Genomic DNA, 57256 nt, shown 5'->3' with positions numbered 1-57256 from the left:
GGGAGGATCACGGCATGACCGCAGGTTCGCCGAGCACCCCAGCGACCGTCGCGCTCGAGGCGGCCGGGGTCCCGTACACGCCGCACGTGTACGAGCACCACGAGAGCGCCACCAACTTCGGAGAAGAGGCGGCCGCCGCCCTCGGGCTGCGCGAGGAGCAGGTCTTCAAGACCCTCGTCGTCTCCGTCGACGGCACCCTCGCCGTCGCGATCGTGCCGGTGGCGAACCGGCTCGACCTCAAGGCGATCGCCGCCGCGGTCGGGGGCAAGAAGGCGACGCTGGCCGATCCCGCCCTCGCCGAGAAGCGCACGGGCTACGTCGTGGGCGGCATCAGCCCGGTCGGCCAGAAGACCCGGCTCCGCACCGTGCTCGACGAGTCGGCGCTGTCGTACGCGAGCATCTTCGTGTCCGGCGGACGGCGCGGCTTCGACGTCGAGGTGGCACCGACCGACCTCGCACGGATCACCGAGGCGGTCGCCGCACCCATCGCGCGGACCTGAGTCGAGTCGCCGCAAGTTTTTTCGGCACCCGGGAATGACCCGGGCCCTCCTGCGTTGCATTGAGTCGAAGGCACTCAAGTTCCCCAGGAGGTCCCTTTGCCAGAGACGTTCGGCCCGACCGGTAGCAACGACTCGTTCGACGAGTTCCTCGCCCGCCTGCTCGCGGCACAGCGCACCGGTGACCAGCAGCGCGTCCGCGCGTTCGGTCGACCGGTCGACATCACCCGGCTGCTCAGCCGCCGGACCCACGAGCTGCTCCAGCACACCGCCGAGTTCGCGGTCGCGCAGGGGCAGCGCGAGATCGACGCACTGCACATCCTGCACGTGCTCGTCCGCACCGAACCGTTCGACGCCGTCGTGCGTTCCGCCGGGGTCGATCCCCAGCGACTCGCCGAGGAGATCGAGCAGCGCCTGCCGATGGCGCACGAGCCGCTCGCCGAGCAGCCCGGCCGCCCGGCGCTGACCGGCACCGCCCAGCGCATCCTCGTCGAGGCGACGCAGGCCGCGCGGGGCTTCGGCAGCACCTACACCGACCCCGAGCACGTCTTCTTCGCGCTCGTGATGGACCAGGAGACCGTGACCGGCCAGCTGCTCGCCAGCGCCGGGATCACCCCGCAGGTCATGCAGGACTACGCCCAGCAGGCCGCGGCAGCAGCACGAGAGGGGCGCCCCATGCCAGGAACCGATGCGACGATCGGAACGGCCGAGTCCGGTCCCGACAGCGACACCCCGACGCTCGACCAGTTCGGCACCGACCTCACCGAGCGCGCCCGTGACGGACACGTCGACCCGGTGATCGGCCGCGCCGACGAGATCGAGCAGACCGTCGAGATACTGCTCCGTCGCACCAAGAACAACCCGGTGCTGATCGGTGAGCCCGGCGTCGGCAAGACCGCGATCGTCGAGGGCCTCGCCCAGCGCATCGTCGACGGTGACGTCCCCGCCCTGCTGCAGGGCAAGCGGGTCGTCGCACTCGACCTGCCCGGCATGCTCTCCGGCACCCGCTACCGCGGCGACTTCGAGGAGCGCCTCACCAAGGCGATGGACGAGATCGCGGCGCACGCCGACGACCTCATCGTCTTCGTCGACGAGCTCCACACCGTCGTCGGCGCCGGTGGCGGCGGCGAGGGCGGCTCGATGGACGCCGGCAACATCCTCAAGCCCCGGCTCGCCCGCGGCGACCTGCACCTGGTCGGCGCGACCACGCTCAACGAGTACCGCCGGATCGAGAAGGACGCCGCGCTCGAGCGCCGGTTCCAGCCCGTCACGGTGGGGGAGCCGAACGTCGAGGACGCCGTCGCGATCCTGACCGGCCTCGCCCCGCGCTACGAGGAGCACCACGGCGTCGGCTACACGCCCGAGGCACTCCGCGCCGCCGTCGAGCTCTCGCACCGCTACGTGACCGACCGGCACCTGCCGGACAAGGCCATCGACCTCATCGACCAGGCCGGTGCACGCCGTCGCCTCGCCCTGTCGGGCGACGTCGACGTCGAGGCACTGCGTGCCCAGGTCGCCGACCTGACGGCCCGCAAGGACCGCGCGGTCGCCGAGGAGCACTACGAGGAAGCGTCCGACCTGCGTGACGAGATCGTCGGACTGGAGGCCCGGATCACCGCCGCCTCGTCGGCGGACGCGAGCCGCGCCTCCCGTCCGGAATCCGCGGACACGTCGATCACGGAGGCCGACATCGCCGCCGTGGTGTCACGTGCCACCGGGATCCCGGTGACCCGCCTCGGCTCGGCCGACAAGACGCGGCTCGCCGCGCTCGAGTCCGAGCTGCACGACCGAGTCGTCGGCCAGGACGACGCCGTGCGGGCGATCGCCAAGGCGGTACGGCGCAGCCGGACCGGCATGGGCGACCCGCGTCGTCCGGTGGGCAGTTTCCTGTTCCTCGGCCCGACGGGTGTCGGCAAGACCGAACTCGCGAAGGCCCTGGCGTCGTCGCTGTTCGGTGACGAGTCCGCCATGCTCCGCTTCGACATGAGCGAGTTCGGCGAACGCCACACCGTCTCCCGCCTGGTCGGTGCCCCTCCCGGGTACGTCGGCTACGACGAGGCCGGCCAGCTCACCGAGCGTGTCCGCCGCAACCCGTACTCGGTGATCCTGCTCGACGAGGTCGAGAAGGCCCACCCGGACGTCTTCAACCTGCTGCTGCAGGTCCTCGACGACGGGCGGCTCACCGACGGGCAGGGGCGGACGGTCGACTTCCGGAACACGGTCGTCATCATGACGTCGAACATCGGCTCGGAGTTCCTGGCCTCCCGCTCGGGAGCGCTCGGGTTCTCCCCGGTCGGCGCGACGGACGGCTACGCCGAAGACGACCTGCGGGCCCGCGTCATGGGCAAGCTGCGCGAGGCGATGCGGCCCGAGTTCATCAACCGCATCGACGAGATCGTGCTGTTCCGCAAGCTCGACCGGTCCCAGATCGCGTCGATCGTGTCGCTGCTGCTGCAGGACACGGCGCTCCGGCTGGTCGCACAGGACATGCTCCTGTCGGTGTCCGACGCGGCGGTCGACTGGCTCGCCGAGCACGGGTACGAGCCGGAGTACGGCGCCCGCCCGCTCCGTCGGCTCATCCAGCGCGAGGTCGACGACCGCATCGCGACCCTGGTGGTCGAGGGCGGGGTCACCGCGGGTGACACCGTGCGGATCGACGTCGAGGGCGATGCCCTGACGGCGAGCGTCGCGGAGCACGCGGCGGTCTAGTCCGGTCGCACGCACACACGAAGGCCCGGTACCGATTCGGTACCGGGCCTTCGGCGTGCGCGGACCCCCGCGGTGTTGCGCCGCCGCCGCGCGCCGTGCGTGCTCAGTCACACGGTGCGAGGTTGCCCGCACCGTGCAGGCCTGTGATCCCGCACCGAGCGCGCGGGCTGCCACCGGTCCGCGGACGACGCACGGTGCAGCCGGGAGGCCCGGCGCTCGTGCGCGACGGGAACTCGGCACGGGGCCTGCTCGTCGACACGAGAACACGAACCTCGCACCGTGATCAGCCTGTTCGGGAATGCAATTCCGGATGTTTTCCGGAAAAGGGGTTGCGCTCCGAATTGCGGTGCCGATAGTGTTCACTCGTCGCGAACGGTCGAACATTCGACCCGGACGACTCCACCAGCTCGAGACCGAAAGGGGGCCGACCATGATGATCTCAACGACCACTCCGTTCCGTGGAATCCGTGGACGCGTCGGTACCCCGTTCCGCGTCCGCTGACCCGGAGCGTCCCACTCTCCTGACACCTGTGCCTCCGGGCACCGTGCGCTGAGCCGATCAGGCTCGCGCAGCACCGGTTCGTTCATCCGCTGAGCGGCTCGACGGCACGTTGATGCGTGCCGTCCGATCTGCGCGGACGACGCCGGAAGAATGTCGGTGGACAGTGCGACGCTCTCGGTGTCGACGAGCATTCCGCGATCGTTGTCCGAACCTTTCCGGACCATCCCGGAGTGCATTCTCACGCATTCATTTCCTACTGCCCGCAACCCGGGCGGATTCGTCCTGCCCGACACCCGGGCAGCTCTGCCGTGCCCTGAAGGGGAACACCGTGTCCACGAAGACCACCACCCGTCCACCCGATACCCGCGCGGTGCGCCGCCGGGTCTCACTCGCCGACCGCATCGCACTCCGAGTCGGGATGTCGCTCATCATCTGGAGCCGACGCACCCGCAAGGAGCGGCCCGAGGTCGACCTCGCCACGCTGGCCCGCATGGAGCGCGAACGCCAGCAGCGCGAGTCCGACTGGATCACCCAGGGCGCCGCCATGCGGATGTGGCGCTGACCCGCGGCGCTGGGGTGCCGGCGCTGTCGTCGGCGTCACGCACGCACGGTGCGTCATCCCGGAGCCCGTGCGGCCGGAACGGCTCGGTGCGAGGAAACAACCTCGCACCGAGCCACCTTCGGCAAACCGTCCGACGGAACCCGCACCGTGCCGCGAACGGTTGGCCCCGCACGAGGCGACCAGCCTCGCACCGTGCGCCGACGTGTCGGACGCACCGCGGGCCTCCCGTACCGTTGGCGGGTGACCGAAACCGCAGCTGCACTCGTCGAACGCCTCACCGCCCTCGTGCCGGACTTCCCGAAACCGGGGGTGCTCTTCCGTGACGTGACGCCGGTGTTCTCGGACGCCGTCGCGTTCGGCCGCGTGTGCGAAGCACTCGCGGCACCGTTCGCGGTCGGAGCCGGGTTCGACGCGGTCGCCGGCATCGAGGCCCGGGGCTTCGCACTGGCCGGGGGCATCGCCGCCCAGCACCAGGTCGGCGTGCTCACCGTGCGCAAGGCGGGGAAGCTCCCCGGCGAGGTCCTCAGCGAGCAGTACGCGCTGGAGTACGGCGAGGCCGAGCTCGAACTGCGCCCCGGCCAGCTGCCGGCCGGCACCCGGGTGCTCGTCGTCGACGACGTCCTGGCCACCGGCGGGACCGGCGCTGCGACCATCACGCTGCTCGAACGTGCCGGGTACCAGGCCATCGGCTTCGCCGCTCTGCTCGAGCTCGACGGCCTGAACGGGCGCGAGCGTCTCGAGCCGCGCCTGCCCGTCGCGACGCTCGGCGCCGTCCCGGCCTGAGCGCGGGCAACCGCGCGGTCGGGGCGGCATCCGTTCGCTCCACAAGCGCGTCCCCGGCGTCCGCACGCGAGCACGTCTCGCACTAGTCTTGACGCACCATTTCGATCGAGGAGTCCCATCATCGTGACCGAGTCAGTCGCACCCGCGCCCGCCGAGCTTCCCCAGGCACCCGAGCCCCGGACCGCGACGACGACCACGACCGGCACCGAGCTCTTCGACGGTGAGCGCGGCGTCGTCGCGATCCGCGTCGACGGTGTCCTGAAGGACCTCGCGGCGGACGTGCAGGCCGGCGAGACCGCCGAGGCCGTCACCCTGCAGGAGCAGGACGGGCTCGACATCCTCCGCCACTCGGCCGCCCACGTGCTGGCGCAGGCCGTGCAGCAGATCAACCCGGACGCCAAGCTCGGGATCGGGCCGCCCGTCACCGATGGCTTCTACTACGACTTCGACGTCGCCGAGCCCTTCACCCCCGAAGACCTCAAGGCGATCGAGAAGGGCATGGACCGCATCGTCAAGCAGGCCCAGCGCTTCCGTCGCGTGGTCGTCACCGACGAGCAGGCACGCGAGCTGATGGCGGGGGAGCCCTACAAGCAGGAGCTCATCGGCCTCAAGGGTGCGGCGTCCGACGGTGACTCCGGCGAGAGCGTCGAGGTCGGTGCCGGCGAGCTCACCGTGTACGAGAACGTCGACCCGAAGTCGGGCGAGGTGCTCTGGCAGGACCTCTGCCGCGGCCCGCACGTCCCGCACACCCGCTGGATCGGCAACGCCGCCAAGCTCATGCGCGTCGCCGCCGCGTACTGGCGCGGCTCGGAGAAGAACCCGCAGCTGCAGCGCATCTACGGCACCGCCTGGCCCGACAAGGACCAGCTCAAGGCGTACCTGGTGCGCCTCGAGGAAGCCGCCAAGCGCGACCACCGCAAGCTCGGCGCCGAACTCGACCTGTTCTCGTTCCCCGACGAGATCGGTTCCGGCCTGGCGATCTTCCACCCGAAGGGCGGCATCATCCGCCGCGAGATGGAGGACTACTCGCGCCGTCGGCACGAGGAGAACGGCTACTCGTTCGTCTACACGCCCCACATCACCAAGGGCGACCTGTTCGAGACCTCCGGGCACCTCGGCTGGTACAAGGACGGCATGTTCCCGGCCATGCACATGGACGAGGCGAAGGACGAGGACGGCAACGTCACCCGGCAGGGCGCCGACTACTACCTCAAGCCGATGAACTGCCCGATGCACATCCTGGCGTACCGGTCGCAGCCCCGCTCCTACCGCGACCTGCCGCTCCGGATGTTCGAGTTCGGCACGGTGTACCGCAACGAGAAGTCCGGCGTCATCCACGGCCTCACCCGCGTGCGCGGCCTGACCCAGGACGACGCGCACATCTTCACCACGCAGGAGAAGATGAAGGAGGAGCTGACCACGACCCTCGCGTTCGTGCTCTCGCTCCTGCGCGACTACGGGCTCGACGACTTCTACCTCGAGCTGTCGACGAAGGACCCGGAGAAGTACGTCGGTGACGACGAGGTCTGGGACGTCGCGACGGAGACCCTGCGCCAGGTCGCCGAGGAGTCCGGCCTCGAGCTCGTCCCCGACCCCGCCGGCGCCGCGTTCTACGGCCCGAAGATCTCCGTGCAGGCCCGCGACGCCATCGGACGCACCTGGCAGATGTCGACCGTGCAGCTCGACTTCAACCTGCCCGAGCGCTTCGGCATCGACTACACCGCGGCCGACGGCTCGCGCCAGCGTCCGGTGATGATCCACCGTGCGCTGTTCGGCTCGATCGAGCGCTTCTTCGGTGTTCTCACCGAGCACTACGCGGGCGCGTTCCCGGCGTGGCTGTCGCCCGTCCAGGTCGTCGGCATCCCGGTCGCGGCCGAGTACGGCGACTACCTCGACGAGGTCATCGCGAAGCTCCGCGCGCACGGCGTCCGCGCCGAGGTCGACCACTCGGACGACCGCATGCAGAAGAAGATCCGCACGCACACCAAGGCGAAGGTGCCGTTCCAGCTCATCGCCGGTGGCGACGACCGCGATGCCGGCGCCGTCAGCTTCCGCTTCCGCGACGGCCGCCAGGACAACGCGGTGCCCGTCGACGAGGCCGTGGACCGCATCCTCACCGCGATCCGCGAGCGCACGCAGGTCTGATGGCGCAGTCGGGAGGCCCGGAGCAGGCCGGTGGGACCGGTCACGTCGACGACGTGGCCGGCCCCACCGCCGCCGCGCCCTCCGAGGGCGCGGACACCGATCCGCTGGTGATCCGCGACGCGGCCACCGGCGCAGCCGTCCCGGACGCGTTCCAGCGGCTCTGGAACCCGCACCGGATGGCCTACATCGACGCCGGCCGCGAAGGTCGGGGACGCGGGCACGACGACGACTGCCCGTTCTGCGAAGCCCCGCGGAAGTCCGACGAGGACGCCCTGATCGTGGCCCGGGGCGAGCACGCCTACGTGCTGCTCAACCTGTTCCCGTACAACAACGGGCACCTGCTGGTCTGCCCGTACCGCCACGTCCCGCTCTACGACGAGGCGACGCCTGACGAGCTACGCGAGATCGGCGAGCTGACGCAGACCGCGATGCGGGTGCTGCGCGAGGTCTCGCACTGCGACGGCTTCAACATCGGCATGAACCAGGGCGAGGTCGCCGGTGCCGGCGTGGCCGCACACCTGCACCAGCACATCGTCCCGCGGTGGCAGTCGGACGCGAACTTCTTCCCGATCATCGCCCGGACGAAGTCCATGTCGCAGTTGCTCGGCGAGACCCGTCGACTCGTCGCCGACGGGTGGCCCCGGGCGCACTAGACTGGTCGGCATCATGAGCGACAGCACCAGCACCTCCGGCACCCCTGGCACCTCGATCACCGGCTCCGACCGCGTCAAGCGCGGACTCGCCGAGATGCTCAAGGGCGGCGTGATCATGGACGTCGTCGACGCCGAGCAGGCCCGCATCGCGGAAGAAGCCGGTGCGACCGCCGTCATGGCCCTCGAGCGCGTCCCCGCCGACATCCGCGCGCAGGGCGGCGTCGCCCGCATGTCCGACCCCTCGATGATCGAGGAGATCATCGCCGCGGTGTCGATCCCCGTCATGGCGAAGGCCCGCATCGGCCACTTCGTCGAGGCGCAGGTGCTGCAGGAGCTCGGCGTCGACTACATCGACGAGTCCGAGGTGCTGTCGCCGGCCGACTACGTGAACCACATCGACAAGTGGAAGTTCACCACCCCGTTCGTCTGCGGTGCCACCAACCTGGGCGAGGCGCTCCGTCGCATCACCGAGGGCGCGGCCATGATCCGTTCCAAGGGCGAGGCCGGCACGGGCGACGTGTCCGAGGCCACCAAGCACATCCGCACCATCACCAAGGAGATCGCGGCGCTCCGCAACCTGCGTGACGACGAGCTCTACGTCGCCGCCAAGGAGCTCCAGGCCCCGATCGACGTCGTGCAGGAAGTGGCCCGCACCGGCAAGCTCCCCGTCGTCCTCTTCACCGCCGGTGGTGTCGCCACCCCGGCCGACGCCGCGATGATGATGCAGCTCGGCGCCGACGGTGTCTTCGTCGGTTCCGGCATCTTCAAGTCCGGCGACCCGGCAGCGCGTGCCGCCGCGATCGTCAAGGCGACGACCTTCCACGACGACCCCAAGGTCATCGCCGAGGTCTCCCGTGGTCTGGGCGAGGCGATGGTCGGCATCAACGTCGCCGACGTCCCCGCACCGCACCGCCTCGCCGAGCGTGGCTGGTAGTCCGACGAGCGCCGCTCGGCCCCGCATCGGGGTCCTGGCGCTGCAGGGTGACTTCCGCGAGCACATCGCCTCGCTGACCGCACTCGGCGCCGACGTGGTGCCGCTCCGTCGCCCCGAGGAGATCGAGACCCTCGACGGCGTCGTGATCCCCGGGGGCGAGTCGAGCGTGATGGACAAGCTGTCCCGCGGGTTCGGCGTCGCCGAGCCCCTCGCCGACGCGATCCGCGGTGGCCTGCCCACCTACGGCACCTGCGCCGGCATGATCATGCTGTCGTCGCGGATCACCGACGGCATCAGCGGCCAGCAGACCCTCGACGTGCTCGACACCACCGTGCGCCGCAATGCGTTCGGTGCGCAGAACGACTCGTTCGAGATCGACATCCCGATGCCCGACCTGGGCGACGCCCCGGTCCACGCGGTGTTCATCCGAGCCCCCGTGGTGGAGCAGCGCGGCGACGACGTCCACGTCCTCGGCGCACTGCCCGACGGCCAGGTCGTCGCCGTGCAGCAGGGCAACGTCATCGCCAGCGCGTTCCACCCCGAGGTCGCGGGCGAGGACCGCTTCCACCGCCGGTTCCTCGACCTGGTGCGCAACGCCTGAGGCGTGAGCGCCCACTCGCCGCACCGACGGGACGGAAGCCGCGCCGCGCCTCCAGGCCGGTGTTCGGCCCACAGGGCCGCTAAACTGAGCGGGACTTTCCGCAAGACGCAAGGAGAACCGTGTCCGGGCATTCCAAGTGGGCAACGACCAAGCACAAGAAGGCGGTCATCGACCAGCGCCGTGCCAAGTCGTTCGCCAAGCTGATCAAGAACATCGAGGTCGCCGCGAAGATGGGCGGTGCCGACATGTCCGGCAACCCGACCCTGGTCGACGCCGTGCAGAAGGCGAAGAAGACCTCGGTCCCCAACGACAACATCGACCGCGCCGTCAAGCGCGGTGCGGGTCTCACGGGCGAGACCATCGAGTACACGACGATCATGTACGAGGGGTACGGCCCCAACGGCGTCGCGATGCTCATCGAGTGCCTCACGGACAACAAGAACCGTGCTGCGGCCGAGGTCCGGACCGCGATGTCGCGCAACGGCGGCACCATGGCCGACCCGGGCAGCGTCGCCTACAACTTCTCGCGCAAGGGCGTCATCTCGGTCACGAAGACCGACGGCCTCGACGAGGACACCGTGATGACCGCGGTGCTGGACGCCGGTGTCGAGGACGTCATCGACCAGGGCGGCGGCTTCGAGATCATCACCGAGGCGAGCGACCTGGTCGCCGCCCGCACCGCCCTGCAGGACGCCGGCATCGACTACGACTCCGCCGACGCCGAGTTCGTGCCCGGCCTCAAGGTCCCGGTCGACGCCGAGACCGCCCGCAAGGTGTTCCGCCTGATCGACGCGCTCGAGGACTCGGACGACGTGCAGAACGTCTACTCGAACTTCGACATCCCCGCGGACGTCCAGGCCGAGCTCGACGAGGACGAGGGCGAGTAACCGTGCTCCGTGTGCTCGGGGTGGACCCCGGGCTCACCCGGTGCGGCGTCGGCGTCGTCGAGGTCGCACCGAACCGGCGCGCACGGCTCGTCCACGTGACGGTCGTCCGCACCCCGCCGGACATGCCGCTCGAGCAGCGGCTGCTCCGCATCGCCGACGGCATCGCCGCCGAGATCGACGAGCACCACCCGGATGCGGTCGCCGTCGAGCGGGTGTTCGCGCAGGCGAACGTCCGCACCGTGATGGGCACCGCGCAGGCCGCCGGCCTGGCGCTGCACGCCGCGGCCGCCCGCGGCCTACCCGTCGGCCTGCACACCCCCTCCGAGGTCAAGGCCGCCGTCACCGGCTACGGCAACGCCGACAAGCGTCAGGTGCAGACCATGATCGCGCGCGTGCTCGGTCTGGACGAGGCCCCGAAGCCGGCCGACGCCGCCGACGCGCTCGCGTTGGCCGTGTGCCATGCCTGGAGGCTCGGATCACCCGACGCCGCCGGCTCGCGTGCCACGAACCTCACCCCGGCACAGCGTGCCTGGCGGGACGCCCAGGGCGGCACCGTCGACTCGCCGCTGGCCCGCGCGGCCGCCGCCGCGGCCCGCCCGCAGCGTGGCAGGTCGGCGTCGTCGGTGGGCGGCCCTAGGCTCGGAGCATGATCGCGAGTCTCCGGGGCACCTGCATCGACATCGCCGGTTCGGCCGTGGTGATCGAGGTCGGGGGAGTCGGGTACGCCATCACCGTGACCCCCGCACACGCGCTGACGATGCGCCACGGTTCCGAGGTGTTCGTGCGGACCGCCATGATCGTGCGCGAGGACGAGCACCTGCTCTTCGGGTTCGAGTCGACCGACGCGCTGCAGGTGTTCGACCTGCTCCGCGGGGTCTCCGGCGTCGGCCCGAAGTCCGCGATGGGCGTCCTGGCCCACATGGACCCGGCGCAGATCGCGAACGCCGTCGCGAACGAGGACGACGGTGCCTTCCGCAAGGTCTCCGGCATCGGCCCGAAGACCGCCAAGCTCATCATCGTCGCGCTCTCCGGCAAGCTCGTGGCCTTCGAGCAGGCAGCCGTGGTCGCGACAGCACGGGGGACCGCAGTGCACCCCGCCGCGGTCGACGTCGTCTCGGCGCTCATCGGCCTCGGCTGGCGCGAGGACGCGGCACAGTCCGCGGTCGACGACGCCGTCGCCAACGAGCCCGGTGCCGCCGCGATGGGCACCCAGGCCCTGCTCCGCGCCGCCCTCGGCGCCCTGCGACCCGCGGCAGCCGGCCGGTGAGCGGCATCACGTCCGCCGGCGCCGAGTCGCAGGAGGAACTCGCGTTCGAAGGCGCGCTCCGTCCGCGCTCGCTCGACGAGTTCGTCGGGCAGCGCAAGGTCCGCGGGCAGCTCGACCTGCTCCTCAAGGCCGCGGGCATGCAGGAGCGCACGCCCGACCACATCCTGATGGCGGGTCCTCCCGGCCTCGGCAAGACCACGCTCGCGATGATCGTCGCGCACGAGACCGGGCGACCGCTGCGCATGTCGAGCGGCCCGGCGATCCAGCACGCCGGTGACCTCGCCGCCGTGCTGTCGTCCCTGGTCCCGGGCGAAGTGCTGTTCATCGACGAGATCCACCGCATGGCCCGCTCGGCAGAAGAGATGCTCTACCTGGCGATGGAGGACTTCCGCATCGACGTGATGGTGGGCAAGGGTGCGGGTGCCACGAGCATCCCGCTCGACCTCGCACCGTTCACGCTCGTCGGCGCCACCACCCGGGCTGGCCTGTTGCCGAACCCGCTGCGCGACCGCTTCGGGTTCACCGCCCACCTCGAGTTCTACGAGAAGGACGAGCTCGAGCAGGTCCTGATCCGTGCGGCCCACCTGCTCGAGCTCGACATCGACCGGACCGCCCTGCGCGAGATCGCCGGACGCTCCCGCGGCACCCCGCGCATCGCGAACCGCCTGCTCCGCCGGGTGCGCGACTACGCCCTCGTGCACCGCACCACCGACGGCATGGCCGCGGTCCAGGGTGCGCTCGACCTGTACGACGTCGACGAACTCGGGCTCGACCGGCTCGACCGGGCCGTGGTCGAGATCATGCTGACCCGGTTCGACGGGGGCCCGGTCGGCCTGAACACCCTCGCCGTCTCCGTCGGTGAGGAATCCGAGACCATCGAGTCGGTCGTCGAACCGTTCCTCGTCCGCGTCGGGCTCGTGACCCGCACCCCCCGCGGGCGCATCGCGACACCGCGGGCCTGGCGACACCTCGGCCTCACCCCGGGACAGGCCGACGGCGGGCAGCCGGGGCTCTTCGACGACCAGGACACCGACGACTGAACGCCGATCAGTCGAGTGACATGCCACGGACACCGGCGTGCCCTAGACTGCTACGGCCCGAAACCGAGCAACCAGAGAAGGCAACGCATCATGGGTCAAGAAGTCATCCTCATCGTCATCGTCGTGGCGTTCGCGGCCTTCATGTTCTACAACAGCCGCAAGCGCAAGAAGCAGCAGGCCGAACTCGTGGACAAGATGGTCCCGGGCGCCAAGGTCATGCTGTCCTTCGGCCTCTACGGCACGCTCCTCTCCGTGAACGAGGAGAAGGTCACCGCTGACGTCCAGATCGCACCGGGGACCATCGTCACCGTGCACCGCCAGACCCTGTCGCGCGTCGTCGACGACAACGCGTCCGACGTCGAGACCACCACGACCACCGAGGACGAGCAGAAGCCGGTGGCCGAGCTCAACGGCGAGCCGGTCTACGGCGAGCGGGTCGACACCGACCGCGTCGACGAGACCGACGCCACGAAGCGCAAGTCCGACGACTGACGCCCTCGGCCGCCGGGTCGTCTGACCCGGCGGCTTCCCTCTGCCGTCGCACGGTGTGCCGACGGTCCTGAACAGAAAGACGAGACGACCGGTGGCACGATCGACACCCGTCAAGAAGGCGCTGCGCTCGCTCACCTGGTTGGTGATCCTGATGGCGATCCTCGCCGGCGTGAACACCGCCGCGTCGATCCTCGCCGGCTCTTCGAAGGACGACACCGACAAGTGGTACCAGGGCGCGAGCTGGGTGCCGGAGCTGGCTCTGGACCTGCAGGGCGGCACGCAGCTGACCCTCGCGGCGCAGAACACCGAGGGCGACTCCGTCACCTCGCAGCAGCTGCAGCAGGCGGTGAACATCATCCGCCAGCGCATCGACGCCACCGGTGTCTCCGAGTCCGAGATCAACACCCAGGGCGCGAACAACATCGTCGTCTCGATCCCGGGTCGCCCCGACAAGGCCACGATCGACCGCATCGAGGCAGCCGCCAAGCTGACCTTCCGCCCGGTGCTCTTCACCGAGGCCGCATCGAGCTCGGCCGTCGGTGGCGACGGCAAGGGCACCGCTTCGCCGACGCCCTACTCGCCGCCGGCATCGCTCGCCGCGACGCCGAGCGCGAAGCCGTCGAACGCGAGCGACCTGAACTGGGTCACGCCGAAGCTGCAGGACCTGTACACCAACTACAACTGTGCAGCACCGGACGACATCACCGCGGCACCCGATGACGAGCCCCTCGTCACCTGTGACCAGACGGGCGCGGCGAAGTTCATCCTCGGACCGGTCGAGGTCCTCGGAGCCGACGTCAGCAACGCCACCTCGGGTCTCGCCACCGACTCGCAGGGCACATCGACGGGCCAGTGGGCCGTCAACCTGACGTTCAACGGTGAGGGTTCGAAGGACTTCCGCACCGTCACGAACCGTCTCGTGTCGCTCCAGCAGCCGCAGAACCAGTTCGCGATCGTGCTCGACGGCACGGTGATCGAAGCCCCGACGACGAACTCCGCGATCACCAACGGCAAGGCGCAGATCAGCGGGAACTTCACCGCCGAGTCTGCCAAGACCCTCGCCGACCAGCTCAAGTACGGTGCGCTGCCGATCAACTTCCAGGTGCAGTCGAACGAGAACATCTCGGCGACGCTCGGCACCGCGCAGCTCATCGGTGGCCTCGTCGCCGGTCTGATCGGCCTGATCCTCGTGATCATCTACTCCGTGATCCAGTACCGCGCCCTGGCGTTCGTCACCGTGCTGTCGCTTGGGATCGCCGCCGTGCTCACCTACCTGGTGATCGCGATCATGTCGTGGCGCGTCGACTACCGCCTGTCGTTGGCCGGTGTGGCGGGTCTGATCGTCGCCATCGGCATCACGGCGGACTCGTTCATCGTCTACTTCGAGCGCATCCGTGACGAACTCCGTGACGGACGCGCCCTCGAGAGCGCGGTCGAGTCCGGCTGGAAGCGCGCGCTCCGCACGATCCTGGCCTCCGACGCGGTGAACTTCCTCGCCGCCGTCACGCTCTACGTGCTCGCAGTCGCGGACGTGAAGGGCTTCGCGTTCACGCTGCTCCTCACGACCCTCATCGACATCGTGGTGGTCGCGCTCTTCACCCACCCGATGATGCAGCTCATCGCCCGCAGCCGGTTCTTCGGCGAGGGGCACCGGTTCAGCGGTCTCGACCCGGCAGCACTCGGTGCCGTCTACCGGGGGCGCGCACAGTTCCGCGCACCCGTCGTGGACGGCAAGCGCCAGCGCAGTGCCGGTGAGGCACAGCGCCGACAGACGATCGCGGAACGGAAGGCCCAGCAGGCCTCCGGCGACAACGGCTCGACGCCGGACGGGAAGGACGACTGATGGCCAGCTTCAGCCAGTTCGGCAGCGACCTCTACACGGGGAAGCGGTCGTACGACATCATCGGGCGCCGGAAGACCTGGTACCTCATCGCCCTTGCGATGATCCTGATCTCCCTGGTCACCCCGTGGCTCCGTGGCGGGTACCAGCTCGGCATCGAGTTCACCGGCGGCTCGGAGTTCACGATCTCCGACGTCAAGACGCTCGACCAGAACATCGCCACCGAGACCGTCGAGGACGTCGTCCCGGAGTCGATCCCGCGCGTCTCGCAGCTCGGCACGCACGGCATCCGCGTGCAGACCGGGCAGCTCACCGACCGGCAGACGACCGAGGTGCAGGACGCCCTGGCGAAGGCCTACTACGTCCCCGAGAGCCAGGTCGCCGCGACCTTCATCGGCGCGACGTGGGGTGCCGACGTGCTCGCGCAGGCCATCCGTGGTCTCGTGATCTTCCTCGCCCTCGCCGCGGTCTTCATGACGCTCTACTTCCGCACCTGGAAGATGTCACTGTCCGCGATGGCCGCGCTGCTGCACGACCTGCTCATCACGGCCGGCGTGTACGGCATCGTCGGGCTCGAGGTCACGCCCGCGGCGGTCATCGGCTTCCTGACGATCCTCGGCTACTCGCTCTACGACACCGTGGTGGTCTTCGACAAGGTGCGTGAGAACACCGCGCAGGAGTCGATCCGGACGTTCAAGCAGTCGGTCAACCTCGCGGTCAACCAGACCCTCGTCCGATCGATCAACACCTCGGTCGTGGCACTGCTGCCGGTCGCGGCGATCCTCTTCATCGGGTCGTACGTGCTCGGCGCCGGTACCCTGCGCGACATCTCGCTCGCGCTGTTCATCGGCATCATCGTCGGCACCTACTCGACGATCTTCATCGCGTCGCCGATGTACGCGCAGCTCCGCGAGAACGAGCCGAAGATCAAGGAGTCGGACGCCAAGAAGACCGCGGCGGCCGAGAAGCGCCGACGCGAGGTCGACGCAGCAGAGGCGAACGTCTGATGCCCATCGAGATCCAGGAGATCGACGTCGCCGAGGCCCAGCGCCGCATCGACGCCGGAGCGCGCCTGTTCGACGTCCGCGAGCAGGGGGAGTGGGACGAGGTCCACGCTCCCCAGGCAACGCTCGTGCCGATGTCGGAGTTCGTGGACCGCTGGCAGGAGATCGACGGCGGCGACCAGCCGGCCATCATCGTCTGCCACTCCGGCGGCCGTTCGTCGCGCATCGTCGCGGCGCTCGAGCAGTCGGGGGTCCCGGCCGTCAACCTCTCCGGCGGCATGCTCGCCTGGGAGCAGGCGGGGGCACCGGTGGAGCGCGACGGGACCGCTGCGTCCCAGGTGAACGGCTGACGGCGGGGAGCGACCGAAGCGCGTCCCGAGGTACAAACACGATGAGGCGGCACCCTGGCTGGGGTGCCGCCTCATCGTCTGTGGATCAGACTCCGCTCGCCGAGAACGATCCGCTGCAGATCGTCGATGTCGCGCACTTGGCGCGGAACTTCGCCTGCGCTGCGACATTTCCCCACGGAACGCTGGTCAAGCCCGGTGTCCTCGTGTCAGCGACGCCGAGGTTGTACCACTTCGACCAGGTGCCGAACTCACTGCCGCTGTACCCGCGGTAGTAGCCGAGGCCCTGTCCCGCGTTCGTCTGAGACGTCGAGGACGCAACCGTGAACCGGTACTTGACCTTCACCCCGGTGTCGGCACCGATGATGTTCGGTCCAGCGAACGCCTTGGACCAACTCGACGCGCTCGAGGCGAGGTAGGCGTAGTTCGACGCAGCAGCCGCGCTGACCTGGAGTGGCGTCGTCGATTGCTCCTGTGCGGAAGCGGGCAGTGCTCGGCGTGCTCCGTAAAGCTTCCCGAGCTTGGCGTTCGTCAGGCCGTTCGGCAGTGAACCGTCGGCCTCGGGAATGACCACGACCGTATCCGCACCGATCTTCCCCGTGGGGAAGAACACCCCGTCCGCAGTCACTCGAGCGGCCGACGGATCGGCGATCACGTAGCCGCCGTCCGTGTTGTGGTCAGCCGTCGAAGCATTTGCTGGCGCTGCCCCAAGCGCGAGCAGGGCTGCTGCGACGGGCACGGCGAAGATGGCGAGCGTTTTCTTCTTGTTCATTTTTTCTCCCCAGAAAGGGCGTCAGCATTGACGCCTTCGTAATGGACGAACCCCTTCTCGTCCTGATTCCGACGCTATTGTCGCGATGCACCGAGAGTCAACATGTATCGAACGACTTGCATGCCGGACTGTAGAACCCTTCAGGGTGGCCGACCCCCTCATCGAGCGCACCACACCCCAGCTTCGCGCTCAGGGCGAACCCAGTCACGGAGCGCTCTACGACACGCGTAGGCTTGGTGGATCGAGCAGGTTGGCCAGAGGAGGCGCATCATGACGGACACCCGCGAAGAGCCGTCCGCGCCGAGCCGCCCGGGTTCCGCCCCGGGCCCCTCGAGCCCGATCGGTCCGAACACCACCGGCAACCTCGGTTCCCTCCGCTCCCTGCTGCCGCGCCTGTTCTCGCGCGCCCAACCGGCCGGCGCCGTGGACACACTGATCCGCACGGTCCGCTCGCACCACCCCAAGGCCGACGTGACGCTCATCGAGCGGGCCTACTCGGTCGCCGAGCGCGCGCACGACGGGCAGAAGCGCAAGTCCGGTGAGCCGTACATCACGCACCCCGTCGCGGTCGCGCAGATCCTGGCCGACCTCGGCATCGGCACGATCACCATCGCGGCTGCGCTCCTGCACGACACGGTGGAGGACACCGACTACCAGCTCGACCAGCTGCGGGCCGACTTCGGCGACGAGATCGCGATGCTCGTCGACGGCGTCACGAAGCTCGACAAGGTCAAGTACGGCGACAGTGCCCAGGCCGAGACCGTTCGCAAGATGGTCATCGCGATGTCGAAGGACATCCGCGTCCTCGTCATCAAGCTCGCCGACCGCCTGCACAACGCCCGCACGTGGGGCTTCGTCGAGTCGACCTCTGCCACGCGCAAGGCGAAGGAGACGCTCGAGATCTACGCGCCGCTCGCGCACCGGCTCGGCATCCAGATGATCAAGCTCGAGCTCGAGGACCTGTCGTTCGCGGTCCTGCACCCGAAGCTCTACGTCGAGATCGACAGCCTGGTCAAGGAACGCCAGCCGAAGCGCGAGCAGTTCGTCCAGAACGTCATCGGGACCCTGAAGAAGGACCTGAAGGCCGCCAAGGTCCGCGGCGACGTCATGGGCCGGCCGAAGCAGTACTACTCGATCTACCAGAAGATGATCGTGCGGGGTCGCGAGTTCGACGAGATCTACGACCTCGTCGGCATCCGCGTGCTCGTGCCGACCGTGCGCGACTGCTACGCCATGCTCGGCTCGGTGCACGCCCGCTGGACCCCGCTGCCCGGTCGCTTCAAGGACTACATCGCGACCCCCAAGTTCAACCTGTACCAGTCGCTGCACACCACGGTGCTCGGACCGCAGGGTCGTGCGGTCGAGATCCAGATCCGCACGCACGAGATGCACCAGCGCGCCGAGTTCGGTGTCGCCGCCCACTGGAAGTACAAGCAGCGTGCTGCCGGCCGTGACGCCGGTACCTCGTCGACCACGGACGACCAGGACATGGCGTGGCTCGCCCACATCACCGACTGGCAGGCCGAGACCAGCGATCCGGGCGAGTTCCTCGATTCCCTGCGCTATGAGATCGGCGCGAAGGAAACCTACGTCTTCACGCCGCAGGGCAAGGTCATCGGGCTCCCCGCCGGAGCCACCCCGGTCGACTTCGCCTACGCCGTGCACACCGAGATCGGCCACCGCACGATGGGTGCGAAGGTCAACGGCCGCCTGGTCCCGCTCGAAAGCCAGTTGTCCAGCGGCGACGTCGTCGAGATCTTCACGTCGAAGAACCCCGATTCCGGCCCCTCGCAGGACTGGTTGCAGTTCGTCCGCAGCCCCCGCGCGCGCAACAAGATCAAGCAGTGGTTCACCAAGGAGCGCCGCGAAGAGGCGATCGAGCAGGGTCGCGACGCCATCGCCCGGGCGATGCGCAAGCAGAACCTGCCGCTCCAGCGCATCATGAGCCAGGACAGCATCGCCGAGGTCGCCTCGTCGATGCGGTACGAGGACGTCTCCGCCCTGTACGCCGCCATCGGCGAGGGCCACGTCTCGACGCAGTCGGTGATCGAGAAGGTCCTCGGCAATGTCCAGACCGAGACCGAGACCGACGAACCCGAACTCGCGTTCCCGCGCCAGGTCACCAGTCGGCAGCTGCGCACGAGCGACAGCGGCGTGCTGGTCCGCGGTGCGCCCGACATCCTCGTGAAGCTCGCGAAGTGCTGCACGCCGGTGCCGGGCGACCAGATCGTGGGCTTCATCACCCGAGGCCAGGGCGTCTCGGTGCACCAGTCGTCGTGCACCAACGTGAAGTCGCTCATGAACGAACCCGACCGGATGATCGAGGTCGAGTGGGCCCCGTCGTCGAAGTCGGTGTTCCTGGTGCAGATCCAGATCGAGGCGCTCGATCGGTCGGGCCTGCTCAGCGACGTCACCCGGGTGCTGACCGACCACCACGTGAACATCCTGTCCGCGACGGTGTCGACCTCGTCCGACCGTCTCGCGCTGAGCCGGTTCGTGTTCGAGATGGGCGACACCATCCACCTCGACCGTGTACTCAACGCGGTGCGACGCATCGACGCCGTCTACGACGTCTACCGCGTCAGCGCCGGCTAGGACGGCAGCGCCCCGCGCGGCCCGTCCGCCGACCGGTCACGAACTGTCGGCTGCAGCCGCGCCAACCGACAGTCCGCGACCACTCGACGGATGTCAGCGGGATGTCCTGACCGCCCGCACGCGCCGCGCCGGGAGGCCCGTGGCAGCCCCGCCCCGCGCCTCCCGTGTCTCCAGCCCGTCGACCGGTCACGACTCGTCGCGTGGGCACCGTTGACCGGTCACGAACCGTCGACTGCGGCCCTGCCAACCGACGCTTCGTGACCACTCGGCGGACGTGAGCGGGGTGTTGTGACCACCTGCACCCTCACCCCGCGCGCGCGACGCCCTACCGCACAGCACCCCCAGCCGCGCCCTGCAGCCCCCGCAACCGCCGCTCGGCCTGCCGCACCATGGGGATCGTCCCGAGGGACCTCAGGCGCGCCTGCAGCTCGGCAGCCGTGACCACCCCGATCGCGAGCAGCCCGTGCACGGCCGTCGCCTCGGCCTCCCCGAACGCACCGGCCGTCGGCCCCGGCGTCCGGAGCAGGTCGACCGCGGTCCGCGCCGGCAGTGTGACCCGCAGCCGCGAGCGCTCGACGGTGTCGTCGACGTCGATCCGGACCTCTCGCAGGCGCACGTCCGGCCCGACGTGGACACGGACCTGGGGCGGGATGCAGGCCTCGAGCGGCGCCGGCGGCCGGGACACCGCACCCCAGATCCACGCGGCGGTCAGCGTGCAAGCGATCAGGCGCGCGTCCCGCAGGACCCAGGCGGCAGCGGCGGCGCGCAACGACGGCGTCTGCGGCTCAGCGGGGGAGGCCCAGCAGGGACCGACGGCGACCAGCTCGCCGGCCAGGACCGCCGCACGCAACTCGGGTTCCGGCCAGTCGTCACTGGTCAGCAGTCGCGGGCGGGGCACCCGCACATCCTGCCCGACCTGCGCACGCGACCGACAGGCCTGTGGACAAGCCACCCACCGGCCGGGAGGCCCGTGGCGGGCCCGCACCGCGCCTCCAGGCCGTCGCCGGTCACGTCCACGGCGTGGGCCACGTCGACGACGCGACCACCCGCGCCCGCGCGCCGGATCGGGCCCGGACGGACGGGACGCGCGCGTTCAGCGCAGGACGTCGGCGCGGTGCACGAGCGCCGCGGCACCGATGAGCGGACCGTCCTGGGACAACCCGGTCGGCACGATCTGCACCTTCGTGACGAACCCGAACTCGACACGCTCCGCCACGGCCTGCCGGGCGTACTCGAACAGGTCCGGGGTGACGTGCGAGAACCCGCCACCGATGGCGACGATCTCGAGGTCGACCAGGCTCGTGGCGGCGGCGATGGCCTGCCCGAGGGCACGGCCGCTCCGCTGGACCGCGGCGACGGCGATCTCGTCGCCCGCGGCGTAGGCGGCCGAGAGCTCCTCACCGGTCGTGCCCGCGAAGCCCTGACGACGTGCCCAGGCGACGGTCTTCGGGCCGCTGGCGATCGCCTCGAGGCAACCGGTGCCGCCGCAGGCGCAGGGGTCGTCGTAGCCGCCGCACTCGACGTGGCCGATGTGGCCGGCGTTGCCCGTCGGTCCGCTGACGGTGCGACCGTGCAGGATGAGCCCGCCGCCGACGCCGGTGGAGACGATCATGCCCATGACGTGCTCGGAGCCCTGGGCCGCGCCGACCCAGTGCTCGGCGAGGGTGATCGCCAGGCCGTCCATGCGGAGCGTCACCGGGACGTCGTCCGGCACGAGCGCCGCGATCCGGTCGCGCAGCGGGTGGCCACGCCAGACCGGCATGTTGAGCGGGGAGACGAGGCCGTGCTCCTCGTCGACCGGGCCGGCGGAACCGACGCCGACGCCGACGAGCGTCGCGTCGGCGGGCAGCGCGCCGAGCGCGGCCGTGACGACCTCGTCGACGGCGGCCTGTAGCTCGTCCGAGGTGCGCTGCGGCCCGGTGGGGCTGCGGAACCGGGTCGCCGGCAGCACGACGCCCTGGTCGGTGACGAGCGCGGCCTCGACCTTCGTGCCGCCGAGGTCGACGGCGAGAGCGAGGGCGGGGGACTGGGGTGCGGTGCTGGACATGCGCGCTCCGATGCGGCGGTCTGGAGGCACGGTGCGGGTCGCCGACGCGTCGTCGCGTCCGGTGGGCTCCGGCCTGGTCGTGGTGGGTCGTGCTGGGTGCGTGGGCTCAGCCCGGTGGGCTCAGCCGGGTCGGCTCAGCCCCGTGGGCTCAGTAGGACGTCGTGTCGTCGCCGAGCGCCGACGCGGCGCCCGTCTCGGCGCGGTGCGCGACCTCGTCGAGGATGCGGGCCGAGGCGCTCGTGCCGATGCGGTTCGCGCCCGCCTCGACCATCTCGAGCAGGGTGTCGAGCCCGCGGACGCCGCCGGAGGCCTTCACGCCGGTGTCGGCACCGACCGTGCGGCGCATCAGGGCGATGTGCTCGGCCGTCGCGCCACCGCCGGCGAACCCGGTCGAGGTCTTCACGAAGGCGGCGCCGGCGGTCTGTGCCGCACGCGAGGCCGCGACGATCTCGTCGTCGGTCAGGAACGCGGTCTCGAGGATCACCTTGACGACGGTGTCGCCGGCGGCGTCGACGACCGCGCGGACGTCCTGCTCGACGCGCTGCCAGTCGCCCGACTTCGCGGCGCCGATGTTCTGCACCATGTCGAGCTCGAACGCGCCGTCGGCCAGCGCCTGCAGCGACTCGGCGACCTTCGCCGCGGTGGACGTGGTGCCGTGCGGGAAGCCGATCACGGTGCCGACGCCGACGCCGGTGCCCGTGAGGCGCTCGACGGCGTGGGCGACGTCGCTCGGACGGACGCAGACGCTGAAGACGCGGTGGGCGGCGGCTTCGTCGAGCTGGGCGTCGACGTCCGCGCGGGTGAGTTCGGGCTTCAGGATCGCGTGGTCGATGAGGCCGCGGACGGCATCGACGGTGACGGGGAAGGCTGCGTTGTCCACCCGGCAAGCCTACCCGTCAGGCGTGCCGCGTAGCGTGCAGGGCATGCAGGTCCTCGTCACCGGCGCCACCGGGTACATCGGTGGTCGTCTCGTCCCTCGTCTCCTCGAAGCCGGCCACTCCGTCCGGGTGTTCGTGCGCAACCCCCGGAAGCTCCAGGACGTCCCGTGGAGCAGTGAGGTCGACGTCGCAGAGGGCGATCTCCAGGACGCCGAGGCGGTGCGCGCCGCCGTCGACGGGATCGAGGCGGTCTACTACCTGGCCCACGCGATGGGGGCCGACGGCGACTTCGAGTCGGCCGAGCGCGAGGCCGCCGAGACCATGGCGCGCGAGGCGAAGGCGGCCGGCGTCAGCCGGTTCGTCTACCTGGGCGGGCTGCACCCCGACGGCGAGCTGTCCAAGCACCTCCGCAGCCGCAAGGAGGTGGGGGAGATCCTCCTCGGCTCGGGCGTGCCGACGGTGGCGTACCAGGCCGGGGTCGTGATCGGCTCGGGCAGCACCTCGTTCGAGATGATCCGGCACCTGACCGACGTCCTGCCGTGGATGCCCGCGCCGCGCTGGGTCCGCAACCACATCCAGCCGATCGCGGTCCGCGACGTCCTGTACTACCTGGTGGCCGCGCTCGACGTCCCCGCCGACGTCAACCGCACCTTCGACATCGGCGGCCCCGACGTCCTGCGGTACGGCCAGATGCTGAACGGCTACGCGGTCGAGGCGAAGCTGCCCCAGCGCCCGATCACGGTCCTGCCGGTGCTCACCCCGCGCCTCGCCGCGCACTGGTTCAACGCCGTCACCCCGATCCCGCGCAAGCTCGCGACGCCGATCATCGAGTCGCTGCAGTTCGAGTGCGTGCAGCGCGAGCACGACATCGACGACGTCGTGCCGCAGCCCGAGGGCGGGCTCACCTCGTACCGTCGGGCCGTCCGCCTCGCGCTGAACAAGATGCGCAGCGGTCAGGTGCAGACGAGCTGGCGCAGCGCGACGCTCTCGAGCGCCTCGGCCGACCCGATGCCGAACGACCCCGACTGGGCCGGGCACACGGTCTACGTCGACGACCGGAAGCGGCACTCCAGTGCCTCCGCCGAGGACGTCTGGCGTGTCGTCGAGTCGATCGGCGGCGACAACGGCTGGTACTCGTTCCCCCTCGCCTGGGTCGCCCGCGGCTGGATGGACAAGATCGCCGGCGGCGTCGGCCTGAACCGCGGCCGGCGTGACCAGCAGCGCCTGGAGCAGGGCGACGCGCTCGACTGGTGGCGCGTCGAACGACTCGAGCGCGGCCGGTACCTGCGACTCCGAGCCGAGTTCAAGTCGCCCGGTCGTGCCTGGCTCGAGATGACCGTCACACCGAACCCCGACGGCGGCAGCGACTACCACCAGCGGGCCATCTACTTCCCGCAGGGGCTGGCCGGGCGGCTGTACTGGTACGGCATCCTGCCGTTCCACGGCATCATCTTCCCCGGTATGGTCGAGCGCATCACCGCCGCCGCCGAGCGGGAGTCCGACCACACCGGGTCCACGCAGCGCAACCGGACGCAGCAGACCGGGACCCCCGAGCCGGCGCACGAGGAGGCAGCATGACCGACGACCGCAGCCCCGTCCTCTTCCTGGGGGACAGCATCACCGAACAGGGCGACTGGGACACCTGGCTCCCCGACGAGCACACGCTGAACCAGGGCATCGGTGGCGACACGACCGACGGCGTGCTGACGCGCCTCGACGCCGTCGTCGCCGAACAGCCCGAGGTGATCGTGCTGCTCATCGGCACGAACGACTTCGGCAACCACCGCGCCAGCGCCGAGCACGTGGTCCGCAACGTCGAGACCATCCTGGTCACGCTCCGCCGCGAGCTGCCGGGCGTGCGCCTGCTGCTCGTGTCGATCCTGCCCCGGCAGGCCGAGTACGCCACGAAGATCGAGCAGGCCAACCGGCACCTCCGCCAGTTCGTCGCCACGTGCCACGCGCAGTACCTCGACGCCTGGCCCGCCCTGGCCGACGGCGACCACCTGGACGCCCGCTTCACCGAGGACGGCCTGCACCTGACCGAAGACGGCTACCGCGCGCTGGTCGGCGAGCTGGTGCCGGCGCTCGAGCGCGTCCGCGACCTGCCGCCGATGTCGCGGTCGATCCAGGCGATCGACCTCGACGGCTCCGCGGACTGATGGCCGCACGCAAGGGGCGGCCCCCGGTGGGGTCGTCCCAGCACGGCGTGCCCGCAGGGTCCCCTCGACCCGCAGGGCCCCCGCGACCCGCAGCCGCCGCACCGGCCAGCGGTGCCCGCACCACCCCGCCCTTCACCCGGCCCGCATTGGCGCCGTCGATGATCGCGGCGATCGTGCTGCTGGCCTGTGTCGCCATCGTCGACTCGTCGGGCTTCGTCTTCGCCCGCTGGGGCGTCACGGTGCTCGCGTTGATCGTGCTCGTCTTCAGCGTGCGCGGGAAGGTCTGGTGGGCCGCCCTGCTCATGGCCGCCGTCGCCGTCTGCTGGAACCCGCTCGTCACGGTGCCGATCCCCGGACAGGTGTGGGCGGCACTGCAGCTGGTGGCCGCCGCGCTGTTCATCGTGGTGGGCATCGTGGTCAAGGTGCCCCGCGAGTCGGACGGACGGTAGGATCGGCAGGTCGGGTACAGGACCCGACCGCACACCCGAAGGGCATGGATGAACGACGAGACCGAGCCGGTGACCGAGAGTCCTCTGCTGAACCCTCGACCGTCCTCCGGCGGTCTCGACCGGTCCGACGTCGTCGTCCGCAAGGGGCGACTGACCCTGATCAACGGACACCTCACGCCGCAGCAGTCGATGATCGAGGACCTGCTGTTCCTCGACGACGCACTCACCGCGGCTGACGTCGACCACCTGCTCATCCGCGGCAACGACCAGCGCCCGGTGATCGCCCTCGACGAGCGTGACCGCCAGCGCGCCGAGAGCGCCGTGATGTCCGCAGCCGTCAACGAGCCCTTCTACGCGAAGCCCCCGGGCAAGCCGGCCGTGCTCGTGCAGGACGACGGACTCGGCTCCGTCGAGGAACCCGTGCTCCGCGTGTTCCGCCCGCGGCTCGAGCCGCTCGGACGCCTGCGCTACGGCGCCGAGACGAGCGTCCAGCTCGAGTTCTGGCGCGTCACCGACATCGAGGTCCTCGCACCTGTCGAGAACGCCCTGATGCGTCGCAGTCTGCCGATCGACGAGTTCGTCCTCGTCGACATCGAGCGCTACGGCCGCACCTGGCGCACCGTCGAGCACATGTTCGACGATCATGTGTCGGACATCCGGTTCCCGATCGACATCGTCTTCTCGTGGGTCGACGGCAACGCGATCGAGTACCAGCGCGCCCGCCAGGCCGCACAGTCGAACGCGGTCCTGGGCGAGGGCGACGACGCCCCGGCCCGCTTCCGCCAGATCGACGAGCTGAAGTACGCGCTCCGCTCGGTGCACACCTTCGCGCCGTGGATCCGCCAGATCTACATCGCGACGGACTCCCCGGCGCCGCACTGGCTCGCCGAGCACCCGAAGGTCCGCATCGTCCGCAGCGAGGAGTTCTTCGCCGACCCCTCCGTGCTGCCGACGCACAACTCGCAGGCCGTCGAGTCGCAGCTGCACCACATCCCGGGCATCAGCGAGCACTTCATCTACTCGAACGACGACATGTTCTTCGGACGCCTCGTCGACCCCTCGGTGTTCTACAGCCCGGGATCGGTCACGAAGTTCATCCTCGCGTCGACCCGGATCGGCCTCGGCTCCAACAACCCGGCACGCAGCGGTTTCGAGAACTCCGCCCGCGTGAACCGTCGCCTGCTGCAGCAGCGCTTCGGTGCGGTGACGACCCGGCACCTCGAGCACGCGCCGACGCCCCTGCGCGCCTCGATCATGACCGAGATGGAGCACGAGTTCGCCGACGAGTTCGCGGCCACTGCGGCCTCACGCTTCCGCGCCGCCGACAACATCTCGGTGACGAACTCGCTGTACCACTACTACTCGCTGCTCACCGGTCGGGCGATCATCCAGGAGAACGCGGCCGTCGGGTACATCGACACGACCATGGTCTCCGGACTCAAGGCCCTCGACGAGCTGCTGAAGAAGCGGAACGTGGACTTCTTCTGCCTCAACGACGGCAGCTTCCCCGAGGTCAGCGACGAAGAGCGCACGCAGCGCGTCACGGGCTTCCTGGAGCGCTACTTCCCGTTCCCCGCGCCGTGGGAGCGTCCCAGCGCTTAGGACGCGCCAGCGGCCTGCTGGGAGCGCCCCAGCGCTTAGGACGCGCCAGCGGCCTGCTGGGAGCGTCCCAGCGCTCAGGACGCGCCAGCGGCCTGCTGGGAGCGTCCCAGCGCTCAGGACGCGCCAGCGGCCTGCTGGGGCGCTCCGGGCGAGCCTGCGAGCCCGGTGCCGGAACCCAGCCACGTGGTTCCGGCGCACCCACACGCTCCACCGGTCACGACACCCCGCCACCCCCACGCCGACCGGTCACAGCCCGTCGCCTGCGCCGCCCACAGCCGACGGAACATGACCACGCGACACAGCACCCGCGGTGAGTCGCGACCACCCCGCGGGCCGGGAGGCGCAAGTCGACCCCGCCACGGGCCTCCCGACCGTCGGGCGTGCCGTCGGGACGTACACGACGCCGCGCGGTCAAGACACCCCGTTGACTGCCCGCCGAGCGGTCACAAACTGTTGATTGCCGAGCCGCCAGCCGACGGAACGTGACCACTCGCCGCGCACTGACGGGGAGTCGTGACCGCACGCGCCCACGCTTGGTGAGCAGAAGAGGTCGGGTCCGCATGGCGGACCCGACCTCTTCTGCACTCGAAGTGCGCGGGGCTACCGGTGGATGGGGGAGACAGGCACCGAGTCGAGCGTGAACACCGGGATGCTCGAGGTCACCGGTGCCGGCTCGACGGCCGCGGGGATCGTCACGCCGTGCGCCGCGAGCTTCGCCTCGGTCTCGAGCGCGGAGACGGGCTGTCCGACGGTGGCGTAGTGCCCGATCGGCACGACCGAGTGCACGACGTTGTGGCCGTAGACGTGCACGAGGTTGAACGACTGCGCACCGTCTCGTCCGCGGGTGCCGCCCTGGAACTCGGTGAGGTCCTGGGTGTAGCAGGTGGCGCTGGCGACGGAAACCGGGATGCCGGCGAACACCGCACTGGTGGAGTAGTGCAGGTGCCCGGCGATGATGGCGAGGACGTCACTGCCCTCGACGACCTCGGCCAGGGCCTGCTGGTCGCGGAGCTCGACGAGGACGGTGAGGTCCTGGACACTCGGCACCGGCGGGTGGTGCATCGCGAGGATGGTGCCGTGCGGCGCGGCCTCGGACAGGACCTCGGCGAGCCAGTCGAGCTGCTCGGGGGAGACCTCACCGTGGTGGTGACCCGGCACGCTCGTGTCCAGGGTGATCACGCGGAGACCGTTGACGTCGTAGACGAAGTCGACCGGGCGGTCGGTGGGCTGCAGGCCGAAGAGCTCCTGGCGGAAGGCACCGCGCTCGTCGTGGTTGCCCATGGCCCAGATGACCTGTGCACCGATGCGCTGCGCGGCCGGTTCGAGGATCTCGCGGACGCGGGCGTACGCTCCCGGCTCGCCCTTGTCGGCTACGTCGCCGGTGACGACGATCGCTTCGGGACGCGTGCCCGAGGCTTCGATGTCCGCGACGATCTGCGTGAGCCGAGCGGCGGAGTCGACGGCGCCGTACAGGTTGCGGTCCCCGGAGACGAGGTGCGTGTCGCTGAGGTGGAGGAGGAAGTGGTTCGGCCTGGGGTGTTCGGCCGTCCGGCTGTCCATCGGGGTCTCATTCCGTTGGCGGATGCGTGGTGCAACACGTTGCCACACCGTCCTGGACGAGTCCAGCACGCGAGAGTGAACCAGCCGTGAACTGGGGGCGGCGTTTCGCGGTGTGGACGAAGAAACCCCCGCCACTTCGTGACGGGGGTTGCTTCGTGCGCTACCGATCAGTGATCGCCGGGGCCGACCTGGGGAGCCTGGTGTCCACCCTCGAGGTTCGGGCCGTGGTGCGCGGCGTGTGCTGCCTCGAGTTCTGCCTTCGAGACCGGCTCGATGCGGTCTTCGAAGAAGAAGCGGGAGACGCCGGCGCGGACCTTCTGCAGACCCGTGATCTTGCCCTTGGCGTTCGGGCGGATCATCAGCGGCTTGTACTCGTTGAACTGCAGGAGCTTCCAGCGCTCGTACTCGTCGAGCTGCTCGTGCACCTCGATGTACTCGCCGTGGGGGAGTCGGACGATGCGGCCCGACTCGTAGCCGTGCAGGACGATCTCGCGGTCCTTCTTCTGGAGGGCGAGGCAGACACGCTTCGTGATCCAGAAGGCGATGAACGGACCGAGGACCGTTGTTGCCTGGATCACGTGGATCACGTGTTCGATCGACACCAGGAAGTGCGTCGCGATGATGTCCGACGAGGCCGCCGCCCAGAGGCTGGCGTAGAGCGTGATGCCAGCGGCACCGAACGCCGTGCGCGTCGGGGCGTTGCGCGGGCGGTCGAGGATGTGGTGCTCACGCTTGTCGCCCGTGACCCACGCCTCGATGAAGGGGTAGAGCAGGATCGCCAGGATGAGCAGCACCAGGACCGCGATCGGCGCCAGGATGTTGAACGACACCGTGTAGCCGAACCACACGACCTCCCAGTGCGGCGGGACCAGTCGGAGCGCGCCGTCGGCGAAGCCGATGTACCAGTCGGGCTGGGTACCGGCGGAAACCGGGGAGGGGTCGTACGGGCCGTAGTTCCAGATCGGGTTGATCGTGAACAGCGACGCGATGAGGGCCAGGATGCCCGCGACGATGAAGAAGAACCCACCGGCCTTCGCGGCGAACGCCGGGAGGATCGGGACACCGACGACGTTCTCGTTGGTCTTGCCCGGACCGGCGAACTGCGTGTGCTTGTTGATCACGACGAGCACGAGGTGGACACCGAGCACCGCGACGAGGATCGCCGGCAGCAGCAGGATGTGCAGCGTGTACAGGCGGCCGACGATGTCGGTCCCCGGGAACTCGCCACCGAACAGCAGGTAGGCGATCCACACGCCGATCACCGGGACACCCTCGATCATGCCGACGATGATCCGCAGACCGTTTCCGGAGAGCAGGTCGTCGGGGAGCGAGTAGCCGGTGAAGCCCTCGGCCATGGCGAGGACCCAGAGCAGGAAGCCGAAGACCCAGTTGAGCTCACGCGGCTTGCGGAAGGCACCGGTGAAGAACACGCGGGCCATGTGCAGCATGATCGACGCCACGAACAGCAGGGCCGCCCAGTGGTGCACCTGGCGGACGAAGAGCCCGCCGCGGATGTCGAACGAGATGTCGAGCGTGGACTGCAGGGCCGTCGACATCGCCACGCCCTTGAGCGGGACGTACGAGCCGTTGTAGACGACCTCGGTCATGGACGCCTGGAAGAAGAACGTCAGGAAGGTCCCGGAGAGCAGCACGACGACGAAGCTGTACAGCGCCACCTCGCCGAGCATGAAGCTCCAGTGGTCCGGGAAGATCTTGCGGCCGACTTCCTTGACGAGGCCCGAGATGCTGGTGCGCTCGTCGATGTAGTTGGCGACCCCGCCGATGATGCGGGATCCGCGCTCCGGCGCCGGCTTGTTCGTCGACGTGTTCGGTGCGGTGGTGGTGGTGCTGGTCATCAGCGTTCACGCTCCCAGAAGGACGGTCCGACCGGCTCGTGGAAGTCGCTCTGGGCAACCAGGTAGCCGTCGTCGTCGATCGCGATCGGAAGTTGGGGGAGGGGGCGTGCTGCCGGACCGAAGATGACCTCGCAGTTGTTCGAGACATCGAAGGTGGACTGGTGGCACGGGCACAGCAGGTGGTGCGTCTGCTGTTCGTAGAGCGCGACGGGGCAACCGACGTGGGTGCAGATCTTGGAGTACGCGACGATGCCGTCGTAGCCCCAGTTCTCGTGGCCCTTGGACGGGTTGAGGTCCTTCGGGTCGAGGCGCATGAGGAGGACGGAGGCCTTCGCCTTCTCCTCCAGCATGTGCTCGGACTCGAGCATGCCCTCGGGGATGACGTGGAACACCGAACCGATGGTGACGTCGGAGGCCTTGATCGGCAGACCCGTCGGGTCCTTCGTCAGGCGCAGGCCCTGCTTCCAGAAGGTGTGGCGGAGCAGCTCGTTGGGGTCCTCGGCGGGAGCGAGGTCACGGACCAGGACGATGCCGGGGAGCGGGAACGCGGCCAGGGCACCGATCATCGAGTTGCGGATCAGCTTGCGACGGCTGAAGCCGGACTCCTTGTCGGCGAGCTGGAACGCCTCGACCGCCTTGGCGCGAGTCGCGTCGGTGCCGCGGGTGCCGTGGCGGAGCTCGGTGATCTCACGGTCGACGACCAGGGACTTCGACCAGTAGACGGCGCCCAGGCCGAGGGCGAGGAGCGCGAGGGCGATCGACAGGCCCAGGAAGAGGTTCGCGGTGCGGACCGTGCCGAAGTCGCTCGGGTCGATCGGGAAGGCGACGTACGCCGCGATCGACAGGACGCTGCCGACGATCGACAGGTAGAAGTACGCGGCGACCTGGCGCTCGGCCAGACGCTGCTTCTTCGGGTCGACGTCGGTGCGACGCGGGCGGTGCGGCGGCTCGCCCGGGTTCTCGAACGGGTCGACGGGGAGGACCGCGATCCCGGGGGAGGTGGTCGTGCCGTGCTTCTCGACAGCCGAGGACGAGTTCAGCGTCTCGTCGTCGTGCTCTGCCATGGTGTTCCCTTCAGTGTCGTTCGACACGGACGATCAGTTGGACTTCGCGGTCAGCCAGACAGTCATCGCGACGACCGCGCCGAGTCCGAAGATCCAGATGAACAGACCCTCGGCGACCGGCCCCAGGGAGCCGAGTGCGAAGCCACCGGGGGACTTGTTGTCCTGCACGTACTTGAGGTACGTGATGATGTCGGCCTTCTGCTCCGGCGTCAGGTTCAGGTCGTTGAAGACCGGCATGTTCTGCGGGCCGGTGAGCATGGCCTCGTAGATGTGCTTGCCGGAGACCGTCTCGAGGTTCGGGGCGTACTTGCCCTCGGTCAGCGCACCGCCGGCGCCAGCCACGTTGTGGCACATGGCGCAGTTGATGCGGAACAGCTCGGCGCCTTCGGCGGCGTCGCCGTCCTCACCGTTGGTGAGCTCGGTGGACGGGACCGACGGGCCGGGGCCGAGGGAGGCGACGTACTGCGCGAGTGCGTCGACCTGCTCGTCCGTGAACTGCGCGGGCTTCTCTTCGGCCTGCGGGCCCTGAGCGGCCATCGGCATGCGGCCGGTGCCGACCTGGAAGTCGACCGACGCGGCCCCGACACCGATCAGGGACGGGCCCTCGCTCGTGCCCTGCGCGGAGAGACCGTGGCAGGTGGCGCAGTTCGAGGCGAAGAGCTTCTCGCCCTCGTTCACCTGCGACTGGCTCGAGGCGGCGACGGTGTTCGTGCTGTCGTCGGCGTTCGCCGTGGAGCTGAACAGTGCGTACGCGCCACCGGTGGTCATGAGACCCACGACGATGAGCGACACGGTCGCCATCGGTGAACGGCGGCCCTTCTTGGACTTGGTTCTGTTGAACATGTGCTGGGGGGTGTCCAGTTCCTACTTGAGAAGGTAGATGACGGCGAAGAGGAAGATCCACACGACGTCGACGAAGTGCCAGTAGTACGACACGACGATGGCGGTGGTCGCTTCCTTGTGGCCGAAGTTCTTGGCGGCGAAACCGCGGCCGAGCGTCAGCAGGAAGGCGATGAGGCCACCGGTCACGTGGAGCCCGTGGAACCCGGTGGTCATGTAGAACGCCGAGCCGTATGCGCTGGAGGAGAGCGTCACGCCCTCGTGCCAGAGGTTGGCGTACTCGAAGATCTGGCCGCAGACGAAGATCGCACCCATCGCGTAGGTGACGAAGAACCACTCCGTCATGCCCCAGTGGCGCGGGTTCCAGCTCGTCCGGTGCACCTGGAAGCGCTCCGCGGCGAACACGGCGAACTGGCAGGCGAAGCTGGACAGCACCAGGATGATCGTGTTCACGGAGGCGAAGGGCACCTCGAGCTTCGCGGTCTCGGTCGCCCAGAGCTCAGGGGACGTGCTGCGGAGCGTGAAGTAGATCGCGAACAGGCCGGCGAAGAACATGACCTCGCTGCCCAGCCACACGATCGTCCCCACGGCCACGGCGTTCGGCCTGTTGAGGGCCGGACCGCTGGCTGATCTGGAGAGAGAGGTGCTAGTCACGTCCTCCATTATGGCCGAAACCCCCGACAGTGTTTTCGCAGGAGACTGGCGGGTCTCTCGAATTCACTACGATCGAGCCATGCCTGACGCACTTTCTTGGCCAGCAGTGATCAGCGCGCTCATGGCGCGCGAGGACCTGACGATCAGGCAATCCACATGGGCCATGGAGGAGATCGTGCACGGGCGCGCCACCCAGGCACAGATCGCAGCCTTCGCCGTGACGCTCCGCGCGAAGGGCGAGACCGTCGACGAGGTCGTCGGGTTCCGCGACGCGATCCTGGACGCCGCTGTTCCGCTCGACGTCGATCCGATGGCGCTCGACATCGTCGGCACCGGCGGCGACGTGGTCGGCACCGTGAACATCTCGACCATGGCGGCCATCGTGATCGCCGCCGCCGGGGTCCCCGTCGTCAAGCACGGCAACAAGGCAAGCTCGTCGAAGTCCGGGTCGAGCGACGTGCTCGCCGCCCTCGGACTCGATCTCACGATGGACGCCGCGCGTGTCGCGGACACCTTCCGGCGTGTCGGGCTGACCTTCGCCTTCGCCAACGCGTTCCACCCCGGTTTCGCCCACGCAGGCCCGGTCCGGCGCGAGATCGGCGTGCCGACGGTGTTCAACTTCCTCGGCCCGCTGGTCAACCCCGCACGGTGCGAGGCCAACGCCGTGGGGGTCGCCCAGCTCGACCTCGTCCCGATCATCACGGGTGTGTTCCAGACGCGCGGCGCGACGGCCCTCGTGTTCCGCGGCGACGACGGACTCGACGAGCTGACCACCACCGGGCACAGCCACATCTGGGAGGTCACCGGGGGCCGCGTGACCGAGCACGACCTCGACCCGCGGGACCTCGGCATCGCCCGGGCACACACGGAGGACCTGCTCGGCGGCGACCCCGAGCACAACGCCGGCATCGTCCACCGGGTTCTCGCGGGGGAGACCGGACCCGTCCGCGACATCGTCCTGCTGAACGCCGCGGCCGGCCTCGTCTCGTTCCGGCTGGCACAGGACCCGAACGAGTCCGACCGGCCGATCCTGCAGCGCTTCCGCGAGCAGCTGGTCGTCGCCGCCGAGGCGGTCGACTCGGGCGCCGGTGCGCGCAAACTGGCTGATTGGGTCGGCGCAGCTCCCGCCGCGTAGTCCACGCCGACCCCGCGCACCGTGCGCGGTGCGTCACCCGGTGCGAGCCTGACAGCCCGGTGCTGCGCCACGAGCGCGCACCCGGCAGTCACTGCTGCACCCGGCGAACAAACCCGCACCGTGCCGTGTCGACAACCCCGTGCCGGACCGGAGGGCCGTGGCGGGCCCGCCCCGCGCCTCCAGTCCGCACCGTGCGCGGTCCGCGATCCCGTGCCACCCCAGCGCGAGCCGCACCGTGCGCGGTGCGTCACTCGGTGCGAGCCTGACGGCTCGGTGCTGCGCCACGGGCGCGCACCAGGCGGTCAGCGCTGCACCCGGTGAACAAACCCGCACCGTGCCGTGTCGGCAACCGCCCGACCACCGCACCAACCGACCGGCCGACCGCGACCCACCCGCAGGAGACGCAACGCACAGGAGGCCCGGTGCCGGTTCCTGGAACCGGCACCGGGCCTCCCGTCGGTGCGTTCAGTGCACGCGGTCAGCGTGCGCGTGCTTCGTTACTGCACGTCCTCGTCGACCCAGTCGAAGGTCTTCGTGACGGCCTTCTTCCACAGGCGGAGCGTGCGCTCGCGCTCGGCGGCGTCGAGCTGCGGCTCCCAGCGCTTGTCCTCCTGCCAGTTGGCACGGAGCTCGTCGAGGTTGGCCCAGAAGCCGACCGCGAGACCAGCGGCGTAGGCCGCACCGAGCGCCGTCGTCTCCGCGACGACCGGACGGACGACCGGCACGTTGAGCATGTCGGCCTGGAACTGCATGAGCTCGCTGTTGGCGGTCATGCCGCCGTCGACCTTGAGCTCGGTCAGGTCCACACCGGAGTCGGCGTTGACCGCGTCGAGCACCTCGCGGGTCTGCAGGGCCGTCGCCTCGAGGGCGGCACGCGCGATGTGGCCCTTGTTGACGAAGCGGGTGAGGCCGACGATCGCACCGCGGGCGTCCGGACGCCAGTACGGCGCGAAGAGCCCGGAGAACGCCGGCACGAAGTACACGCCGCCGTTGTCCTCGACGGTCTTGGCCAGCGCCTCGACCTCCGGGGCACTGCCGATCAGACCGAGGTTGTCGCGGAGCCACTGGATGAGCGAGCCCGTGACGGCGATCGAACCCTCGAGGGCGTAGTGCGTCTCCTGGTCGCCGAGCTTGTAGCCGACGGTGGTGAGCAGGCCGTTCTCGGAGCGGACGATCTCGGTACCGGTGTTGAAGATCAGGAAGTTGCCGGTGCCGTAGGTGTTCTTCGACTCGCCCTGGTCGAACGCGGCCTGACCGAAGGTCGCGGCCTGCTGGTCGCCGAGGATGCCGGCGATCGGGACCTCGCGCAGCAGGCTCGAGGACTCGACGTGGCCGTAGACCTCGGAGGAGCTGACGATCTCGGGGAGCATCGACTTCGGCACGCCGAAGTCGGCGAGGATGTCGTCGCGCCACTGCAGCGTCTCGAGGTCCATGAACAGCGTGCGGGACGCGTTCGTGACGTCGGTCTTGTGCACGCCGCCGTCGATGCCACCGGTCAGGTTCCAGAGGACCCAGGTGTCGGTGGTGCCGAAGAGCAGGTCGCCCGCCTCGGCCTTCTCACGCGCACCCTCGACGTTCTCGAGGATCCACATGATCTTGGTGCCGGCGAAGTAGGTCGCGAGCGGCAGGCCGACGATGGCCTTGTACTTGTCGGTGTCGCCGTCGGCGAGCTTGTCGACGAGCGCCTGCGTGCGGGTGTCCTGCCAGACGATCGCGTTGTAGATCGGCTTGCCGGTGGTCTTGTCCCAGACGACGGCGGTCTCGCGCTGGTTGGTGATGCCGACGGCTGCGACGTCGTGGCGCGTGATGTCGGCACGCGACAGTGCCTGACCGATCACCTCGCGGGTGTTGTCCCAGATCTCGGCGGGGTCGTGCTCGACCCACCCGGCACGCGGGAAGATCTGCTCGTGTTCCTTCTGCCCGGTCGAGATGATCGAACCGGAGTGGTCGAACACGATTGCTCGGGTCGAGGTCGTGCCCTGGTCGATGGCGACGATGTAGTCGGCCATTGGTGCTCCTTACGGGTGTGTTCGGTGCGGGTGCGTGTTCGGTCGTGTGGAACGGCCGGTCACGCCTTCGGGGTGGGGGTGGGTCAGCTGACGATGGGCAGCAGGGCGTAGGACAGCCCGGCGGCGAGGGCGCCACCGATCAGCGGTCCGACGACCGGCACCCAGGCGTAGGCCCAGTCGCTCGAGCCCTTGCCCTTGATGGGCAGGAAGGCGTGCGCGATGCGGGGGCCGAGGTCACGGGCGGGGTTGATGGCGTAGCCGGTGGGGCCACCGAGGCTGACACCGATCGCGATCACGAGGAAGGCGACGGGGATCGCGCCGAGCGATGCCGGCGTTTGACCGTTCGAGAACGCGATGACGACGAAGACCAGCACGAAGGTGCCGATGATCTCCGTGACGAGGTTCCAGCCGTACGACCGGATCGCGGGGCCGGTCGAGAAGACGCCGAGCTTGGCGGCCGCGTCGGGCTCCTCGTCGAAGTGCTGCTTGTAGGCGAGCCAGACGATGACCGCACCGATGATCGCGCCGATCAGCTGGGCGAGCCAGAACAGGAACATCTCGCCGACGGTGATGTTGCCGAGGATCGCCTGCGCGAGGCTGACCGCGGGGTTGAGCTGTCCGCCGGACTTGTAGGACACGGTGACACCGGCGAAGACCGCGAAGCCCCAGCCGATCGTGACCATCAGGAACCCGGCTCCGAAGCCCTTCGACTTCGCCAGCGACACGGCGGCGACGACGCCGCCACCCAGGATGATGAGCATCGCCGTACCGACGAGCTCGGACAGGAACTTGACGCCGATGTCGTCCATCGGTGACCTCCAGTGCGTGAGGTGGGGGTCCGGCCGTGCTGCGCCGCACTCCCCGTTGAGTGATTGAGGCCAACCATAGTGACGACGCTCACGGCCGGGCGATGAATTCGTGAGCGAAGTGCGGCATCGTGCACGAACGTGCAGGACGAGTGTCCCCTGCACGATCCCGAGCCGGTGGCGCGTCCTCGACGTACTGCACGAACGTGCATCGACAGCGGACGGCCGCTCGTGCCGTCGATGTAGATTGGGCCCACTCCGGTCGACGACGCGCGGTGTGACCGCCACGGTTCGACCCCGTACCCGTGGAGGCACCGCATGAAGAAGCTCATCAACGACCCGCAGGCCGTGGTCGAGGAGACCGTCCGGGGCTTCGCCCGGGCACACGCCGGACACGTCGTCCTGGTCGAGGACCCGATCCACCTGCACCGCGCTGACGCACCCGTCGCCGGCAAGGTCGGGATCGTCAGCGGCGGTGGCAGCGGGCACGAACCGCTGCACGCCGGCTTCGTCGGGTACGGCATGCTCGACGCCGCGGTGCCCGGCCCGGTGTTCACGAGCCCGACGCCCGACCCGATCGTCGCCGCGACGAAGGCCGTCGACGGCGGAGCGGGCGTGCTGCACATCGTGAAGAACTACACCGGCGACGTGCTCAACTTCGAGACGGCGGCAGAGCTCGCGGCGATGGACGACGTCCGCGTCGAGTCCGTCGTGGTGGACGACGACGTCGCGGTGCAGGACTCCCTGTTCACCGCCGGCCGGCGCGGTGTCGCCGGGACCGTCGTGGTGGAGAAGTGCGCCGGCGCCGCCGCCGAGCGCGGGGACGACCTGGACGCGGTCGCTGCCGTGGCCCGGCACGTCAACGACGTCACGCGGTCGATGGGGCTCGCGCTGGCGTCGGGCACCGTCCCGCACGCGGGGGAGCCGTCGTTCGTGCTGGCCGACGACGAGGTCGAGCTCGGCATCGGCATCCACGGCGAGCCCGGCCGCGAGCGGATCGCGATGGCACCGGCGGACGAGCTGGTCGACCGCGTGCTCGAACCGATCCTGACCGACCTCGACGCACCGGCCGGTTCGTCGCTGCTGCTCCTGGTGAACGGCATGGGCGGCACCCCGCTGTCCGAGCTCTACATCGCCTACCGACGCGCCGCCGAGGTCCTCTCGGACCGCGGCCACCAGGTCACGCGTAGTTTGGTCGGCGACTACGTCACGTCCCTCGAGATGCAGGGGTTCTCGCTCACCGTCACGGTGCTCGACGACGAACTCACGGCCCTCTGGGACGCCCCGGTGGAGACCCCGGCCCTGCGCTGGGGACGCTGACCGACCGCGAGAGCGACTGCGACTGCGACCGCGAGCGACCACGGCCGCTCGACCACCGGACCACGACACCGGGCCACCGGGCCCGACACACGAAGGGAACCGCATTGGCGCTCGACACCGCATGGGCCATCGACTGGGTCCGTCGCACCGCCGCGACGATCGACGAACACCGCGCCGAGCTCGTCACGCTCGACCGTGAGATCGGCGACGGCGACCACGGCGAGAACCTCGACCGCGGGTTCCGGGCCGTGCTCGAGGCCGTCGACTCCGGGTCCTTCGACACCCCGGGTGCCGTGCTCAAGACCGTCGCGACGAAGCTCATCTCGACCGTGGGCGGGGCGGCCGGCCCGCTCTTCGGCACCGCCTACCTGAAGGCGGCGCAGGCGGCCGGTGACGCGGCCGAACTCGACGCGGACACCCTGGTCGCCGTCCTCACCGCCGCCCGCGACGGTGTCGTGTCCCGCGGCAAGGCAGCGGTCGGCGACAAGACGATGGTCGACGCGTGGAGCCCGGCGGTCGACGCCGCAGCAGCGGCCGCCGGTGCCGGCGAGGACCCGAAGGCCGTGCTCACCGCAGCGGCCGACGCCGCCGCGCAGGGTGCGGCGGACACCGAGCCGCTCGTCGCCCACAAGGGCCGCGCGAGCTACCTCGGCGACCGCGCGATCGGGTACCGCGACCCCGGTGCGCAGTCGACCGCGTACATCCTGCGCGCAGCGGTGGACGCAGCGTGACCGTCGGCATCCTGGTCGTCTCGCACAGCGCGGCGATCGCGACGGGCACGGTCGAGCTGGCCCGGCAGATGGCTGCGGACGTGCCGCTCGTCGCCGCGGGCGGCACGGACGACGGTGGCATCGGCACCTCGTTCGAGGCGATCACCGCCGGCATCGAGGAACTCGCCCAGGCGGACGCCGTCGTGGTCCTGTGCGACCTCGGCTCCGCCTACCTGACGACCGACACCGCGCTCGACTTCCTGGACGACGACGTCCGTGCCCGCGTCCACGTGTCGCAGGCCCCGTTGGTCGAGGGAACGGTGGCCGCTGCGGTCGCCGCCCAGACGGGCGGCGACGCCGACGCGGTCCTGGCCGCCGCAGCGTCGGCCGCGGGTTCCGAGGCGGACGCGAGCACCGCCTCCCGTCCGTCTGGTGACCAGCCTGGAGGCACGGGGCCGGCCGACGGGACTGCCCCCGTCGACGACGCGGCCGGCTCCGCCCGCGTCAGCGCGTCGGTCGAGCTGGTGAACGAGACCGGGCTGCACGCCCGGCCCGCCGCGGAGTTCGTGAAGACGGCGGCGAAGTACGACGCGAGCGTGCACGTCAACGGCGTGGACGCGAAGAGCCTGCTGGCGATCATGGCCCTGGCGCTGCCGAAGGGTGCGACGGTGTCGATCGACGCGACCGGGCAGGACGCGCAGGCAGCGGTCGACGCCCTCGTGGAACTGGTCCGGTCCGGCTTCGGCGAGTGACACCGCCGCCGGACGAGTGACAGCGCCGCCGGGGGAGACCCCGGCGGCGGTGCCCGCCCCGGTCAACGGATCGAGATCGTCCCCGCCAGGTCGAGGTCCGAGGGGCCGCCGGTGACTCCGGCGTCCGCGAGCAGGGTGGCACCGAACACCGCGCTCCAGAACGTGCGGGCGTCCCGGGCGACGCCGCTCGGGCTCGTCCAGCCCTGGTCGGCGACGACGCGCTCCAGGTAGCGCTCGGACTGCCGGAACAGCACGGCGAGCAGCAGCCGCACGCGCACACGCTGCGCCGGGTCGTCCCCGGCGGCCCCCAGCGCGCGGACCACGAGCGGGGTCGACGGCATCGCGAGCGCGGTGCGGGCGAGGACCTGTCGGAACGACTCCGCCGAGCGGGCGCGCCGTCCGGCCGCCTGCAGTCGCGTGGTGTCGCGGAGGAACAGCGCGAACGCGGCGTCGAGCACCAGGCGGTCCTTCGAGCCGTAGTGGTGCGTGATCTGGTTCGGGTAGACACCCGCGGCCCGGGCGACCTCGCTGACGGTGACGCTCCGAGCGCCCGCGCTGAGCAGTCCGGCCGTCGCGGCGAGGATCCTCGACCGTGTCGCCGCGCCGCGTGCCGTGCCGGAGCCGTCCACCGTGGTTGCCATGTCTGAATTGTACGTGGTACAACTCAACTTGTTCAACGTACAAGAGGAGTTCCCGTGGACATCGTCATCACCGGCTTCGGCGCGGTCTCACCCTTCGGCCACGGCGTCGCGCCGCTCTGGGACGCCCTGGTGGCCGGTCGCTCCGGCGTCCGCGCACTGCACCGCGACGGAGCGCTCTGGGAACAGGTGCCGATCCGGGTCGGGGCCGATGCCGCACTCGACGCCGAGGGGTCGCTCGGGCGGGTCCGTGCCAATCGCCTGGACCGTAGTCAGCAGCTGGCGCTCGTCGCCGCGGACGAGGCCTGGGCCGACGCCGGTGCCCCCGCGGTGGAGGGCGACCGCCTCGCCGTGGTGATCGGCACCGGGATCGGGGGAGTGGAGACACTCCTCGACGCCCACGACGTGCTCGGCGCGTCCGGTGCCCGGCGGGTCTCACCGCGCACGGTGCCGATGCTCATGGCGAACGGTGCCGCCGCGCAGATCAGCATCGCCTACGGGGCGCGGGGCGGCGCCTACACGACGGTGTCGGCATGTGCCTCCGGTGCGGATGCCATCGCCACCGCCGCACGGCTCATCGCCACCGGTGAGGCCGACGTCGTCATCACCGGCGGGACCGAGGCCGCGGTCACCCCGGTGACGATGGCGTCGTTCGCCCAGTCGCAGGCCCTCGCGAAGCCCGACGGCGACGACCCCACGACCCTGTCCCGTCCGTTCGACGCCGACCGCCGCGGCTTCGTCCTCGGCGAGGGCGCCGGCATCGTCGTGCTCGAGCGCGCCGACCACGCCACCGCCCGGGGGCAGCGGTCGCACGGCACGCTCGCCGGGTGGGGGATCACCTCGGACGCGCACCACATCACCGCACCGCTGGCGGACGGCAGCGAGCAGGAGCGGGCCATGCGCGCCGCGATCCGGATGGCGGGCCTCACCGGCGCCGACGTCGACCACGTGAACGCGCACGCCACCGGCACCCCGGTCGGCGACGTCGGCGAGGCGGCCGCCATCAGCCGTGCGGTGGGGACCGGAGCGCTGGTCACCGCTCCGAAGAGCGCCATCGGGCACATGTTCGGCGCTGCCGGCGCGGTCGAGGCGATCCTGACCCTGCGGGCGCTCGAGACCGGGACCGTGCCACCGACCCTGAACCTCGACCGGCTCGACCCCGCGGTGGACCTCGACGTCGTCTCCGGCACCGCCCGGACCGCGCCGCTCCGTGCCGCGTTGAACAACTCGTTCGGGTTCGGCGGTCAGAACGCGTCGCTGGTGTTCACCGCGGCGTGAGCTCCTGCAGGCCGGTGACCCGGAGCAGGTCGAGCTTCGCGGCGTCCTCGGAGCCCGGGACGACCGTGTAGACGACGATCCGCAGGTCACCGCCGGGGACGCTCAGCACGTCGCAGTCGATCTCCACCGGCCCGACGGGCGTGTGCACGACCTTGCGGCTCGCACGGTGCTCGGCGATCCGGCCGGTCTCCCACCGCCGGGCGAACTCGGGGGACTCCCGCAGCAGCCGTTCGACCAGGTCCGCCAGGTCACGGTCCGCCGGGTAACGCCCGTACGCCTGCCGCAGGTCGGCGGCGAGGTCGCTCGAGAACTCCTCCTGGTGCTCGTCGTCCCAGTCCACCCCGTCGCGCTCCTGCGTGAAGTGCCGCCAGACCAAGTTGCGATCGAGCCCGACGTACCGCGAGGGGTCGCCGTTCACCGCGGCCCACAACTCGTTCCAGAGCACGATGTCGTGGGTCGCCGTGAACACCGCGAGCGGCACGTCGCCGAGCCGGTCGACCAGCCGCTGCACGCCGGGCGTGATGTGCCGCGGCACGACCTGACGCGACGGAGGGGCGACGCCGGCCACCCGACACAGGTGGTCCCGCTCCTCGGACGACAGCCGGAGCGCCGTCGCAAGGGCGGCGAGCAGCTGCGGCGACGGGTTCGTCGCCCGGCCCTGCTCGAGGCGGACGACGTAGTCGACGCTCACGCCCGCCAGCGCGGCGAGCTCCTCGCGGCGGAGGCCCGGGGTCCGTCTGCCGGGGCCGGCCGGCAGGCCGACCGCCTCGGGACGCACCCGGTCACGCCAGGAACGCAACACGTTCGCGAACTCGCTCATGTCCACCATCATCGCCCCGCGCCTCCAGTCCGTCCTGGTACTGCCGGTCCCACCGTCGCACCGTGCCTGGGGGAGCCGGGCCGGCGGGGGCAGGCTGGGCGCATGACAACGACACTGATCACCGGGGCCAACCGCAGCCTCGGACTCGAGACCGCACGCCGACTGCTCGAAGCCGGCCACACCGTGTACGCCGGCATGCGCGACCCGGCCAGCGGCGACGACGCCCGCGCACTCGGCGCCCACGTCGTGCAGCTGGACGTCACCGACCAGGCCAGCATCGACGCGGCGATCGCGACCATCCCCGAGCTCGACGTCCTCGTGAACAACGCCGGGATCCTCGGCACCTCGTTCGGGGTCGACGACCTCGACGCGAGCGCCATGGCGACCGTGCTCGACACCAACGTCACCGGCATCGTCCGGGTGACCCAGGCCGCGCTGCCCCTGCTGCGACGTTCGGCGGCACCCGTCATCGTGAACGTCTCGTCGGGGGTGGGGTTCCCGCGCTGGCTGACGACACCGGGACACGACGAGTACGGGGTGCCGGCGGTGCCGTACGCGGCGTCGAAGGCGGCCGTGATCGCGTTGACCGTGCAGTACGCGAAGAACCTGCCCGGGTTCCGGGTGAACGCGAGCGACCCGGGCTACACGGCGACGGAGTTCAACGGGTTCGGCGGACACCAGACGATCACCGAGGGCACCGACGCCACGGTCATGCTCGCGACGATCGGCACCGACGGGCCGACGGGGGAGTTCCACAACCGCGAGGGCCGCATCGAGTACTGAGGGGCAGCGCTGCGTGTGCGCCCGCGCCCCGTCAGTCGTGCACGTCGGCGCCGAACCCCGGCCCGGGACGCATCATCCAGCCGTCCGGATCGGGCAGCGGGCGGAACCCGAACCGCTCGTACAGCCCGTGGGCATCCGCGGTGAACAGGGCGAAGCGCTTCAGGCCGAGCGGCTCGACCGCCTCGATAACGCCGCGCACGAGTGCGACCCCGACGCCGCGGCCCCGGGCGTCGGGGTCCACGAACACGTCGGCGAGCCACCCGAACGTCACGCCGTCGGTGATCACCCGCGCGTAGCCGAGCTGCTCGCCGGTGATCGCGTCGTACACGCCGAAGTTCCGGGAGCCGGCGACGATCGCCTCCTGCGTCGCCCGGTCACGGCCGCGGGCCCAGTACGACTCCTCGCTGAGCCAGCGGTGCACGCGGTTGACGTCGAGGTCTTCGGGGTCGGCGGAGAAGCGCAGATCGGTCACGTGACGAGTCAACCGGCGGACGCGCCTGCGGCGCAACGGCCGATCGGGGTGCGGTGGACCGCTCGCGAGGTCGGGTGGTCGGGTGGTCGGGCGGCCATCGGCCTGGAGGCCCGTGGGGACCCCGGCGGACGGGTCGCCTCGGGCGGTCGGTCGCGCTGGTCCACCGTCGGGCGTCGGGCGTCGGGCGTCCGGCGTCCGGCGTCCGGCGTCTGTCAGGATGGCCGCATGCGCGCCGTCCAGTACTCCCAGTTCGGTTCCGTCCCTTCGATCGTCGACCTACCGGAGCCCGTGGCCCCGGACCACGGCGTCGTCATCCGGGTGGCTGCCACCGGCGTCTGCCGCAGTGACTGGCACGCCTGGAAGGGCCACGACGACTCCGTCCGGCTGCCGCACGTGCCCGGCCACGAGTTCGCCGGCGTCGTCGCGGCGATCGGCACGGGCGTCCAGCGCTTCGCCGTGGGTGACCGGGTGACGGCACCGTTCGTGTTCGCATGCGGGACCTGCGCCGAGTGCCTCGACGGCGCCACCCAGGTGTGCACCGCCCAGCAGCAGCCCGGGTTCGACCTGCAGGGCTCGTACGCGGACTCCCTGGTCGTCCCGCACGCCGACCTGAACCTCGTCGCGCTGCCCGACGCCGTGCACTTCGCGGTGGCGGCAGCACTCGGCTGCCGATTCGGCACCGCGTTCCACGCCCTGCACGCCCGAGGGCGCGTCGCCGCAGGGGAGTGGGTCGTGGTCTACGGCTGCGGGGGAGTCGGGCTCTCCGCGGTCATGGTCGCCGTGTCCGCCGGCGCGCACGTCGTCGCCGTCGACGTCTCCGCGGCAGCACTCGAACGCGCCGCTGCCCTGGGCGCCGACACCGTGCTGATGGACGACGATGCCGTCGCCACGGTCCGATTCCGCACGGGCGGCGGAGCGCACGTCTCGCTCGACGCCTACGGCAGCCGTGCCACCTCCGTCGCCGCCGTGGCGTCCCTGCGTCCGCGCGGCCGGCACGTGCAGGTCGGGCTGCTCCTCGACGACGAAGCCGCTCCGGCGATCCCGATGGGCCGGGTCATCGCGGACGAACTCGAACTGCTCGGCAGCCACGGCGCAGCGGTCGGGGAGTACGGCGCGATGCTCGACGCCGTCGTGGCCGGGCGGCTGCGTCCGGAGCGAACGATCGGCCGCACGATCGGCTTCGACGACCTGCCCGACGCGCTCGTCGCGATGGACCGACCCGCGACGTCGTCGGGCATGACCGTGGCGGTGTTCTGAGGCTCGAGCGTCCCGTCAGCCCTCGGTCCGCGCGTCGGCGCCCCGGCGGATGCGGAGCACGACCGCACCGATGACGAGCACTGCCAGGATCCCGACGACCCCGAACAGGAGTGCCGGGCCGCCGTGGCCGTGCGCGTGCGTTCCGGCACCCGTGTTCGGTGCGGCTCCCGCTGCCGCTGCCGACGGTTCCGAGGATGATGTGGGCGCGGCCGTCGGGCTCGTCGTCGTGGGTGGAACGGTCGGAGATGCGGCCGTTTCCACCCAGAACGCGAGCTGCCCCTCGATCGGATGGCCGTCAGGGGAGACGTACCGCCAGACGAGGGTGTGCGGGCCGGGGGAGAGCGACACCGCCTTGGACATCGAGGTGCCGTCGACGGCCACCGCTCCGGAGGACTCGTCGGTCCCGCCGTCGTCCCGGACCTCGATGCGCAGACCGGCTTCGAGCCCGGCAAGCGGCGCCTCGCTGAAGGTGAGCGTCACTCGCTCAAGGTCGGCAGCCACGGTGGCGCCGTCCGCCGGATCACTCGATGTCAGTGCTGCGTGCGCCGATGCGGGTGTCGTGCCGATCAGCACGAGGAACGCGGACAGGGCGACGGCGAGCAGGACCCGGGGTGTCACGGTTCGTGAACGGCGTCGGTCATCTCGGTGATCGTGCACGCGTCCACGCTAGGGAAGTGATGTCGAGCGTCCCGTCAGCCGAGCGGGCAGGGCAGGAACGCCTGAGTCGACATAAGCCTGAGTTGACATAATATGCATTATCGGCGCTCCGGCGGACGCCCCGTACGACGCTTCGTGAGCAGAAAAGGTCGAGTCCGCTGTACGAACTCGACCTCTTCTGCTCACTGGATGACGACGGTGTCAGTCGGCGGGCTTCGTCGGGACGTCGTCGGCGTCGATCTCGAGCGCCGCCGGCTCGCCGCCCTGTTCCTCCAGGGTGTCCTGGTCGGTGTCGGGCTGCTCCGGCGACTCGCTCTGGGTGGTCTCTTCGGCTGGGTCAGGCTGGCTGTAGCTCATGCGCCGGACGGTACGCCCGCGTTCCTGAACAGCTGCAAGCTCGGCCCCCGAGGCGCCTGGTGAGCAGCAATGGTCGAGTCCATCCGCTGGACTCGACCATTGCTGCTCACGATGCGAAGCGCACCACTCACATGTTCGAGAGCGCCACCGCGTTGATGATGAAACCGATCACACCGATGACGATGGCGACGATCGACAGGATGACGCCCGCCGTGATCATCCCGCGGCTGCCGCCACGCTTGCGCGCCGAGATGCCGAGTACGAGACCGACGATGCCGCCGATGACACCGACGATCGGCACGAACAGGCCCACGAAGGTCCCGATGATGCCGAGCACCAGGGAGACGATGGCGAAGGTGTTCGACTGCGCGGGCGCGTTGCCGGGGTTGGACATGGTGGAGCTCCTTCTGGTCAGGACGCCGATCCAGGCCGGGTAGCCGATCGTGAGCGTCAGTCAGGACGGTAGTCCTCACACACGGCTGGTGCCCAGATTCGCCGTCCGAGCCTGTCCCCCGACTCAGGCTCCGACGTACGCCGCGAGGTGCTGCCCGGTCAGGGTCGACCGCGCCGCCACGAGTGCAGCGGGCGTCCCCTCGAACACGATCCGTCCACCGTCGTGCCCGGCGCCCGGCCCGAGGTCGATGATCCAGTCGGCGTGCGCCATCACGGCCTGGTGGTGCTCGATCACGACGACCGTCCGGCCGGCGTCGACGAGCCGGTCGAGCAGGCCGAGCAGCTGCTCGACGTCGGCCAGGTGCAGGCCCGCGGTGGGCTCGTCGAGCACCACCACGCCGCCCCGGTCACCGAGGTGCGTCGCGAGCTTGAGCCGCTGCCGCTCTCCCCCGGACAACGTGGTGAGCGGCTGGCCGATCGTCAGGTACCCGAGCCCCACGTCGGCGAGCCGGGCGAGGATCGTGTGGGCGGCCGGCAGTGCGGACTCCCCCGCCGCGAAGAACGCCAACGCGTCGGCGACGGACATGCCGAGCACTTCGCTGATGTCCTTCCCGCCCAGGTGGTACCCGAGCACGGACTGGTCGAACCGCTTGCCGTCGCACTCGACGCAGGGGCTCGCGACGCCCGCCATCATGCCGAGGTCGGAGTACACGACACCGGCACCGTTGCACGCCGGGCAGGCGCCCTCCGAGTTGGCGCTGAACAGCGCGGGCTTGACGCCGTTGGCCTTCGCGAACGCCTTGCGGATCGGCTCGAGCAGGCCGGTGTAGGTCGCCGGGTTGCTCCGCCGTGACCCACGGATGCCGCTCTGGTCGATGGCGACCACGTCGTCGCGCCGGGCCAGCGACCCGTGGATGAGCGTGCTCTTGCCCGAGCCGGCGACCCCCGTCACGACGGTGAGCACCCCGGTGGGGACGTCCACGTCGACGTCGTGCAGGTTGTGGGCCGAGGCGCCGCGGATCGCGATCGCCCCGTCCGGACGACGGACCTCGGACTTCACGGTCACGCGGTCGTCCAGGTGCTGACCGGTCACGGTCCCGCTCGCACGCAGCCCGTCGACGGACCCCTGGTAGCAGAGCGTCCCACCGCCGGAACCGGCACCGGGTCCGAGGTCGACGACGTGGTCGGCGATCGCGATGACCTCGGGCTTGTGCTCGACGACCAGGACGGTGTTGCCCTTGTCGCGCAGCCGGACGAGCAGGTCGTTCATCCGCTCGATGTCGTGCGGGTGCAGCCCCGTGCTCGGCTCGTCGAAGACGTACGTGACGTCACTGAGCGAGGAGCCGAGGTGCTTCACCATCTTCACGCGCTGCCCCTCTCCCCCGGACAGCGTGCCGGTCGGGCGGTCGAGCGACAGGTAGCCGAGTCCGATCTCGACGAAGGACTCGAGCAGGTCGCGGAGCCCCTCGAGCAACGGCCCGACCCCCGGGTCGTCCAGACCCCGCAGCCAGGCGACGGCGTCGGTGATCTGCATCGCGCAGACGTCGGCGATGCTGCGGCCAGCGATCTTCGACGAGCGGGCGGTGTCGTTCAACCGGGTCCCGTCGCAGGCCGGACACGTCGTGAAGGTCACCGCACGGTCGACGAACGCCCGGATGTGCGGCTGCATCGCCTCGCGGTCCTTCTGCAGGAACGATCGGCGGACCCGGTGCACGAGCCCCTCGTAGGTCATGTTGATGCCGGCGATCTTCTGCTTCGTCGGTTCGCGGTACAGGAAGTCCTGCCGCTCCTGCTCCGTGAAGTCGCGGATCGGGGTGTCCCGGTCGAAGTAGCCCGACTCGGCGTACAGCCGCACGTTCCACCCGTCGGTCCCGTACCCGGGGATCGTGAGCGCGCCGTCCCCGAGCGACTTCGTGTCGTCGAACAGCTGCGTCAGGTCGATGTCGTTCACCAGCCCCCGGCCCTCGCAGTCCGCGCACATACCGCCGAGCCGCGTGAACGAGACCTTCTGGGCCTTCGCGTCCGCACCCTTCTGCACCGTGATCGCTCCCCCGGCCGTCACGGTGGCGAGGTTGAACGAGAACGCGTTCGGCCCCCCGATGTGCGGCTGACCGAGTCGGCTGAACAGCACGCGCAGCATCGCGTTCGCGTCCGTGGCGGTGCCGACGGTGGAGCGAGGGTCGGCGCCGATGCGCTCCTGGTCGACGACGATCGCGGTGGTCAGGCCGTCGAGCAGGTCGACGTCGGGACGCGCGAGCGAGGGTATGAACCCCTGCACGAACGCGCTGTAGGTCTCGTTGATCATCCGCTGCGACTCGGCGGCGACGGTGCCGAACACGAGCGAGCTCTTGCCCGAGCCGGAGACCCCGGTGAACACCGTGAGCCGCCGCTTCGGCAGGTCCACGTCGACGTCGCGCAGGTTGTTCGCGCGGGCACCGCGCACCCGGATCCGGCCGTGCCGGTCGGCAGGGTGCGCGTCGGCGCCGGTGGGGTCGTCGTCGACCGGATCGGTGTGCATGCGGGTCAGCGTACCGACGGGAGGCCCGTGGCGGGCCCGCCACGGGCCTCCCGTCCGGTCCTGGGTCGGCCGTCAGGCCGTGGTGCGGTGCTCAGGCGCCGTGACGGCGCACCAGGTCCGGCAACTCGGCGGGTTCGAACTCCTCGTCGGTCGCCTCGAGCTCGTCGGCGGTCCACCACCGCGAGGCGAGGATGTCGACGCGCTCGTCGTCGGTCCACTCGGCGTCCGACAGCTCGAAACCGGGCGTGCGGACGACGTAGAACTCGGCGTGCCCGCGGTCGTGGTCGGCGAGGTCCCACTCGACCGTGAAGTCCCAGGACCACACCGGCTCGCCGGGTTCGTCGACGACGATCCCCGTCTCCTCGCGCAGCTCGCGGATCGCGGCGTCGCGGTGGGACTCCCCCGGGTCGACCCCACCACCCGGCGTGATCCAGCGGTGGGCGCCGTCCGACGAGGGCGAATTCGTGTCCATCAGGAACACGCGGCCCTCGGGGTCGAGCAGCAGGATGCGGGAGGTGCGGCGCAGGCCGGGCTTGGCGGTCACCCGCCCGACGTTAGCCGACGAAGCCGCTGACGTCGCCGACCAGCTTGGTGTGGTCGGCGGGGATCGGCTCGACGGCGGCGAGGGCGATCTCGGCCGCGAACTCGGACACGCTGTAGAGCTTGCCGACCTCCTGCCGACGACCCTCGATCGCGCCGGGGTTCAGGCGGTTCAGCAGCGTCGCGGTGATCGTGCCCTCGATCATGTCGCCGGAGACGACGACGAACTCGATGCCGGCGGCCTCGAGCTGCGGGATGAGCTCACGGAGGGCGAGTTCTCCGGCACGCTTGCTCTTGGCGACCGGGACGTACTCGTCCATCGTCTCGGCGGTCTCGACGAAGTGCGCCTGGTGGCTCGTGACGAACACCACGCGGGAGCCGGCGGGCATGTGCGGCACGGCGGTCTGCAGCATGTCGACCTGGGCGTCGCGGTTCAGGCGGAGCGCGTAGTCCTCGCCGACGCCGGACTCCATGCCCCCCGACGCGTTGAGCACGAGCAGGTCGATGCCGCCCCACTCCTGGACGACGGTGTCGACGAGGGTCTGCACGGAGTCGTGCTCGGTCAGGTCGGCGCCGACGGCCAGGGCGGAGCCGCCGGCCTCGACGATCTTCTCGGCGATCTGCTCCGCGCGCTTGGCCTTGTTGCGGTAGTTCACGACGACCTTCGCCCCGGCCTCGGCGAGGTACCCGACGGTGTCGGCGCCGATGCCACGGGACGAACCGGTGACGACGGCGCGCTTGTCGGTGAGGGATCCGGGGGCGAGGGGGTTGCTCACAGTCGTGTTCTCCAGGTCTGGTTCCGGCCGGTCGGGCGCACCGAGCCTACCAATCGCCTGCACGACCGTCGGACGGCCCTGATATGTTGAACGGAGTTGTACCGGCTGTCGCGACGCAGCGAGCCGCCGCGCGCGACCGAGGGAGGGAGATCGCGTGAACGGAATCGATTGGATCCAGAGCACCGTCTGGATCGGCCTGGTGTTGCTCCTGGGCGTGGTCGAGATCTTCACCCTCGACTTCATCTTCATCATGCTCGCGGCGGGTGCCGCCGGCGGGTTGATCGCCGCACTGCTCGGCGCCCCGTGGTGGCTGTCCGCCATCGTCGCCGCGGTGGCCGCCCTCGTGCTGCTGTCGCTCGTCCGACCGCGACTGCTCGTCGCGCTCGGCCGCGGTGCCGACCCGCACCGCACCAACGTCGAGGGGCTCATCGGGCTCGCCGGCACGGTCGCGGTCGCCTTCACCTCCTCCAGTCCCGGTCAGGTGCGCCTGGCCAACGGCGAGACCTGGAGTGCGCGATTCGCCGCGGACTCCGTCGACCGCACACCGCCACTCGGGACCCCCGTGGTCGTCGAGTCGATCGAGGGGTCGACCGCGGTCGTGCGCCTCGCAGAAAGGGCCACCTCGTGACCAGCATCTCCCCGGGGACGATCGCACTGATCGTGCTCATCCTCGTCGTCGTCATCTTCGTGATCGTCGTCCTGGCGAAGGCGATCCGGATCGTTCCCCAGGCCACCGCGGGGATCGTCGAGCGACTCGGCAAGTACCACAAGACCCTCAACCCGGGCCTGAACCTCCTGGTGCCGTTCATCGACCGCCTGCGGCCGCTGCTCGACATGCGTGAGCAGGTCGTCTCGTTCCCGCCGCAGCCCGTGATCACCGAGGACAACCTGGTGGTCTCGATCGACACCGTCGTCTACTTCCAGGTGACCGACGCCCGTGCCGCGACGTACGAGATCGCGAACTACCTCGGCGCCGTCGAGCAGCTCACCACCACCACGCTCCGCAACGTCGTCGGTGGCCTGAACCTCGAAGAGGCCCTGACCAGCCGCGACAACATCAACGGCCAGCTCCGCGTCGTCCTCGACGAAGCCACGGGCAAGTGGGGCATCCGCGTCGGCCGAGTCGAGCTCAAGGCGATCGAGCCGCCCGTGTCCATCCAGGACGCCATGGAGCAGCAGCTCCGTGCCGAGCGCAGCCGACGTGCCGCGATCCTCCAGGCCGAGGGAACCAAGCAGTCCCAGATCCTCGAGGCCGAGGGGCAGCGACAGGCAGCGATCCTGGCCGCCGAGGGTGACGCCAAGGCGCAGGTGCTCCGTGCCGAGGGTGAAGCCCAGGCCATCGCGACCGTGTTCGAGGCCATCCACACCGGTGACCCGGACGAGAAGCTGCTGTCCTACCAGTACCTGCAGACCCTGCCGAAGATCGCCGAGGGCACGTCGAACAAGCTCTGGATGATCCCGAGCGAGTTCACCGAGGCCCTGTCCGGCATCGCGAAGGGCTTCAGCGCCAGCCGCGGTGGCGGCGCCGGTCCGGTCGCCGGCGGTGCCGGTGGCACGGACTTCCTGTCCCGCATCTCGAAGCTCGCGAACGAGAGCCTGGCGAACACCGCAGCCGCGGACACCACGATGCCGCGTGCAGACGCCACCGCCGCGGACATCGTCCCCGAGTCCGACCTCGACGCGCGCCTGGCGGAGTCGAACCGCAGTGTCGATGCGCACCTCGCGGCGGCCGACGACGCGACCGCCGAACAGGTCGCGGACACTCCGGCCACGCCGGGCGACGACGCGTCCGGTCACCGGACCAGCGACGGCTCCGGCCGGCGCTGACGGTCCCGCACCAACGAGCGACGACGCCCGCCCCGGGGAACCGGGGCGGGCGTCGTCGTGTGTTCGGTGGTGTCAGGCGCCGCGTCGTGCGCGGAGGACCTGCAGGCGCTCTTCGAGGAGCTCCTCGAGTTCCTCGCGCGAGCGGCGCTCGAGCAGCATGTCCCAGTGGGTACGGGGTGCCTTCACGTCCTCTTCGGCGACCTCGACGGGGATCCCGTCGTCGCCGAGCAGGCGGCCCTCGCGACCGGAGCGCGGCTCCGACCAGGTCTGGGGGACGTCCGCATCGGCCGAGAAGACGATGTCGAACGTCTCACCCGAATCCGTCTGGTAGACCGCGCGCTTGCGATCTGAGAGCTCGACGCCCTCTTCGCTCTGGAGACTCTGACTCCCGAGCCGCATGCCGCGGAGACTCCGATCAGCCATGTGTGTGCTCCTCTCGCTCGTCTGCCCTCCACAACACTGTCCCACGCCCCATCAATCCCGTACCGGCGCATTCACAGTCCGTTCCCAGTGGCTGGGCGCGGCGTGCCCGATCAGGAGCGGGTGCGACGACCCCAGGGCGCGCAGGCGAGGAGCACGAGGAGCCCCCCGAGGGAGAGCATGAGCGTGATCGAGCCGGACAGGATCGACGCGGGGGTGGTGGATGTGCCGAGCGGCACGTCGGTCACCATCGACGTCGCGGTGTACTCCGGCACCCGGTCGATCGTGCGGCCGCTCGGGTCGATGACCTGCGACGCTCCGACGGTCGAGATGTTCACCAGCGACCGACCGGTCTCGATGGCCCGCATCCGCGCGATCTCGAGCTGCTGCAGGTTCTCGTCGGTGCCCGAGAAGTCGGCGTTGTTCGTCTGCGCGAGGATCACCTGCGCTCCCCCGCGCACCATGTCGGCGGTCAGACCGTCGTCGACGATGTCGAAGCAGATCGAGATGCCGGCACGGATGCCCGCGACGGAGAGCACGTTCGGCTTCGTCCCCGGCGTGTAGTCGCGCTGCAGCAGACCGATCAGCGACGGTGCGAGCTTGGAGAAGAACCAGCGGTCGGGCACGTACTCGCCGAACGGCACCGGACGCTTCTTGTCGTAGGACGACTGCCAGCCGTCGGCGGTCCACACGAACGACGTGTTGTGCAGCACCCCCGACGGGGTCTGCGTGATGGCACCCGCGACGATCGGGGCGTCGAGCGAGTCGACCACCGAGTCGAGGGCGGACGCGATGACCGGCTGCTGCCGCGGGTCGTACTCCGCACCGGCCTCGGGCCACACGACGAGGTCGACGCCCTTCGCGTCCACGTCCGTCGCCGCGACCTGCGCCGCCAGGACGTCGCCGGGCTCCGCACGGTCGAAGTAGCCCGCGGGACCGTTGCCCTGCACCGCCTCGACCCGGATCGTGCCGCTCGTCGCCGTCGGCCACGCCGGCACGGCCAGCACCGCCGCGACGAGCAGACCCGCCGTCGCCACCCGCACGGGCAGCCGGAGCGTCACGCCCGGCACGCGGGGTGCCACGAGCGCGAGCGACACCACGACCGCGACGCAGTACACGACGATGAACGTCAGCCCGAGGACGCCGACGTACGCGGCCAGGTGCGTGAACGGCCCCTGCGACTGCGACAGGCCGACCCGCCCCCAGGCGAAACCGCCGTACGGCCAGCTCCCCGAGAACCACTCGCGTCCGGTCCAGAGTGCGGCGACGACGGCCGGGAGGCCCCACACGCGTCCGGCGGTCGAGGGCACCACACGGGCGACCCAGCGGTACGCCAGGGCGATGGCGACGCTGCCGAGCGCGAAGAACGCGGCTTCGAGCAGGGCGAGTGCGAACCACGGGACCGGGCCCAGGTAGCGACCCGCCCACGAGATGGCCGGGATCCAGAACGCCGCGCCGGCGAGGTAGCCGATCCACGCCGCACGCCGCGCCCGCTGTCCCATCACCGCGAGCAGCATGCAGGCGAGTGCCGGGTAGGCGAGGAACCACCACCCGGGCGACGGGAACGCGAGGGCGAAGAGGATCCCGCCGATGACGGCCAACGGCACCGCGGTGCCCAGCGGCAACGCGGCGAACGGGCCGGTCGCGACCGCCCCGCGGCCGACGCGCGCGGGCAGCCCGCGCACACTGGTCTCCGGAACCGGCACCGGGCCTCCTGTCAGACCGCCGCGTAGGCGACGATGCCGCGGCGAACCGCGTCCGTCGCCCGTCGGGCGGTCTGGGCGAGTTCGTCGTCGCCGGCGTTCCGGATCTGGTCGAGCAGGTCGATGACCTGCTTCGACCAGCGCACGAAGTCACCGGCCGGCAGGTCGAGGGTGCGGAGGACGTCGTCGAGGGCGGAACCCGAGGCCCAGCGGAACATGCCGACGGCCATCGCCGGGGTCGGCGGCTGCGAACCGGCCAGGCGCGCCGCACGCTCGATGTCGTCGAGGCGCGACCAGATCGTCAGTGTCTCGTCGAGCGCGGGGCGGAACGCACCGCGGGGCAGGGCATGCTCGGTGCCGGGCGCGTCCTCGCGGCGGGGCTGGTAGATGATCGTCGCGGCCATGGCGGCGAGCTGTGCCGGGGTGAGGTCCTTCCAGACCCCCGCCTCGAGGCACTCGGCGACCAGCAGGTCGCGGTCGCCGTAGATGCGCTGCAGGCGACGGCCACCCGCGGCCACCGTGGCTTCGCCGTTGCCGGCGTCCACCAGGTAGCCGAGCTCGAGCAAGACCTCGGTGACACGGTCGAACGTCGTCGCGACGGCGCCCGTGCGGGACCGGATCTGCTGGACGAGCTTGTCGTTGGCGCGCTTGAGCTTCCACCAGCGCTCGGACCAGCGGGCGTGCGCCTCGCGTTCCGGGCAGGCGTGGCAGGGGTGGCGCTGCAGCTGGCGGCGGACCGCCGTGATCGCGGCCTGTCGTTCCTGGCGGGCGCCGTGCGACGCCTCGCGACCGCCGGGCACGTTCGTGCGCTCGAGGTCGGAGAGCTCACGGCGGAGTGCCGAGTACTCGGTGAAGTCGCCGAGGTGGCACTGCATCGCCTCGCGGTAGCCGTCGAGCGACTCCTGCTGCGAGCGGACCTTGCGGGCGAGGTCGACCACCGACCGGTCGGCCTGGAACTGGGCGAACGACGTCTCGAGGACCTCGCGCGTGCGCTGCCGGCCGAACTGGTCGATCAGGTTGACGGCCATGTTGTAGGTCGGCTTGAACGACGAGTTGAGCGGGTACGTGCGACGGCTGGCCAGCGACGCGACGGCCTGCGGGTCGAGCCCGTCGGTCCACTGGATGACCGAGTGCCCCTCGACGTCGATGCCACGACGACCGGCACGACCGGTGAGCTGCGTGTACTCCCCCGGGGTGATCGGCACACGGGCTTCGCCGTTGAACTTCTCGAGCTTCTCGAGCACGACGGTGCGCGCCGGCATGTTCACGCCGAGCGCCAGGGTCTCGGTGGCGAACACGACCTTCAGGAGCTTGCGCTGGAAGAGGTTCTCGACGACCTCCTTGAAGGCGGGGAGCAGGCCGGCGTGGTGCGCCGCGACCCCGCGCTCGAGCCCCTCGAGCCACTCCCAGTAGCCGAGGACGGCCAGGTCTTCGTCGAGCAGGGTGCGGCAGTGGTACTCCGCCGTCTCGCGGATCTCGTTGCGCTCCTGCACCGTCGTCAGGGACAGGCCCGAGCGCAGGACGTTGCGGACGCCCTGGTCGCAGCCGTTGCGGCTGAACACGAAGAAGATCGCGGGCAGGAGCATCCGCTCGTCGAGCATGTGCGCGATCTGCTCGCGGTGCACCTTCTCGGTGCGGGGCCCGCGACGCTCGGGGTAGCCACCACGACCGCGCCGGCCGCGGTGGCCGCCGCCGTTCCGCTCGCTCCGCGAACCGCCACCGACCATGCGGAGCAGTTCCGGGTTCACGCGGTTCGTCGCCGCGGCACCGCTCGAGTCGAACAGGTCGACCATCTTCGAACCGACCAGGACGTGCTGCTCCAGCGGCACCGGACGGTCTTCGGAGACGATGACGTCGGTGTCGCCACGGACGGTCTGCAGCCAGTCGCCGAACTCCTCGGCGTTGGACACCGTGGCGCTGAGCGACACCAGGCGGACCTCGGTCGGGAGGTGCAGGATGACCTCTTCCCACACGGCACCGCGGAACCGGTCGGCCAGGTAGTGCACCTCGTCGAGGACCACCCAGGCGAGGTCGTCGAGCAGGTCCGAGTCGGCGTAGATCATGTTCCGGAGCACTTCGGTCGTCATCACGACGACGCGGGCGCGGGGGTTCACGTTCGTGTCCCCGGTGAGCAGCCCGACCTCGGACTCGCCGTAGACGTCGACGAGCTCGGCGTACTTCTGGTTGCTCAGTGCCTTCATCGGCGTCGTGTAGAAGACCTTCGCCGTCGGCTGGCGCATGGCGAGCCAGATGGCGAACTCGGCCACGATCGTCTTGCCGGCTCCGGTCGGGGCGGCGACCAGGACGCTGCGGCCCTGGTCGAGCGAGTCGCAGGCGGCGAACTGGAACGGGTCGAGGTCGAACCGCAGGTCCGTCCGGAAGAGCTCGAGGTTGCGCGACCGGTTGCGCACCTTGGCCGCGGCGAACCGCTCGGCCGCACTCGTGCCACTCACAGGTCGTACTCCTCGTCGAGCTTCGCCTGACGCTTGGCCAGACGGCGGTCGTGGATCCACGCGATGAAGCAGGCCGCGACGTACAGCACGGTCATCGGGATGGCCAGCAGGAACATCGAGATGACGTCGGCACTCGGCGTGACGATGGCGCAGAAGACCAGGATGCAGAGGATCGCGACGCGCCAGCTCTTGATGATCGCGGAGGCCGACAGCACCCCGACGAAGTTCAGCAGCACGATGAACACCGGCAGCACGAAGGCGATGCCCACCGCGACGATGAGCTTGATGACGAAGTCGTAGTACGCCTTCGCATCGACGATCGAGGTGTCCTGGCTCGACACGAAGCTGCCGAGGATGCCGACCACGTGCGGCAGGATGTACCACCCGAAGTAGCACCCGGCGAAGAACAGCGGGATCGCGGTGCCGAGGAAGCCCCAGACGTACTGCCGCTCGCGCCGGACGAGCGCGGGCACGATGAACGCCCAGATCTGGTACAGCCAGACCGGGCTCGCGATGACGACGCCGATGGTGATCGCGATCTGCAGCTTCAGGTCGAACGCCCCGGTGATCATCGGGAAGTTCAGCTCGGCCGTGTGTCCGCCGACCTTGGCGAGCTCGGTCACCGGTGCCCGGAGCGCGTCGAGCACCCACGGGGTGAGGAACCAGCCGCCGATCGCACCGACGACGATCGCCACGACTGCGCGGAAGAGACGGTTGCGCAGCTCGATGAGGTGCTGCCCGAGCGACATGCGGCCTTCGGCGTCGGTCTTCTGGCGCCCCTGCCGCTTCGCTCGCCCGCGCGCGGTCGTCGAAGCCATGTGCTCGATCTTACGGGGTCGGGACCGACAGTCCGCCGGGCGTCGGCGCGGCCGCGTGGCGGGTGGGTGGCGGGT

The 57256-nt window shown here is 70.2% G+C and carries 54 protein-coding genes; 30 read left to right on the top strand and 24 right to left on the bottom strand.

The genetic code is table 11. From position 1 onward, the window contains the following. Positions 1–14 precede the first annotated feature (14 nt). The 16 genes from ybaK to DEI98_RS14530 all read left to right on the top strand — a co-directional run bounded on the left by ybaK (position 15) and on the right by DEI98_RS14530 (position 16266). The gene (gene ybaK / locus DEI98_RS14605; protein WP_071244681.1) at positions 15–500 is read left to right on the top strand and encodes a Cys-tRNA(Pro) deacylase; all 486 of its coding nucleotides are present in this window, start codon (positions 15–17) and stop codon (positions 498–500) included. A gap of 96 nt (positions 501–596) precedes the next feature. Beyond that, positions 597–3206 (top strand): ATP-dependent Clp protease ATP-binding subunit, encoded by a 2610-nt coding sequence (locus tag DEI98_RS14600; RefSeq protein ID WP_111101129.1) that lies wholly within the window; start codon positions 597–599, stop codon positions 3204–3206. Between the two features lie 830 nt (positions 3207–4036). After that, the gene (locus tag DEI98_RS14595) at positions 4037–4270 is read left to right on the top strand and encodes a hypothetical protein (protein ID WP_146243535.1); all 234 of its coding nucleotides are present in this window, start codon (positions 4037–4039) and stop codon (positions 4268–4270) included. Positions 4271–4510: 240 nt separating this feature from the next. Next, complete coding sequence (locus DEI98_RS14590; protein ID WP_017887364.1) at positions 4511–5053, top strand: adenine phosphoribosyltransferase; 543 nt, start codon at positions 4511–4513, stop codon at positions 5051–5053. 123 nt (positions 5054–5176) lie between these two features. After that, entirely contained in the window at positions 5177–7198 is a 2022-nt protein-coding gene (gene thrS / locus DEI98_RS14585; protein ID WP_110863745.1) for a threonine--tRNA ligase, read from the top strand. Continuing rightward, a complete protein-coding gene (locus DEI98_RS14580; protein ID WP_258370549.1) occupies positions 7198–7851 on the top strand; it encodes an HIT domain-containing protein in 654 nt (217 codons plus the stop codon). The genes thrS and DEI98_RS14580 overlap by 1 nt, the downstream gene beginning before the upstream one ends. Positions 7852–7864: 13 nt before the next feature. Next, a complete protein-coding gene (pdxS, locus tag DEI98_RS14575; protein WP_017887361.1) occupies positions 7865–8785 on the top strand; it encodes a pyridoxal 5'-phosphate synthase lyase subunit PdxS in 921 nt (306 codons plus the stop codon). Continuing rightward, entirely contained in the window at positions 8775–9386 is a 612-nt protein-coding gene (gene pdxT / locus DEI98_RS14570; protein ID WP_111101127.1) for a pyridoxal 5'-phosphate synthase glutaminase subunit PdxT, read from the top strand. The genes pdxS and pdxT overlap by 11 nt, the downstream gene beginning before the upstream one ends. Before the next feature lie 119 nt (positions 9387–9505). Further along, complete coding sequence (locus DEI98_RS14565) at positions 9506–10273, top strand: YebC/PmpR family DNA-binding transcriptional regulator (RefSeq protein WP_017887357.1); 768 nt, start codon at positions 9506–9508, stop codon at positions 10271–10273. 2 nt (positions 10274–10275) lie between these two features. Continuing rightward, a complete protein-coding gene (gene ruvC, locus DEI98_RS14560; protein ID WP_035808297.1) occupies positions 10276–10923 on the top strand; it encodes a crossover junction endodeoxyribonuclease RuvC in 648 nt (215 codons plus the stop codon). Next, on the top strand, positions 10920–11540 hold the full coding sequence (gene ruvA, locus DEI98_RS14555) for a Holliday junction branch migration protein RuvA (RefSeq protein ID WP_111101126.1): 621 nt from the start codon (positions 10920–10922) through the stop codon (positions 11538–11540). The genes ruvC and ruvA overlap by 4 nt, the downstream gene beginning before the upstream one ends. Next, positions 11537–12580 (top strand): Holliday junction branch migration DNA helicase RuvB, encoded by a 1044-nt coding sequence (ruvB, locus tag DEI98_RS14550; protein WP_071403843.1) that lies wholly within the window; start codon positions 11537–11539, stop codon positions 12578–12580. The genes ruvA and ruvB overlap by 4 nt, the downstream gene beginning before the upstream one ends. Positions 12581–12670: 90 nt before the next feature. Beyond that, positions 12671–13072 (top strand): preprotein translocase subunit YajC, encoded by a 402-nt coding sequence (yajC, locus tag DEI98_RS14545; RefSeq protein ID WP_111101125.1) that lies wholly within the window; start codon positions 12671–12673, stop codon positions 13070–13072. Positions 13073–13163: 91 nt separating this feature from the next. Beyond that, positions 13164–14915, top strand: coding sequence for a protein translocase subunit SecD (gene secD, locus DEI98_RS14540; protein WP_111101124.1), 1752 nt, complete (start codon positions 13164–13166; stop codon positions 14913–14915). Then, entirely contained in the window at positions 14915–15919 is a 1005-nt protein-coding gene (gene secF, locus DEI98_RS14535) for a protein translocase subunit SecF (protein ID WP_111101123.1), read from the top strand. Before secD ends, secF begins: the two co-directional genes overlap by 1 nt. Next, positions 15919–16266: a rhodanese-like domain-containing protein gene (locus tag DEI98_RS14530; RefSeq protein ID WP_111094003.1), complete on the top strand. Its 348-nt coding sequence runs from the start codon at positions 15919–15921 to the stop codon at positions 16264–16266. Before secF ends, DEI98_RS14530 begins: the two co-directional genes overlap by 1 nt. An 85-nt stretch (positions 16267–16351) precedes the next feature. Here the strand turns inward: DEI98_RS14530 and DEI98_RS14525 are convergent, their stop codons facing one another. Further along, on the bottom strand, positions 16352–17035 hold the full coding sequence (locus DEI98_RS14525) for a hypothetical protein (protein WP_146243534.1): 684 nt from the start codon (positions 17033–17035) through the stop codon (positions 16352–16354). 270 nt (positions 17036–17305) lie between these two features. Here DEI98_RS14525 and DEI98_RS14520 point away from each other — a divergent pair, with 270 nt between their 5' ends. Then, entirely contained in the window at positions 17306–19630 is a 2325-nt protein-coding gene (locus DEI98_RS14520; protein WP_258370880.1) for a bifunctional (p)ppGpp synthetase/guanosine-3',5'-bis(diphosphate) 3'-pyrophosphohydrolase, read from the top strand. 325 nt (positions 19631–19955) lie between these two features. On the opposite strand, the gene DEI98_RS14515 is transcribed toward DEI98_RS14520, so the two are convergent. The 3 genes from DEI98_RS14515 to deoC all read right to left on the bottom strand — a co-directional run bounded on the left by DEI98_RS14515 (position 19956) and on the right by deoC (position 22557). Continuing rightward, entirely contained in the window at positions 19956–20528 is a 573-nt protein-coding gene (locus DEI98_RS14515) for a type IV toxin-antitoxin system AbiEi family antitoxin (RefSeq protein WP_181438051.1), read from the bottom strand. A gap of 195 nt (positions 20529–20723) precedes the next feature. Next, complete coding sequence (locus DEI98_RS14510) at positions 20724–21677, bottom strand: ROK family protein (RefSeq protein ID WP_111101120.1); 954 nt, start codon at positions 21675–21677, stop codon at positions 20724–20726. 148 nt (positions 21678–21825) lie between these two features. After that, positions 21826–22557, bottom strand: coding sequence for a deoxyribose-phosphate aldolase (gene deoC / locus DEI98_RS14505; protein WP_083404120.1), 732 nt, complete (start codon positions 22555–22557; stop codon positions 21826–21828). A gap of 43 nt (positions 22558–22600) precedes the next feature. Between deoC and DEI98_RS14500 the strand changes: the two genes are divergently transcribed. The 4 genes from DEI98_RS14500 (at position 22601) to DEI98_RS14485 (ending at position 26765) form a co-directional block, all read left to right on the top strand. Continuing rightward, positions 22601–24133, top strand: a complete 1533-nt coding sequence (locus DEI98_RS14500; protein WP_228513656.1) for an SDR family oxidoreductase — start codon at positions 22601–22603, stop codon at positions 24131–24133. Then, positions 24130–24714, top strand: coding sequence for a GDSL-type esterase/lipase family protein (locus tag DEI98_RS14495; protein ID WP_071403838.1), 585 nt, complete (start codon positions 24130–24132; stop codon positions 24712–24714). Before DEI98_RS14500 ends, DEI98_RS14495 begins: the two co-directional genes overlap by 4 nt. A 158-nt stretch (positions 24715–24872) precedes the next feature. After that, complete coding sequence (locus DEI98_RS18940) at positions 24873–25163, top strand: DUF6804 family protein (RefSeq protein WP_051596789.1); 291 nt, start codon at positions 24873–24875, stop codon at positions 25161–25163. A 48-nt stretch (positions 25164–25211) separates the two neighbouring features. Beyond that, positions 25212–26765 carry a stealth conserved region 3 domain-containing protein gene (locus tag DEI98_RS14485; RefSeq protein WP_071403837.1) on the top strand — a complete coding sequence of 518 codons (1554 nt, stop codon included), beginning with the start codon at positions 25212–25214 and terminating at the stop codon, positions 26763–26765. A 600-nt stretch (positions 26766–27365) separates the two neighbouring features. Here the strand turns inward: DEI98_RS14485 and DEI98_RS14480 are convergent. From DEI98_RS14480 to DEI98_RS14460, 5 genes are all read right to left on the bottom strand, one after another. Continuing rightward, positions 27366–28325, bottom strand: coding sequence for a phosphodiesterase (locus DEI98_RS14480; protein WP_071403836.1), 960 nt, complete (start codon positions 28323–28325; stop codon positions 27366–27368). A 167-nt stretch (positions 28326–28492) separates the two neighbouring features. After that, positions 28493–30181 carry a ubiquinol-cytochrome c reductase cytochrome b subunit gene (locus tag DEI98_RS14475; protein WP_071403835.1) on the bottom strand — a complete coding sequence of 563 codons (1689 nt, stop codon included), beginning with the start codon at positions 30179–30181 and terminating at the stop codon, positions 28493–28495. After that, on the bottom strand, positions 30181–31245 hold the full coding sequence (locus tag DEI98_RS14470) for a ubiquinol-cytochrome c reductase iron-sulfur subunit (protein ID WP_027465615.1): 1065 nt from the start codon (positions 31243–31245) through the stop codon (positions 30181–30183). The genes DEI98_RS14475 and DEI98_RS14470 overlap by 1 nt, the downstream gene beginning before the upstream one ends. Before the next feature lie 33 nt (positions 31246–31278). Continuing rightward, positions 31279–32088: a cytochrome c gene (locus DEI98_RS14465; RefSeq protein ID WP_071403834.1), complete on the bottom strand. Its 810-nt coding sequence runs from the start codon at positions 32086–32088 to the stop codon at positions 31279–31281. A 21-nt stretch (positions 32089–32109) separates the two neighbouring features. Beyond that, on the bottom strand, positions 32110–32748 hold the full coding sequence (locus DEI98_RS14460) for a heme-copper oxidase subunit III (RefSeq protein ID WP_027465617.1): 639 nt from the start codon (positions 32746–32748) through the stop codon (positions 32110–32112). 70 nt (positions 32749–32818) lie between these two features. On the opposite strand from DEI98_RS14460, the gene trpD reads away from it, so the two are divergent. Next, the gene (gene trpD, locus DEI98_RS14455) at positions 32819–33874 is read left to right on the top strand and encodes an anthranilate phosphoribosyltransferase (protein ID WP_111101119.1); all 1056 of its coding nucleotides are present in this window, start codon (positions 32819–32821) and stop codon (positions 33872–33874) included. Positions 33875–34371: 497 nt separating this feature from the next. Here the strand turns inward: trpD and glpK are convergent, their stop codons facing one another. Both glpK and DEI98_RS14445 read right to left on the bottom strand, forming a co-directional pair. Beyond that, the gene (gene glpK, locus DEI98_RS14450; protein WP_071403832.1) at positions 34372–35883 is read right to left on the bottom strand and encodes a glycerol kinase GlpK; all 1512 of its coding nucleotides are present in this window, start codon (positions 35881–35883) and stop codon (positions 34372–34374) included. Positions 35884–35966: 83 nt separating this feature from the next. Continuing rightward, positions 35967–36692, bottom strand: coding sequence for an MIP/aquaporin family protein (locus tag DEI98_RS14445; RefSeq protein WP_111039345.1), 726 nt, complete (start codon positions 36690–36692; stop codon positions 35967–35969). Between the two features lie 315 nt (positions 36693–37007). On the opposite strand from DEI98_RS14445, the gene dhaK reads away from it, so the two are divergent. From dhaK to dhaM, 3 genes are all read left to right on the top strand, one after another. After that, positions 37008–38009, top strand: coding sequence for a dihydroxyacetone kinase subunit DhaK (dhaK, locus tag DEI98_RS14440; RefSeq protein ID WP_071403831.1), 1002 nt, complete (start codon positions 37008–37010; stop codon positions 38007–38009). Between the two features lie 104 nt (positions 38010–38113). Beyond that, positions 38114–38740 carry a dihydroxyacetone kinase subunit DhaL gene (gene dhaL, locus DEI98_RS14435; RefSeq protein WP_110863732.1) on the top strand — a complete coding sequence of 209 codons (627 nt, stop codon included), beginning with the start codon at positions 38114–38116 and terminating at the stop codon, positions 38738–38740. Continuing rightward, the gene (dhaM, locus tag DEI98_RS14430) at positions 38737–39471 is read left to right on the top strand and encodes a dihydroxyacetone kinase phosphoryl donor subunit DhaM (protein ID WP_111101118.1); all 735 of its coding nucleotides are present in this window, start codon (positions 38737–38739) and stop codon (positions 39469–39471) included. The genes dhaL and dhaM overlap by 4 nt, the downstream gene beginning before the upstream one ends. Before the next feature lie 62 nt (positions 39472–39533). On the opposite strand, the gene DEI98_RS14425 is transcribed toward dhaM, so the two are convergent. Further along, the gene (locus DEI98_RS14425) at positions 39534–40112 is read right to left on the bottom strand and encodes a TetR/AcrR family transcriptional regulator C-terminal domain-containing protein (RefSeq protein WP_111101117.1); all 579 of its coding nucleotides are present in this window, start codon (positions 40110–40112) and stop codon (positions 39534–39536) included. A gap of 54 nt (positions 40113–40166) precedes the next feature. Between DEI98_RS14425 and DEI98_RS14420 the strand changes: the two genes are divergently transcribed. Next, positions 40167–41387: a beta-ketoacyl synthase gene (locus DEI98_RS14420; protein ID WP_111101116.1), complete on the top strand. Its 1221-nt coding sequence runs from the start codon at positions 40167–40169 to the stop codon at positions 41385–41387. Here the strand turns inward: DEI98_RS14420 and DEI98_RS14415 are convergent. Next, positions 41374–42207, bottom strand: a complete 834-nt coding sequence (locus DEI98_RS14415) for a helix-turn-helix domain-containing protein (RefSeq protein ID WP_175474960.1) — start codon at positions 42205–42207, stop codon at positions 41374–41376. The two genes, DEI98_RS14420 and DEI98_RS14415, sit on opposite strands and share 14 nt — an antisense overlap. Positions 42208–42309: 102 nt before the next feature. Between DEI98_RS14415 and DEI98_RS14410 the strand changes: the two genes are divergently transcribed. After that, a complete protein-coding gene (locus DEI98_RS14410) occupies positions 42310–42990 on the top strand; it encodes an SDR family NAD(P)-dependent oxidoreductase (RefSeq protein ID WP_071403827.1) in 681 nt (226 codons plus the stop codon). A gap of 31 nt (positions 42991–43021) precedes the next feature. Here the strand turns inward: DEI98_RS14410 and DEI98_RS14405 are convergent, their stop codons facing one another. Then, positions 43022–43462: a GNAT family N-acetyltransferase gene (locus tag DEI98_RS14405; protein ID WP_111101115.1), complete on the bottom strand. Its 441-nt coding sequence runs from the start codon at positions 43460–43462 to the stop codon at positions 43022–43024. Positions 43463–43687: 225 nt separating this feature from the next. Here DEI98_RS14405 and DEI98_RS14400 point away from each other — a divergent pair, with 225 nt between their 5' ends. Further along, entirely contained in the window at positions 43688–44719 is a 1032-nt protein-coding gene (locus DEI98_RS14400; RefSeq protein WP_111101114.1) for an alcohol dehydrogenase catalytic domain-containing protein, read from the top strand. A gap of 15 nt (positions 44720–44734) precedes the next feature. Here DEI98_RS14400 and DEI98_RS14395 read toward each other — a convergent pair whose 3' ends face one another. The 6 genes from DEI98_RS14395 to DEI98_RS14375 form a co-directional block, all read right to left on the bottom strand. Further along, positions 44735–45376 (bottom strand): copper resistance CopC family protein, encoded by a 642-nt coding sequence (locus DEI98_RS14395; protein WP_111101113.1) that lies wholly within the window; start codon positions 45374–45376, stop codon positions 44735–44737. A 201-nt stretch (positions 45377–45577) separates the two neighbouring features. After that, a complete protein-coding gene (locus DEI98_RS18760; protein WP_163343611.1) occupies positions 45578–45733 on the bottom strand; it encodes a hypothetical protein in 156 nt (51 codons plus the stop codon). Positions 45734–45860: 127 nt separating this feature from the next. Beyond that, positions 45861–46127: a DUF4190 domain-containing protein gene (locus tag DEI98_RS14390; RefSeq protein ID WP_111039357.1), complete on the bottom strand. Its 267-nt coding sequence runs from the start codon at positions 46125–46127 to the stop codon at positions 45861–45863. Between the two features lie 123 nt (positions 46128–46250). Then, positions 46251–48644, bottom strand: a complete 2394-nt coding sequence (locus DEI98_RS14385) for an excinuclease ABC subunit UvrA (RefSeq protein WP_220037084.1) — start codon at positions 48642–48644, stop codon at positions 46251–46253. 91 nt (positions 48645–48735) lie between these two features. Further along, entirely contained in the window at positions 48736–49188 is a 453-nt protein-coding gene (locus DEI98_RS14380; RefSeq protein ID WP_111092508.1) for an NUDIX hydrolase, read from the bottom strand. A gap of 10 nt (positions 49189–49198) precedes the next feature. Beyond that, entirely contained in the window at positions 49199–49960 is a 762-nt protein-coding gene (locus DEI98_RS14375; protein WP_111054243.1) for an SDR family oxidoreductase, read from the bottom strand. Between the two features lie 154 nt (positions 49961–50114). On the opposite strand from DEI98_RS14375, the gene DEI98_RS14370 reads away from it, so the two are divergent. Together DEI98_RS14370 and DEI98_RS14365 are read left to right on the top strand one after the other, a co-directional pair. Further along, on the top strand, positions 50115–50588 hold the full coding sequence (locus DEI98_RS14370; RefSeq protein ID WP_071244706.1) for an NfeD family protein: 474 nt from the start codon (positions 50115–50117) through the stop codon (positions 50586–50588). Further along, on the top strand, positions 50585–51787 hold the full coding sequence (locus DEI98_RS14365; protein WP_111054244.1) for an SPFH domain-containing protein: 1203 nt from the start codon (positions 50585–50587) through the stop codon (positions 51785–51787). The genes DEI98_RS14370 and DEI98_RS14365 overlap by 4 nt, the downstream gene beginning before the upstream one ends. Positions 51788–51859: 72 nt before the next feature. Here the strand turns inward: DEI98_RS14365 and DEI98_RS14360 are convergent, their stop codons facing one another. The 4 genes from DEI98_RS14360 to tatC all read right to left on the bottom strand — a co-directional run bounded on the left by DEI98_RS14360 (position 51860) and on the right by tatC (position 57112). Beyond that, a complete protein-coding gene (locus tag DEI98_RS14360) occupies positions 51860–52210 on the bottom strand; it encodes an RNA polymerase-binding protein RbpA (RefSeq protein WP_027465636.1) in 351 nt (116 codons plus the stop codon). Positions 52211–52320: 110 nt separating this feature from the next. Then, positions 52321–53913: an apolipoprotein N-acyltransferase gene (gene lnt, locus DEI98_RS14355; protein ID WP_258367023.1), complete on the bottom strand. Its 1593-nt coding sequence runs from the start codon at positions 53911–53913 to the stop codon at positions 52321–52323. A gap of 11 nt (positions 53914–53924) precedes the next feature. Then, a complete protein-coding gene (locus DEI98_RS14350) occupies positions 53925–56363 on the bottom strand; it encodes an RNA helicase (RefSeq protein WP_071244709.1) in 2439 nt (812 codons plus the stop codon). Beyond that, on the bottom strand, positions 56360–57112 hold the full coding sequence (tatC, locus tag DEI98_RS14345; protein WP_110863923.1) for a twin-arginine translocase subunit TatC: 753 nt from the start codon (positions 57110–57112) through the stop codon (positions 56360–56362). The genes DEI98_RS14350 and tatC overlap by 4 nt, the downstream gene beginning before the upstream one ends. Positions 57113–57256 lie beyond the last annotated feature (144 nt).

It is taken from the genome of Curtobacterium sp. MCLR17_034 (assembly GCF_003234485.1).
Taxonomy (GTDB): Bacteria; Actinomycetota; Actinomycetes; order Actinomycetales; family Microbacteriaceae; genus Curtobacterium; species Curtobacterium flaccumfaciens.
The sequence above is the reverse complement of the archived record's forward strand: the minus strand, read 5'-3'. Positions and strand labels throughout refer to the sequence as shown.

Coding starts and splice junctions, on each gene's coding strand:
- ybaK (WP_071244681.1), top strand. CDS start 15: ATGACCGCAGGTTCGCCGAGCACCCCAGCGACCGTCGCGCTCGAGGCG.
- DEI98_RS14580 (WP_258370549.1), top strand. CDS start 7,198: ATGGCGCAGTCGGGAGGCCCGGAGCAGGCCGGTGGGACCGGTCACGTC.
- pdxS (WP_017887361.1), top strand. CDS start 7,865: ATGAGCGACAGCACCAGCACCTCCGGCACCCCTGGCACCTCGATCACC.
- ruvA (WP_111101126.1), top strand. CDS start 10,920: ATGATCGCGAGTCTCCGGGGCACCTGCATCGACATCGCCGGTTCGGCC.
- yajC (WP_111101125.1), top strand. CDS start 12,671: ATGGGTCAAGAAGTCATCCTCATCGTCATCGTCGTGGCGTTCGCGGCC.
- secF (WP_111101123.1), top strand. CDS start 14,915: ATGGCCAGCTTCAGCCAGTTCGGCAGCGACCTCTACACGGGGAAGCGG.
- DEI98_RS14530 (WP_111094003.1), top strand. CDS start 15,919: ATGCCCATCGAGATCCAGGAGATCGACGTCGCCGAGGCCCAGCGCCGC.
- DEI98_RS14525 (WP_146243534.1), bottom strand. CDS start 17,035: ATGAACAAGAAGAAAACGCTCGCCATCTTCGCCGTGCCCGTCGCAGCA.
- DEI98_RS14520 (WP_258370880.1), top strand. CDS start 17,306: ATGACGGACACCCGCGAAGAGCCGTCCGCGCCGAGCCGCCCGGGTTCC.
- DEI98_RS14510 (WP_111101120.1), bottom strand. CDS start 21,677: ATGTCCAGCACCGCACCCCAGTCCCCCGCCCTCGCTCTCGCCGTCGAC.
- DEI98_RS14500 (WP_228513656.1), top strand. CDS start 22,601: ATGCAGGTCCTCGTCACCGGCGCCACCGGGTACATCGGTGGTCGTCTC.
- DEI98_RS14495 (WP_071403838.1), top strand. CDS start 24,130: ATGACCGACGACCGCAGCCCCGTCCTCTTCCTGGGGGACAGCATCACC.
- DEI98_RS18940 (WP_051596789.1), top strand. CDS start 24,873: ATGATCGCGGCGATCGTGCTGCTGGCCTGTGTCGCCATCGTCGACTCG.
- DEI98_RS14485 (WP_071403837.1), top strand. CDS start 25,212: ATGAACGACGAGACCGAGCCGGTGACCGAGAGTCCTCTGCTGAACCCT.
- DEI98_RS14480 (WP_071403836.1), bottom strand. CDS start 28,325: ATGGACAGCCGGACGGCCGAACACCCCAGGCCGAACCACTTCCTCCTC.
- DEI98_RS14475 (WP_071403835.1), bottom strand. CDS start 30,181: ATGACCAGCACCACCACCACCGCACCGAACACGTCGACGAACAAGCCG.
- DEI98_RS14470 (WP_027465615.1), bottom strand. CDS start 31,245: ATGGCAGAGCACGACGACGAGACGCTGAACTCGTCCTCGGCTGTCGAG.
- DEI98_RS14465 (WP_071403834.1), bottom strand. CDS start 32,088: ATGTTCAACAGAACCAAGTCCAAGAAGGGCCGCCGTTCACCGATGGCG.
- DEI98_RS14460 (WP_027465617.1), bottom strand. CDS start 32,748: ATGGAGGACGTGACTAGCACCTCTCTCTCCAGATCAGCCAGCGGTCCG.
- trpD (WP_111101119.1), top strand. CDS start 32,819: ATGCCTGACGCACTTTCTTGGCCAGCAGTGATCAGCGCGCTCATGGCG.
- glpK (WP_071403832.1), bottom strand. CDS start 35,883: ATGGCCGACTACATCGTCGCCATCGACCAGGGCACGACCTCGACCCGA.
- DEI98_RS14445 (WP_111039345.1), bottom strand. CDS start 36,692: ATGGACGACATCGGCGTCAAGTTCCTGTCCGAGCTCGTCGGTACGGCG.
- dhaK (WP_071403831.1), top strand. CDS start 37,008: ATGAAGAAGCTCATCAACGACCCGCAGGCCGTGGTCGAGGAGACCGTC.
- DEI98_RS14425 (WP_111101117.1), bottom strand. CDS start 40,112: ATGGCAACCACGGTGGACGGCTCCGGCACGGCACGCGGCGCGGCGACA.
- DEI98_RS14415 (WP_175474960.1), bottom strand. CDS start 42,207: ATGAGCGAGTTCGCGAACGTGTTGCGTTCCTGGCGTGACCGGGTGCGT.
- DEI98_RS14410 (WP_071403827.1), top strand. CDS start 42,310: ATGACAACGACACTGATCACCGGGGCCAACCGCAGCCTCGGACTCGAG.
- DEI98_RS14400 (WP_111101114.1), top strand. CDS start 43,688: ATGCGCGCCGTCCAGTACTCCCAGTTCGGTTCCGTCCCTTCGATCGTC.
- DEI98_RS18760 (WP_163343611.1), bottom strand. CDS start 45,733: ATGAGCTACAGCCAGCCTGACCCAGCCGAAGAGACCACCCAGAGCGAG.
- DEI98_RS14390 (WP_111039357.1), bottom strand. CDS start 46,127: ATGTCCAACCCCGGCAACGCGCCCGCGCAGTCGAACACCTTCGCCATC.
- DEI98_RS14385 (WP_220037084.1), bottom strand. CDS start 48,644: ATGCACACCGATCCGGTCGACGACGACCCCACCGGCGCCGACGCGCAC.
- DEI98_RS14360 (WP_027465636.1), bottom strand. CDS start 52,210: ATGGCTGATCGGAGTCTCCGCGGCATGCGGCTCGGGAGTCAGAGTCTC.
- tatC (WP_110863923.1), bottom strand. CDS start 57,112: ATGTCGCTCGGGCAGCACCTCATCGAGCTGCGCAACCGTCTCTTCCGC.